Source organism: Phycisphaerae bacterium, assembly GCA_024102815.1.
In the GTDB taxonomy this organism is placed as follows: domain Bacteria; phylum Planctomycetota; class Phycisphaerae; order UBA1845; family UBA1845; genus JAGFJJ01.
The window spans coordinates 1-57671 of record JAGFJJ010000056.1; the positions used below are offsets into that span (position 1 = coordinate 1).

Annotated in this window: 41 protein-coding genes and 1 CRISPR repeat array (1 of these 42 running past the window's edge); of the genes, 36 read left to right on the top strand and 5 right to left on the bottom strand. The window is 60.8% G+C overall.

Features of this window, described 5'->3' with window-relative positions; translation table 11 throughout:
• Positions 1–1018 precede the first annotated feature (1018 nt).
• On the top strand, positions 1019–4480 hold the full coding sequence (locus J5J06_13735) for a thrombospondin type 3 repeat-containing protein (protein ID MCO6438150.1): 3462 nt from the start codon (positions 1019–1021) through the stop codon (positions 4478–4480).
• A gap of 568 nt (positions 4481–5048) precedes the next feature.
• On the opposite strand, the gene J5J06_13740 is transcribed toward J5J06_13735, so the two are convergent.
• Both J5J06_13740 and J5J06_13745 read right to left on the bottom strand, forming a co-directional pair.
• The gene (locus J5J06_13740; protein ID MCO6438151.1) at positions 5049–7493 is read right to left on the bottom strand and encodes an AAA family ATPase; all 2445 of its coding nucleotides are present in this window, start codon (positions 7491–7493) and stop codon (positions 5049–5051) included.
• Positions 7490–7666, bottom strand: a complete 177-nt coding sequence (locus J5J06_13745; protein MCO6438152.1) for a hypothetical protein — start codon at positions 7664–7666, stop codon at positions 7490–7492. Before J5J06_13745 ends, J5J06_13740 begins: the two co-directional genes overlap by 4 nt.
• Positions 7667–8697: 1031 nt before the next feature.
• Here J5J06_13745 and J5J06_13750 point away from each other — a divergent pair.
• The 20 genes from J5J06_13750 (at position 8698) to J5J06_13845 (ending at position 28588) form a co-directional block, all read left to right on the top strand.
• On the top strand, positions 8698–9705 hold the full coding sequence (locus J5J06_13750; protein MCO6438153.1) for an ABC transporter substrate-binding protein: 1008 nt from the start codon (positions 8698–8700) through the stop codon (positions 9703–9705).
• A gap of 122 nt (positions 9706–9827) precedes the next feature.
• A complete protein-coding gene (locus J5J06_13755; GenBank protein ID MCO6438154.1) occupies positions 9828–10487 on the top strand; it encodes an ATP-binding cassette domain-containing protein in 660 nt (219 codons plus the stop codon).
• Positions 10488–10491: 4 nt separating this feature from the next.
• A complete protein-coding gene (locus J5J06_13760; GenBank protein MCO6438155.1) occupies positions 10492–11226 on the top strand; it encodes an ABC transporter permease subunit in 735 nt (244 codons plus the stop codon).
• A 2-nt stretch (positions 11227–11228) separates the two neighbouring features.
• Positions 11229–12200 (top strand): hypothetical protein, encoded by a 972-nt coding sequence (locus J5J06_13765; protein MCO6438156.1) that lies wholly within the window; start codon positions 11229–11231, stop codon positions 12198–12200.
• A 523-nt stretch (positions 12201–12723) separates the two neighbouring features.
• Positions 12724–13224: a DUF2924 domain-containing protein gene (locus J5J06_13770; protein ID MCO6438157.1), complete on the top strand. Its 501-nt coding sequence runs from the start codon at positions 12724–12726 to the stop codon at positions 13222–13224.
• Complete coding sequence (locus tag J5J06_13775; protein MCO6438158.1) at positions 13221–14801, top strand: recombinase family protein; 1581 nt, start codon at positions 13221–13223, stop codon at positions 14799–14801. The genes J5J06_13770 and J5J06_13775 overlap by 4 nt, the downstream gene beginning before the upstream one ends.
• Positions 14795–15211, top strand: a complete 417-nt coding sequence (locus tag J5J06_13780; GenBank protein ID MCO6438159.1) for a hypothetical protein — start codon at positions 14795–14797, stop codon at positions 15209–15211. Before J5J06_13775 ends, J5J06_13780 begins: the two co-directional genes overlap by 7 nt.
• Before the next feature lie 74 nt (positions 15212–15285).
• Complete coding sequence (locus tag J5J06_13785; GenBank protein MCO6438160.1) at positions 15286–16056, top strand: hypothetical protein; 771 nt, start codon at positions 15286–15288, stop codon at positions 16054–16056.
• Between the two features lie 204 nt (positions 16057–16260).
• On the top strand, positions 16261–16587 hold the full coding sequence (locus J5J06_13790; GenBank protein MCO6438161.1) for a hypothetical protein: 327 nt from the start codon (positions 16261–16263) through the stop codon (positions 16585–16587).
• Between the two features lie 184 nt (positions 16588–16771).
• Positions 16772–17398, top strand: a complete 627-nt coding sequence (locus J5J06_13795) for a hypothetical protein (protein ID MCO6438162.1) — start codon at positions 16772–16774, stop codon at positions 17396–17398.
• On the top strand, positions 17392–18219 hold the full coding sequence (locus J5J06_13800) for a PD-(D/E)XK nuclease-like domain-containing protein (GenBank protein ID MCO6438163.1): 828 nt from the start codon (positions 17392–17394) through the stop codon (positions 18217–18219). The genes J5J06_13795 and J5J06_13800 overlap by 7 nt, the downstream gene beginning before the upstream one ends.
• Positions 18220–18252: 33 nt before the next feature.
• The gene (locus J5J06_13805; protein MCO6438164.1) at positions 18253–18969 is read left to right on the top strand and encodes an ATP-binding protein; all 717 of its coding nucleotides are present in this window, start codon (positions 18253–18255) and stop codon (positions 18967–18969) included.
• Positions 18970–18972: 3 nt separating this feature from the next.
• Positions 18973–19428 carry a DUF669 domain-containing protein gene (locus J5J06_13810; GenBank protein ID MCO6438165.1) on the top strand — a complete coding sequence of 152 codons (456 nt, stop codon included), beginning with the start codon at positions 18973–18975 and terminating at the stop codon, positions 19426–19428.
• Positions 19416–19775 carry a RusA family crossover junction endodeoxyribonuclease gene (locus tag J5J06_13815; protein MCO6438166.1) on the top strand — a complete coding sequence of 120 codons (360 nt, stop codon included), beginning with the start codon at positions 19416–19418 and terminating at the stop codon, positions 19773–19775. Before J5J06_13810 ends, J5J06_13815 begins: the two co-directional genes overlap by 13 nt.
• Positions 19776–21452: a DEAD/DEAH box helicase family protein gene (locus J5J06_13820; protein MCO6438167.1), complete on the top strand. Its 1677-nt coding sequence runs from the start codon at positions 19776–19778 to the stop codon at positions 21450–21452.
• Positions 21452–23851: a DUF3987 domain-containing protein gene (locus tag J5J06_13825; GenBank protein ID MCO6438168.1), complete on the top strand. Its 2400-nt coding sequence runs from the start codon at positions 21452–21454 to the stop codon at positions 23849–23851. Before J5J06_13820 ends, J5J06_13825 begins: the two co-directional genes overlap by 1 nt.
• Before the next feature lie 376 nt (positions 23852–24227).
• Entirely contained in the window at positions 24228–24365 is a 138-nt protein-coding gene (locus J5J06_13830; protein ID MCO6438169.1) for a hypothetical protein, read from the top strand.
• Positions 24355–25695: a ParB N-terminal domain-containing protein gene (locus tag J5J06_13835; protein MCO6438170.1), complete on the top strand. Its 1341-nt coding sequence runs from the start codon at positions 24355–24357 to the stop codon at positions 25693–25695. Before J5J06_13830 ends, J5J06_13835 begins: the two co-directional genes overlap by 11 nt.
• Positions 25696–25833: 138 nt before the next feature.
• Positions 25834–26592 carry a hypothetical protein gene (locus J5J06_13840; protein MCO6438171.1) on the top strand — a complete coding sequence of 253 codons (759 nt, stop codon included), beginning with the start codon at positions 25834–25836 and terminating at the stop codon, positions 26590–26592.
• Complete coding sequence (locus tag J5J06_13845; GenBank protein MCO6438172.1) at positions 26576–28588, top strand: phage terminase large subunit family protein; 2013 nt, start codon at positions 26576–26578, stop codon at positions 28586–28588. The genes J5J06_13840 and J5J06_13845 overlap by 17 nt, the downstream gene beginning before the upstream one ends.
• 150 nt (positions 28589–28738) lie before the next feature.
• Here J5J06_13845 and J5J06_13850 read toward each other — a convergent pair whose 3' ends face one another.
• The 3 genes from J5J06_13850 to J5J06_13860 all read right to left on the bottom strand — a co-directional run bounded on the left by J5J06_13850 (position 28739) and on the right by J5J06_13860 (position 29812).
• Positions 28739–29101: a winged helix-turn-helix domain-containing protein gene (locus J5J06_13850; GenBank protein ID MCO6438173.1), complete on the bottom strand. Its 363-nt coding sequence runs from the start codon at positions 29099–29101 to the stop codon at positions 28739–28741.
• A gap of 51 nt (positions 29102–29152) precedes the next feature.
• The gene (locus tag J5J06_13855; GenBank protein ID MCO6438174.1) at positions 29153–29386 is read right to left on the bottom strand and encodes a hypothetical protein; all 234 of its coding nucleotides are present in this window, start codon (positions 29384–29386) and stop codon (positions 29153–29155) included.
• An 81-nt stretch (positions 29387–29467) separates the two neighbouring features.
• Positions 29468–29812, bottom strand: coding sequence for a hypothetical protein (locus J5J06_13860; protein ID MCO6438175.1), 345 nt, complete (start codon positions 29810–29812; stop codon positions 29468–29470).
• A gap of 122 nt (positions 29813–29934) precedes the next feature.
• Between J5J06_13860 and J5J06_13865 the strand changes: the two genes are divergently transcribed.
• The 15 genes from J5J06_13865 to J5J06_13935 all read left to right on the top strand — a co-directional run.
• Positions 29935–30285: a hypothetical protein gene (locus J5J06_13865; protein ID MCO6438176.1), complete on the top strand. Its 351-nt coding sequence runs from the start codon at positions 29935–29937 to the stop codon at positions 30283–30285.
• Positions 30286–30651: 366 nt separating this feature from the next.
• Positions 30652–37104 carry an RHS repeat-associated core domain-containing protein gene (locus J5J06_13870; GenBank protein MCO6438177.1) on the top strand — a complete coding sequence of 2151 codons (6453 nt, stop codon included), beginning with the start codon at positions 30652–30654 and terminating at the stop codon, positions 37102–37104.
• Between the two features lie 734 nt (positions 37105–37838).
• Positions 37839–38027, top strand: a complete 189-nt coding sequence (locus J5J06_13875; protein ID MCO6438178.1) for a hypothetical protein — start codon at positions 37839–37841, stop codon at positions 38025–38027.
• A gap of 493 nt (positions 38028–38520) precedes the next feature.
• Positions 38521–39825 carry a type I-U CRISPR-associated protein Cas7 gene (gene cas7u, locus J5J06_13880; protein MCO6438179.1) on the top strand — a complete coding sequence of 435 codons (1305 nt, stop codon included), beginning with the start codon at positions 38521–38523 and terminating at the stop codon, positions 39823–39825.
• 14 nt (positions 39826–39839) lie between these two features.
• Complete coding sequence (gene cas5u6u, locus J5J06_13885; protein ID MCO6438180.1) at positions 39840–41570, top strand: type I-U CRISPR-associated protein Cas5/Cas6; 1731 nt, start codon at positions 39840–39842, stop codon at positions 41568–41570.
• Positions 41570–44614 (top strand): type I-U CRISPR-associated helicase/endonuclease Cas3, encoded by a 3045-nt coding sequence (gene cas3u, locus J5J06_13890; protein MCO6438181.1) that lies wholly within the window; start codon positions 41570–41572, stop codon positions 44612–44614. Before cas5u6u ends, cas3u begins: the two co-directional genes overlap by 1 nt.
• Positions 44611–45606, top strand: a complete 996-nt coding sequence (locus J5J06_13895) for a hypothetical protein (protein MCO6438182.1) — start codon at positions 44611–44613, stop codon at positions 45604–45606. The genes cas3u and J5J06_13895 overlap by 4 nt, the downstream gene beginning before the upstream one ends.
• 129 nt (positions 45607–45735) lie before the next feature.
• Positions 45736–46557, top strand: a complete 822-nt coding sequence (gene cas1, locus J5J06_13900) for a CRISPR-associated endonuclease Cas1 (protein MCO6438183.1) — start codon at positions 45736–45738, stop codon at positions 46555–46557.
• A 1-nt stretch (position 46558) separates the two neighbouring features.
• Positions 46559–46852 carry a CRISPR-associated endonuclease Cas2 gene (cas2, locus tag J5J06_13905; GenBank protein MCO6438184.1) on the top strand — a complete coding sequence of 98 codons (294 nt, stop codon included), beginning with the start codon at positions 46559–46561 and terminating at the stop codon, positions 46850–46852.
• 185 nt (positions 46853–47037) lie between these two features.
• Positions 47038–49091: direct repeats of the CRISPR family, unit length 36 nt; unit sequence ATTTCCACGACCTCACGGTCGTGGCCCCATTGAAGC.
• A gap of 17 nt (positions 49092–49108) precedes the next feature.
• Entirely contained in the window at positions 49109–49381 is a 273-nt protein-coding gene (locus J5J06_13910) for a hypothetical protein (GenBank protein MCO6438185.1), read from the top strand.
• A gap of 518 nt (positions 49382–49899) precedes the next feature.
• Positions 49900–51303, top strand: a complete 1404-nt coding sequence (locus tag J5J06_13915; protein ID MCO6438186.1) for a hypothetical protein — start codon at positions 49900–49902, stop codon at positions 51301–51303.
• Between the two features lie 88 nt (positions 51304–51391).
• On the top strand, positions 51392–52075 hold the full coding sequence (locus tag J5J06_13920; GenBank protein MCO6438187.1) for a hypothetical protein: 684 nt from the start codon (positions 51392–51394) through the stop codon (positions 52073–52075).
• A gap of 3 nt (positions 52076–52078) precedes the next feature.
• Positions 52079–55654, top strand: a complete 3576-nt coding sequence (locus J5J06_13925; GenBank protein ID MCO6438188.1) for a hypothetical protein — start codon at positions 52079–52081, stop codon at positions 55652–55654.
• Between the two features lie 1085 nt (positions 55655–56739).
• Positions 56740–57348 (top strand): sigma-70 family RNA polymerase sigma factor, encoded by a 609-nt coding sequence (locus tag J5J06_13930; protein MCO6438189.1) that lies wholly within the window; start codon positions 56740–56742, stop codon positions 57346–57348.
• Positions 57345–57671 carry the 5' portion of a zf-HC2 domain-containing protein gene (locus tag J5J06_13935; GenBank protein MCO6438190.1) on the top strand. It continues 522 nt past the right edge of the window, so only the first 327 of its 849 coding nucleotides appear in the window; it begins with the start codon at positions 57345–57347; its stop codon lies off the right edge, out of view. The genes J5J06_13930 and J5J06_13935 overlap by 4 nt, the downstream gene beginning before the upstream one ends.

Genomic DNA, 57671 nt, shown 5'->3' on the forward strand with positions numbered 1-57671 from the left:
CCCTGGCCGAGGAAGTCATCGACTCCCTCGACCAAGCCGGCAAGAGCCAGAGTCTGCTGCACTCGTTCTTCCATCACGCGAAACTCAGACTGTGAGACATTTATTTGTCGAATCAAAGATCAATAAGTATCCAATACATGCCGGCCCGAGCAGTGTTACGAGAATAGGCGATAGATGATGAACCGCCAACGATTAGTCCGGTGAAAAGTGATACTGAACACGACTCTTGTGTCATTCGAAGGAGGCCAGGATCAGTTTCCCCGTGGCATGTCACTGCGAACGTCTGCCCCCAGACCCGCTCTGGGCACCGTCGCCTGCTCAATTTCTTTTGGGGTGCGCGTGGCCCCTTCAAGAGAGTTCTTGTCAAGATAGTGCTGCATTCGCACCAATCGCGACGATGGTCAGGATTCTGATTGCAATCCTGAGAAGTCCGAGATACCGTATCGTGCGAAGCCGGATTCAAGGGTTACACAATTCCGCTTGCCTCATTTCGGCTCTTTGAGCTAGGCAATGTACATGTCAATCGCGTACCGCGTCGTCGTCGGGATTTGTCCGGGTAGGTATCCTCCAGCTCCTCGCGAACATGCCCAAGAAATAACCACTTGGTGGATACCGCTACCCGTAGCATCGTCAACACGCAGCGATCGGGACCGGTCTTTGTCCTCGCGCGGAAAGCGTGTAAAGGGAATGTTGTGCAGGCACGTTGCGAAAGGAATTCCAAACGATGAGACTCGATCGTGAATTCAGGGGCCCCATCCAGAAAACGGACGGTATCGGCTTCGGTTCCTTTCGCGGAGGACGAACATTACCATGTCCTACTGCCCGAGCGGCGACCGGAGCCAGGCTCACAGGGTTGATCATGGCCTGCGCGATCGTTGCAGTCACTTCGTCCAACGCTTTCTCTCAGTGTAGCGTCATTGAACTTGATGCATTCGACCCATCGTCTTTCCAAAGCGCGACTGACGTGTCGATTTCAGGCTCGTACGCCGTTCTCGGGTACGAGAACGCCGAAGTCGGTATGCCAGGTACTTCCGGCGCCGTCTACGTCTACAGACGAAACGACAACGCGACCATGAACCCGCACGACGACACCTGGGACGAAGTCGCTGTAGTCCTCCCGACGCCCGGTGTACTGAAGTTCGGCTCTCGCGTCGCGGTGTCCGGAGATTTCGTCGCCATCGTATCCGGCAATAGCGCCGAAACTGTCGGCGTGTATCGGAGGAATGACAACGGAACACCGCAGGACTTCATGGACGATTCCTGGCCGCTCATGCAGCAATTGAGCCTATCGCCGTCCTCGTCCGCCCGGACCGTGGCAGCCTCCGGCAATCGCCTTGCCGTGGGTGCCCCGACTGTCAACAGCACAACGGGGGCGGTTCACGTTTTTCGACTGGATGAGAATAGCACGCCTGGCGATCCGAGTGACGATTCATGGGTTCAGGAAGCACTGATCACCGCATCAGATGGGGCGGCAGGCGACAGGTTCGGCTTCAAGATCGCAATGCAGACAGACGCCTTGATAGTAGGCTCCGCGGCCGTAAACCCGATTGATGATTCTGCCTACATCTTTCGACGCTCGGGTCAAACGTGGAGCGAGGAGGCCGTTCTATTTACCACACCTCCCAATCCGACCGAGAGTCTGTTCTGGGGCTCCGTGGCCATCGCTGGCGACCTGGTGGCGGTAGGCCTTGCCACAATTACGGACCCCGCCTCGGGCGGGGTCTATCTCTTTCGCAAGGATGGCGCCGCCTGGGTCCAGACGGCGCGCCTGCTTCCCGAGGGCGGCGTGCCGAGCAATTTCGGCGGCAGTGTCGCCGTTGCCCTGACCGATGCTCGCGTAGTGGTGGGGGCAGGCGAGAGCAGTGTGGGGCTGGGCTCCGGGGCTGTGTACTTTTTCGACCGAAATACGAACGGCACCCCAAACGACCCGAGCGATGATTCCTGGAAGCAGGCCGGTGTTTTCAACGAACCTGACCCGCAGGAATCGAACGGCCTGAACCTCGGATACGACGTTGCTGCCTGTGGCAACTGGTGCGTCCTGGGAACTCTCCGAAAGAGGGGCTACGCAATTCCCCTCTACTCCAGCATTTGGACGGTACAGCAGCAGATTGCTCCTGTCGGGCTGGTCGCAGGCGATCGATTCGGAACAACGATTGATGTCGAAGACAATTGGCTTGTTGCCAGCGATTCCAGTAACGGAGCCGGTGAGATCGTCCACGTGTACCGGCGGGACAATCAGGGCACGCCATCCAATCTGGACGACGACACGTGGTCTCCTGTCACCGATTTGACGCCCGACGGCACCGGTCAACAATTCGGCGCCAGCGTCTCCGTCCATGCGGACTGGATATTTGTCGGCGCACCCAGTCGTGGCTCGCTCGCGGGAGCCGTCTATGTATACCGGCGGGATGACAACGGAACCCCTTCTGATCTAAGTGACGACGATTGGTCGGCACATGATCTGATTCAAGGGGGAGGAAGTGTCTTCAACCTGGGAACGGATATTGACACGGATGGAATCCGCATGGCCGCCTCGGCGCCATGGTCGCTCGGATCCCTGTTGGTTTTTGCGCGAGACGATAATAACACGGCGAACCTCGACGATGACGTTTGGTTCTTGGAGGCATCGGTTCCCTCTCCCTTTGCGAGAGAAATCGTATTACAAGACCCGTTCCTGTTTGCGGGCGATACCAACGATGCCGAAGCCGGAACAAACGCGGGGGCGGTGTTCGTGTATCGACGCGATGGAACGAGCTGGTCGCAGCACGCCAAGCTCTTGCCCTCAGACAGTGGCGTGTTCTTTGGGCAGTCTCTCGCGGCGTCGCAGAACTGGATTGCGGTTCGAAGAAACCTGTACTACACCTACCTGTTCCAGAAGGACGACAACGGTTCACCAGCCGACCCGAGCGACGACTCCTGGAATGAAACACAGCGAGTTGGCGAAGGAGCCGGGCCTTTGACGCCCACGGTTAACAGCCTCGCAATAACCGAAGACTGGCTGTTCGCTGGCCTGCCGGACAACGTTACTGATGGCGTCGACAGAAAGGGACTGGTGGGTGGCTATCGGCGTAACGGTAACACATGGGAGCCGAGCTTGATCATCTATCCGAAATCGCCGATTCCCCCGCACGCCGGAGTAGCGCAGGCATTCGGGCAATCCGTGTCGGTTGGCGGCGAGTGGCTGGCCATCGGTGCTCCCGGGGAAGATGGGGTCGCAACCGACACCGGCGCGGCCTACGTGGTCTTGCGGCACAGTCTTGACAGTGACTCGGACGGAATACGCGATGGCTGCGACCTGTGTCCGGATTCACCCGACGGCAATGACGCCGATGGAGACTCGGTTCCTGATGATTGCGACATCTGCGCGGCTGGCGACGACTGCTTGGACGGTGACGGCGATGGGCTGCCGGATGCCTGCGACAATTGCCCGGTGGATGCCAACGCAAGCCAGGCAAACGCAGATTCGGACTCGTTTGGCGATGCTTGTGACAATTGTCCGCTCACGTCAAACCCCGGCCAGGAAGATGCGGATTCGGACAACGTTGGGGATGCTTGTGACAATTGCCCTGATGATTCGAATTTCGACCAAACCAACAGCGATACTGACGATCTTGGTGATGTGTGTGACAACTGCCCCGCGGTCTCGAATCCGTCGCAGACCGATACCGATAGCGACACCCTGGGTGACGCCTGCGACAACTGTCCGCTCGTGAGCAATATCGGGCAAGCAAACGGGGATGGGGATACGCTGGGGGATGCCTGCGACAATTGCCCCTCGGACACGAATGAGGGACAAGAAGACGTGGACGCCGACCTGCTGGGCGATCTTTGCGACAACTGTTCGACAGTCGCCAACGCTGACCAAACAGACGCTGACTCAAATGGTGTCGGGGATGCCTGCGAGCCTCCGGGAGAAGAGCAGCCCACGCCCGTGGCAAAAAACCGGTACCTGACATTTGTGCCGCGCAACGTGGACACGGTAGTCGCGTTTGGGGTCACTTTGACGGACCCCGGCCCGTCAACTGTTGGCTGGGTGGATGTTCCCGATTCGAATGGAATCGCCCGTCTTTCCTCTGCGCCGGCTTTTCGTGTTTGGGCTGGAAGCAATGTCCACGTGGCCGACTGTGCGATCGTGCCAGACGCCAACTACGAGATCCGCGCGACGACCGACGGCATTACGTTTACGTCGGCGCTGATCGCCAGCACGACGCCGCAACCTGGCGGCGGACGCTTCTGGGGCGACATTGTAGGCACGTTTGCGGATGGGGCTTGGACGCCTCCGAACGGCATTGTCAACGGCTTTGACATCACCGCAGCGCTGAAGAAGTTCACGCAGGATCCCAGCGCGCCGCATATCTCGTGGGTGGACGTCAATCCGCAGGTTCCGGACAAGACCTGCAACGGCCCGGACATCCTGCAGATCGTCAACGCGTTCAGCTTGAAGCCGTATCCATTCGCGGCACCGCAGGATTGCCCGTAGGCTGCTGCAAAAAAAGGGCGAATCACTAATGCGCACGAGGTTGGAAGCGTCGCGTTCGCCCAAGCAACCATAACATCGAAAAAATCTCCCTTGCGCGCGACTTTTCGTTTCGAGGACGGTCTTGTTCCCTCTAGTTGGCGGGTCGTAGCGAAATCCGCCGACCCAGGGGTTAAGAAACGTCGCCGGCGCGGGGACGTGCCGGCGTTTTCGTTTCTATCGCCGGTTCTGGCAAGGGTTTACGGATCGCCCCGCATCGCGCACCGAGATGAGAAACGCCGTTGCGCGACCTTGGCGAGGGCGCCTTGCTGGGCATGTAGCTCGCGTCTCGCCGAGAGTCTCGGAGTCTCTCGCCAGCGCCGACCCACGGGTTATGGCAACATGTTCCGTTCCCCCGACCGAACGAAACCTGCCTCGGAAATCCACCCTCCCGCTGGGCGGCTTTTGGGGTATGAGCTTTCGAGGAGCGCGACTTGCGTGCCGCACGTCTAAACTACCGGACCACTGGTGCCCCGATTCCGAGCATCATCAGCGCTTGCGGCGACCTGTGGGGCGCGAACCCGAAAACTGGTTACTTCTTCTTTAGGTTCAAACGCAACGTGCCACACGAGCATCGCAAGTCCGTGGGATTTACTCGCGGAGAGACCGAAAGCCACGATTGGCACTTAGCGCAACGGAACTGATTGAGAAGCCGCTTGAACGCACTAACGACCGGCTTGAAATCCTCTCTCGATAGGTCCGCCCACTCGTTGTAGTGGACCGCCTTATTGATTATCCACTCCTCTCCGCTTTTCTCTGCCAGAATCTCACTGCGAGCCCTGAGCATTTCTTCAACCTTCGCAGTCTGGTCGGCATTGCTCCAGGACTTCGCTGCCTTGACCGCGTCCTTAAGAAGCTCACCCTGTTTCCCGAGCACGGCACTCAGAAGCACGCCCATGTCGTAGTTGCCATCGCCTCTGAATGTGACCGGTGCCGCCAATTCATCTGCCAAGTCAGCGGCGACGTACTCTAAGTGCCGACGTAAACGAGCCGCCGCGGTCGGGACCTCGTTCTTCGCCAGGTCTTCATCGATCTGTTCCCACACCTCCGCGACCTCATCGAGAACCGGTCCTGTATCTACGGTCCAAGTGTGAAAGGCGATCGCTGACTTGGCCGAGATCAACCCCTCCGTTCGCATCTGCCGCGTCCACACTTGATCATGCGTGGTTACGACAAACTGGGTGTGAGGAAATTGCGTCTTGAGGAGTTTGCAGAACTGCTTCCGATGCTGAGAATCGACCGACATCACCACATCGTCCAGCACGGCGAACGAAAACCGATCACCCAGGACCCGCTTCATGAGGGCGAGATAAAGGCACACACCCATCCCATCCTGATGACCCTCGCTATGATATGCACCAGGTGGGAACATCCCCTTTCTGTGGAAGTCCACGAGCAGTCCCAGCTTACCATCGGCGGGTTCAAACTTGGCAGTAAACTCACCCTCGTCGTCATGATTGAGAAACTGGTAGTACTTGCTGAAGTCCCACTCCACCTCCTTGTAGAGTCCAGTCAGGGCTGATTCTGCGACTTGGCAGTAGGTCTTATACACCGCCTTGCCACGAGCCGACGCCATGCGCTTGCGCTCCTCGTCACGCCGTGAAACCTGCCAGTTTTTCAATCGCTCCTGTGCCACAACCAAGAAGTCACGAGCGTTGCCCCGTGCGTCCTTGTCCGGACGGGCCTGCACGCGGCTCGCCAGCGATTCCACATCACTCCTGAGGCCGGCCGGAGGGCTAGCCCAGCCGCGTTCCAAGCGATCCTTCAGCGCGATGAGACCCTCCACGGACGTAAGATTTTCGGTCAGGGTCCGAAGTGCGCCGACCCACTGTCCCATGTTCGTCCGTAGTGCCTCGTCGACTTCCGCCAGCTTCGCTACAGTCTCGGCAATCGTCTGGAGGCTCATTGCCGCCGCAGCGATCGCCCGACCGTTCTGGAGCAGTGAAGTTTCAATCTGTTTCGCTTCTCTCGACCTGTCCAGCGTTTTCTGCACATGAGCACGAAGGGCCTCTACGTCCCAAGGCGTGTCGCACAGCGGGCATTGCGGCCCATCGATCAATTCGAGCCCCGTCTGAAGGAATGCGGCACGCCGAATCAGTGGAAGGAGGCCGGGATCCTTCTCAATCTGCTCAACGGCACCGAGCACTGCGTCCACTTGCTCCTGCGTTGCACTCTCAGACCCCGCGGTCATCGCGTCAGACAGAGCTTTGACATCACGAAGTGCGGATTCCTTCGAGCTTGCGCTCTTTTCGGCGTCTGCGCTCTTTTCGAGCCCCTCAGATACGGAAGTATCCCTTGTCAGCTCATTGATCTCGGCTAGTCCGAGCACTTTGCGACGCTGGTTCACGGCGGAAAGCAGATCCTCGGCTTTCAGTTCCGCCAAGTCCAAGTGACGCTTAAGGCTCTCTCTCGCCGCTTCTGCCTGCTGCTTCGCTGTCGAATGGGCTGTTTCAAGCTTGTTCTGAGTCGTCTTGAGTGTCGCTCGTGTTTGATCGATGTCGTCGAGCTTGAGCAGCGTCTGAACGTCCCGCGAGCGTTGGGTTGCTTCGGTGAGAATGAACTTGATGATCTCGCGACGTGACAGGGTAACTTCGGGGTGTTCGGAAAGTTCAGCGAACACCGCTTTCACGTCGGCGTCGCCGGGCGTGATGGTCGGCTTCCTCGGTTGCTTGATCTTGCGCGTGATGCTCGCGCTTTTGTCCAGGTGCGGAATGTACACTTCAAGGCACACGAACGAGGCGTCAGGGTAGTCGCGCTTCTCTACGTGGGGTCCATGATCGGCAAGCTTCAAATCTCCCGTGCCCGCGCCTTTGAGCCGGCCAATTTCGCCCGTCAACGCAAACTGAATCGCATCTACGACACCGCTTTTCCCCGAACCATTCGGGCCGGAGATGACAAAGTTCCCCTTATTCAACGCGAGCGTGAGGTTGCGAATCCCTCGTAGCTCCTCGATATGGATGGACTCGATCTTGATCACGGGACCTCATCCTGCGGGTCAGACGAAATGGCATCGACGAGCGAAGCTGCCTTCGGCTTCTTATCTGCTTCGAAGATCGCTCGCAGCGATTGGACGCGTTCAGCGTCGAATTCCGGAAGTTCGGCAAGCTGCTTGAAGAAGTCGATGAGGATGTCTTCCTGAATGCTGCTCATCTAGCCCTCCTCTCGGCTATTGCCATCGATGCATCACCTCACGTAGGGCAAAATCACGCAGTGCGGTCGTCGATGCTGGCTTGCCATGTCGCGTTCGGGCGATGTGGAACTGGTCAACGCCGTCGTCGGCGATGTGCCGTACACGGAGATACTCACCGTTTGCCGGGCAGTCCAATCGTGCCCACGACCTATCCGCGCCTCTCCATCATAACCCTGTGGTCGGCTCACCGCACGCTGCCTGCTCCTGGCGGGGGCGGACCCGTGGAAGTCCGGCTGGCGGCAGGAGGGGCTGAGTAGCATTCGAGCCAGAGCAAACTCCTTGGTCATGGATTTCCGTACGACTCGCGCGCGAACTGCAAAGGCAATGGGTACGTGGCGGCGCGTTCGCATCGTGCGATCGTGCTCGTCCGCGCGGAGCCCGTTATGCCCAAGCAGCGCGCGGACGAACATCTCTGCCCCCCGCCAGTCGTCGGTGCGAGGTCGCATCTATCCTCGCCAAGGACGTTGTTCGGTGGCACCGGACGACCAGGACCACGGACTATCCCGACACTCAAGGAATCCTGCTCGACCGCGGGTTTTGATTTGGACCTTCCACCAGTAGCCGAAACGGCGTTATGGATGTTCGAACGAACGACTCTCGACTTGGGGTCCGCACTAGCAGGCTGTCCGACGCAATTCGGCATGTGTCCCATCATCAGGCGCTGCCCGAGAGTTGCTGCCAGGGTTACATTCGGGGAGGTTGGTGGGTTTTCTCGAAAGAGAGTGCCCCCTACGTTGACACCCGCGACGGGAAGCGGCCTCACCGCATCGTCGCCCTAACCCGTCGCCCGTAAAGGGTTACGGCGCTTTCGCCACCTCCCGCCGCGCTCTCGGTTCGTAGCCACGACGTTCGAGATTTGATCGCAACCCGCCGGGTTGCGCTCGTCGTCCGCTGGAGAGCGTCTTGAACTCTCGCGCTCTCGCGTTAATGTCGCCCTTTAGTTAACAGGAAGAATTTGATCGGGATATCGGTATCGAACTGGGAGAAGCCCATGAGTCCAGGCAAGAAACTCCTTGCGGCCTCGATCGCCTTGGTGGGCTGCTGTGCCCTCCTCCTTTACATCGCTCGCCAGTGGGAATCGGGCAGTCAGATACCACCACCAACCGACCAACCTGTTGTGCGGATTGGCTACCTCCCGATATACGTCGATCTGCCGTTGTTCGTCGCGGCCCAGCGGAACCTGTTCGCCAAACACGGTGTTCGTGCTGAGCTGCATCGGTTTGCAGCCAGTGCAGAGATAGGCGACGCGCTTCTGACCGGAGACGTACAGTTTGGCGCGTCGATAGCATATTCCGTTGTGCTTGCCAACGAGAGTCGCGATCCCCACCGGCTCAAAGTTTTTATGATCGACGCGGAAACAAAGGACAATTACCTGTCTTCGATCGTGGTTCCCGCAACATCACCAATCAAACGAATCGCCGATCTGCAAGGGCGGACAGTAGTTTCCTTCCCCGGCAAGACGGCGGTCGGATTCTTCAAGCGCGTGTTGCGGGCCAACGGAATTGAACCAAGTACCGTCACCATCCAAGAACTTCCCATCACGAGCCATCTGGACGCTCTCGAATCCGGTGGAGCGGACGCGATCTTCACCTACGAACCAACGGGCACGCAGGCCGTAATCGACAAGGGCGCGACCAAGCTCGCTCCCGGTGCCGTGGAGACGTATGTCATTGACCCATGGCAGGCGGGTGTCTGGGTTGTAAAGAAGGATTGGGCCGAACAAAACCAGGAAGTCACACGTGCTGTCGTCGCCGCTATCTACGAGGCGCTAGACTACATGCGCGCCAATCCACGAGATGCCAAGGTCGCACTCTCTGGATACACGACCATTCGGCCGGATGTTGCGCTCAGGACGCCCAACATCCCGTTCACCAAGCTCTCTGAGGCAAACTACGAGGCATTTCAGCGTCACGCGGACATGCTCTTGGAAGACGGAGTTATTTCCCGAAAACTCGACTCGAAGACTCTGTTGGCGCCCAGCGAATGGCTCCCAAAGTAGCTCCTAGTTTGATCCACGTAGCACTGGAAGCAGCAGCGTCTCATGCTGCGAACGGACGCACGCCCGACTCGTCGGCGCGCTTGTTCTCCGATGTTACAATAAGCGCATGCAGCGGGTCTAGCTTGGTCCTCCTTGGACCGAACGGCTGTGGCAAGACGAGCGTTGCCCGGGCTTTCTTGGGCTTGGCCCCACTCTCGTCCGGGCGGCGCACAGCCCAACCAAGAATTCGCTTCGCCTACATGCCTCAAGACTACCGCAACGCGTGCTTTCCGTGGCTATCTGTTCGGGACAATATCGCATTGCGCCTTCGGTGTTCCTTCCAGGGCAAGCATGTGAACGCTGGCGCGAACTCGATTATCGATGACGAGATGGCTGCGTTGTGTCGCCGCTTAGATATCCAAGTCGATTTGAACAAGTACCCGTATGAACTATCTGGTGGTGAGCTTCAGTTGCTGTTATTTTTGGCAACGATGGTAATGCCCGGTGATCTCCGCGTATTTGATGAGCCGTTCTCCGCTCTTGACTTCAGACGACGTGTGGTTGCCTCGAAGATGATGTCGGAGAGATTCGCGAGTAGACCCAGCGAGGCGTGGATCGTAATTACTCACGACCTCACCGAAGGCGTGCAGTTGGCCGATGAAGTCGCAGTCTTTAGCACGAATCGTACCATCACAGAGCGGATCAAGGTGGAGATGCCTTGGCCTCGTGACATCGGCGATTCAAGTGACGCGGCGGCTATCACAGCGGTTCAAGCGGTCAGGAAGGCGGTTGGCATTGCGTAGGGGATTGGCGTGGCTGATCACTGTGGCCGTCATCGCGGCGACGTGGGAAGTCGTCGTGCGGGCGAAGCTTGTGAGCCCCGCCATGCTTGCAGCACCGAGTGAAATTGCGATGCGCTGTGACGCATTGCTTCGGCCCACAGCGCACCTCGGGGACGTGGTCTCGACACTTGCATACGCCCTGAGCGCGTTCACTCTCAGCGTGCCGATCGGCATCACCGCAGGGATAGCGATCGGCAATCGTGGGCATGCGTCTGAGCCATTGGCCTTTATTCTAGATTTCTTGCGCTCGATACCTGCAACGGCGCTCGTACCGGTCTTCTTTCTCATGGCTGGTGCGGGAGCCGGTACAAAGCTAGCGGCAGGATGCTTCAGTTCGAGCTTGGTAGTAGCGCTTGCGACCCTTCACGGAATGCGGTCTATACCGAGTACACGGTGTGAAACTGCGGATCTCTTGGGCATTGAGGGCCTTCGTCGTATTTGGCTGGTCACGTTACCGTCCGCTGCACGAGAGATCTTCCTCGGCTGCCGCGCGGGTGTATCGCTGGCACTGATCCTCGTTGTCGTGGCTGAGATGCTAATAGGAGGAAATCAAGGGCTTGGACGCGTCATTTTCGACATGAGATACACCGACGACAAGCCGCTGATGTACGCTGCGATCCTCACAACCGGCGTGATGGGCTATTGTCTGAACGCGGTTGTTGGGCGGTTCGAACGCATTGTCGTTCACTGGAGGCAATAGGGATGAACGGCGCACCATGGGTAGCAATGTGTATCGGTGCGGGCTGCATTGTCATCGGCGTTGTCGGCTACAACTGGCTTTACTGGCGAGCGCGCGGCGACTTGCAGGGGTTTACCTTCAGAGAGACGATTGCTCAGCTGGCTTCGCATTTGCCAGACGATAGCAGCTCCGCTTGGCCACACATTATTTGTGGTGTGGTTCTGACGCTTGGCATATCGTTGGTCGGTGGTTTTGCACTCGAGGGGTTTTCAGCGCAATTCGATGACAGGGTGCCAACTGGCACTGGCGCGACTCTTGCCGGCGTGATTTTTGGTGCCGAAATTGGAATGATTTCCTTCTGGACGCTCTGGCAAACAAAACGAATCGAACGAGGCCAAGGAGTCATGGTGCATGGGTTTCCCGCGCTCGTCACCGCGATGAGTAGGGAAATGAAAACACTGTGGGAAGAATTGGAGCGGTCGGATTGGACTCCGCAGGCGCACCATCGATTCTTGCTTGTCACGACAAACCCATGGTTTGGGATGCTATCAAACCCAAACGCTGCATGGACGCAGGAATTCAGGGAAGGGCTGGAACGCCTGGCACACGCAGTAAGAACTTGTGAAGAAAAGAAGGCGGTTAGGCGTTTCGTCTTCGGAATATTGATGGGGGACGCCGCGCGACTGAAAGAATTTCACGGCCTTTATCACAGCGATCTCAATGGTGATGCAAGAGAAAAGGCAGTCGAGGAGGCGACTAAAAAGCTGAACGAGTTTGTTGCGATTCTGAAACAGTACGGTGCGAATGATAACCAGATTCGTGCCAAGGCGTCTGTGCCGGCGATTCAGTTTGCCATAATTGGCAATGTCGTCTTTGAGTTTATTCTTGATACCGTTGGAGGTGCGACCGAGGTACATCGGGCGCGAATGCTGCGTGAGCGAGTTCTGTGTGAGCGATTTGTGCAGACTTATAGCGTTCTCGAATCCCTCCCGTAGACTTGATTGCAGGCTGCTCGACCAGCAGATACACGGCTCGTCTTGGTGTGAGTAGTGCCACAGCGCAGACCGCGGTCATTGGGTGCAGCGTTGGCACCGCGTGCGTTTCGTTATCGCACATCGCAGGAAAACACTTCGAATCTGTCGGCGGTAAGTAGTGAAGGAGGACGCTGTTAACGCGCGGCGTCGCCGAGATCACTACCGCCGGACAACTCACCGGCCGCAATGCGGAGGTCGTTGTGGGCGAACGCTCGAGGAGCGCCCATGCAACGCAACGACCCCGCAAACATGTCCATCGATGACCGCATCGACGAGGTAGCCACCATCCTGGCCGCCGGGTTCCTGCGGTTGAAGCGCCGGACCGGTTGTCTCCCGCCCGACATCTCCGAACCGCCGGGCTCCGCGACATTCGAGAGCGCCGGAAGTTCGAAAATCCCGGCGGATTGGCCTTGCCATCTTTCGGAAACCTCGCCCTCCTGTGCCTCCGCGTTAACGGTCAGAGACCGTGGACTTGGAGGTCAGCATGGTTGAGAAACTGAACGTCGCCCGCGAGGTGGCCGCTCTGAGGCGGATGACCGTCAAGGGACTGCGCGGCCGGTACGCCGAGGTTTTCGGCGAGGCGACGCGGTCGGGCAACAAGGACTGGCTGTGGAAGCGGATCGCCTGGCGGATGCAGGCGAACGCCGAAGGCGGCCTGTCGGAACGCGCCCGTCGCCGCGCGGAGGAATTGGCCGACAACACGGACCTCCGCGTCCGCCGGCCTCCGGACAAGCCAGCACCGTCGCCGGGCTCGACTACGACCAAGGCGAAGGTCGAATTCGGCGACCGGGCCGGCGCGTTGATGCCCGGCACGATTCTGACCCGACCGTACAAGGGGCGAATGATCACCGTCGTGGTGCTCGATGATGGCTTCGAGTGCGACGGCGACGTTTACCGCAGCCTCTCGGCCGTGGCGAAAGCCGTGACCGGCTCGCACTGGAACGGCAACTACTTCTTCGGCGTGAAAGGACGGCGGGGCGGATGAAGCGGAAGACCGAGGAGAAACGTTCCCCGGCGGTGCGCTGCGCGATCTACACGCGCAAGAGCACCGAGGAGGGCCTGGAGCAGGAATTCAACTCGCTCGACGCCCAGCGCGAGAGCGCCGAGGCGTACGTCGCCAGCCAGAAGCACGAGGGGTGGATCTTTCTGCCCGATCGGTACGACGACGGCGGGTTCACCGGCGGCAACATGGACCGCCCGGCGCTTCAGCGCCTGCTTCGTGACATCGAGGACGGCAAGGTCGACTGCATCGTCGTCTACAAGGTGGACCGTCTCAGTCGCAGCCTGATCGACTTCTCCAAGATCATGGACGTCCTGGAGCGGCACAGCGTGTCGTTCGTCTCCGTCACGCAGCAGTTCAACACCGGCACCTCGATGGGCCGGTTGATGCTGAATGTACTGCTCTCCTTCGCGCAGTTCGAGCGGGAGATCATCTCCGAGCGGACGCGCGACAAAATTGCAGCCGCCCGTCGCAAGGGTAAGTGGGTCGGCGGCCGGCCGATCCTCGGCTTCGATCTGGCGTCGAACGGCAGCGGTGGGCGGGTGGTCGTCAACGAGGACGAGGCGACGCAGGTACGGCAGATCTTCGAGACTTATCTACGTCAGCGGTCACTGATCTCGACGCTGCGCGATGTGGATCGGCGCGGGATTCGGGCCAAGGAGTGGACGACGAGAAGGGGCGAGACGTGCGGTGGCAAACGGTTCACCAAGGAGTCGCTTTACCGGCTGCTGACCAACATCGCCTACATCGGGAAGGTGCGCTACCACGATCAGGTCTACGAAGGCGAGCATCCCGCCATCGTGAGCGAGACGCTTTGGCACCGCGTGCAGGACGTCCTGCGCCACAACGGCCGCAACGGCGGGACTGGGTCGTATTCCACCCGCAACAAATATGGAGCACTTCTCAAGGGCCTTCTCCGGTGCGGGCCGTGCGGTTGCGGCATGATGCACACGTACACCAGCAAGGCCAACCGGCGCTATCGCTACTACGTCTGCGTCAACGCCCAGAAGCGCGGCCGGGAAAACTGCCCGACCAAGTCGGTGCCCGCGGCCGAGATCGAACGGTTCGTCGTCGACCGGATCAAGGCGATCGGCAAGGACGACGAGGTTCTGGCCCGGACGCTGGAACAGGCCCGGAAGCAGAACCAGGACGGCCTGGAGGAGCTCCAGGCCGAACGTCGGCGGCTTGAACGTGAGTTGGCCAAGCACGGTGCGGAGGTCCGCAAGTTGATCGACCACGTCGGCGCACCCGGGGAGTCGCCCGCGGCGGCGCGGCTTGCGGACATGCAGGGGCGCATCCGCGCGACCGAGCAACGGGCGACGGAGGTCCGCGAACAGATCGTCGCCGTCAACTCGCGGGTCGTGGATGAGAACGAACTTGCCCGGGCGCTGTCGATGTTCGACCCCGTTTGGGACTCGCTTTCGCCGAGCGAGCAGGCCCGCGTACTCCACCTGTTGGCGGAGCGCATCACCTACGACGGCGGAGAAGGCACGTTGGCGATCACGTTTCGGCCGACGGGCATCAAGGCGCTAACCGAAGAATGGGAGGCGGTGGCATGTTGACCGTCGAGTGCAAGGTCCACTTCGCCGTGGGCCGCAGATCGCGGAAACAAATCAGAGCGGGCGACCCTGCCCCCGCCACCGAGGCGTCGGTAGAGCCAGGCCGCGTCCCGCGCGTCGCCCGTCTGATGGCCCTGGCGATCCGACTGGAACGCCTTCTAAAAGACGGCGTCGCCCGCGATTACGCCGATCTGGCTCGTCTAGGTGGAGTCACCCGCGCCCGGCTGACCCAGATCATGAACCTCACCCTCCTGGCCCCGGATATTCAGGAAGCGGTCCTTTTCCTCCCTCGCACGCTCCGTGGTCGCGACCCGATCTCTGAGCCCCACCTGCGCGCCCTGACCGCCGTCCCCGACTGGCGGCGGCAACAGCGAATGTGGAAACACATGGCGACGCCCACGGCCGGGTCTTGAAAATCCTGTGCCTGAACCTAACATAAACCAAAATGTCGCTCAACCGCTGGCCCACGAAGGGAGGCTATGAGGATATGCCGGAAACCAAGCAAGTGAAATGGGCCGCAGATTTCGCGGCGCAACTGAGGGATTTGCCTGGGGATTGGGACGATCGGCGCGGGAAGGAGTTCGACTTGCTCCCGTCCGACGACAGGGCAAGGATCTGCCGAAGACGAAACGACTGCCTGATCAGCGTCGGCAGCTTGCTACTGTGGGCGATCCTGGACCACGGATGGCTCAGCGAAATCCGATTCGCACCATTGCGGAAACATGCAGAGACGGCCCGCGAATTCGAGAGAAAGAGGCCATATGAGATCGCTGCGCTCATCTTTCTGGAGTCCTTCACGCGCTGGTGCGCCGACAACACCGACCGGCTTCCACCGGAGGTGCCGGCGCTCAGGCCGCTCAAGTGCCAGAATCTGAACTTCTTTCCCGAAAACGTAGTCGCGAAGGACTTTGAACTGCTCTGCAACGCGATTGCAGTTTTCATCGAATCCACCGTGGAACCGCAGCCGGAGCAAGAAGCGCAGCCCGGCAAGCAACCGCCTGACTTCAATTGGGCCAAGCAGAGCGAGTTGGTACGCGCTGCAGATAAAGTTCTCGGGGAAGGAACGCTCAATAAGGGGGTTCTTTCGCGGGCGTGCACCGATCGTCACATCGAAACCAACGGAGAGGCGGGTCGCGCTGCACGGGTTCAGGTGGAGAGCTTCATTCGTTGGGTGGGCCGCCAACACGAGCTGGACAATGAGGAATTGGCCCAGATCAGGAACGCCGTGATCGGTGAGATCATTTCGCGACGGTCGTAGCGCAACTTGGACTATCAGGTTGCGCTCATCGTGCTTTCCCCCTCGGATTTCCGCCAGGCAGCCCTGCAGCCGTTGATCGGCCGCTGCGGCCAGAACTTTTTTGGTTGCGCTTTGGTTGCGCCCCGAAAACCACCTCGATATTCGGCTCCATGATGGCGGTCGCCGACGCGTCCGCAATGTTCCCGTTTCATGGAGTCAATTGGTATGACCAAGAAACAGTTGTCCGGGCCCAATCGGTGGCTGGTCGAACAGGGGCAGCTCATCAACTACGGGAGGCTCACGTTTCACGTGCGAGGCGGCCAGCCCGATCTGCACCGCCCGTGCTCGAAGCTGATCACACTCAAGCTGTCAGGCGGTGCCAACGGACCCCGGCCGGAGGCCGCCCATGAGGACTTCGAACTGCGCCACGAGCAGGTCGCACTGATCGAGCAGTTGAAGGTCCTGCCCGACGGAACCCGCGTGCGGGTCAAGTTTGCGCACGGACTGCCCGGTTCGTCGTTCGACATCCTCGAGGAACAACAGGCAGCGTAGAGGCTTAACTCAGACATCAGGCAACCAACCGGCCACATCGTGGAGGCGTTGCGGACGTCGCGTGAACCGCGATTTCGCAACGCCTTTTCGTTTGCCTGCAGCCCGCGGCCCTCCCGCTGACGCCCGCGCGAACTCCCCGGCCAGGGAGATCGCATTGTATCCCACTGAAACTGTCGATTACATCTTGAAGCGAACCAAATACAAAGCGCTGGAAGTCGTCCGAAGGATCCCGGCACTCGATGTCGAGGACTTTCAGCATGACCTGATCGAGGACGTCCTCCGCCGCCTCCCCAAGTACAACGCAGACCGCGCCGGGGTACGGACATTTATCTGCCGCATTATCGACAACAAGGTCGCGGACCTGTTGAAGGCCCGCGATGCGAAGCGGCGCGGCAATGGCCATGTTCATGAGTCGCTCGACGACTGGGTCCATGACGAAACCGGCGCATGGTCCCGCCGCAAAACGACGATCGATGCATCCCGCCTTCGGGCCCATCGCGGCGCGGCGCCCCGGTCGAACCTGGACCGCCGCGACCTCGAAATGGACGTCGCCGCCACCGTGGCGGTCCTCCCCGCCGAGACGCACGGTCTCTGCGCGATGCTGTCCGCACGCTCGCCGACGGACGTCTCGCGGATGACGCGGCCATCCCGAACGACGATCTACAGGGAGATCGCCGCGCTGAGGCCTGTCTTCGCCGAGGCCAATCTCCACCTCTATGTGCCGGGCATTCACCGCCGCGCGGACACTCCTGCGCCGGCAGCGGTACATAGTGTAGGAAAGACGGCGTCTCGAAAGGACCAAGCATGTTGAAGAGCATCCTTCCCGTCGGGCGTAAGAACGGATCGAACACTGCGGTGTTGAAAGCCCTGTCGTACCTCGTCCAGGAATCCGAGGCGGAGTACCGGGCGCAGGCCGAGTCGCACCTGACCGGCGAGGATCTAAGCGCGTTTCGCAGGAATCCCTGCCTCTACGACAAACGGAAATTCCGCCTCGCTGCAAATCAGGAGTCGCCGCCCTCCGTTGTCGACCGTGCGGCGCACGTCCTGATCCTGCAACGCCGCGACCGCTTCGAGGAGGCGTTTGCGATCAGCGGAGCGCTTGACGACCCCTTGGACGACGTCACAGGGCAGGCGGGCGTACCGCCGCGAACCGTACTCGACGCTGATGAGGCGGCGCTGATCGACGAGCTCGCTGCATCCGTATGGTCGCACCGCCTGGCCATCGAGCTGCTGTCCAGGGGCATGGTCAACGGCGTCATCCGCACGACTCACAAGGCGATGGCTGCGCAGGCCTGGCTGGACTGGATGCACCCCATCCGCGGACTGGTGGAGCTCAAGCTCTGCGACCATCTCGAGTGGTTCCCCGACGAAGCCCGCGCCTTTGGGTATCTGCATGAGCTGGCCTTCGCGCGGGTCCTCATCCTGGCGGCTTGCGGGATCGCCGTGCCCGGTTCGTTCATCGCCGTCGAGAAACGGCAGCCACATCGTACCGGCGTGTTCACCGTCAGCGAGAAGGTGCTGGGCGAGGCGCAGCGCGAGAACGAGGAGGCGCTGGAACGGCTCGCGCAATGTCGGGCCACGGACTGCTGGCCGACGGGATATGAGGAGCAGCGGACCATCGACCGCCTGTAGTCGCCAGGAACCCTTTTGAAGGAGAACGGCAATATGCCACTACCATCGGTCGTATTGACTGGCGCTAGCCTGCGGGCGCCCAAGGGCATCGTCTACGGCCCACCGGGCGTGGGAAAGACGACCTTCGGCGCCGACACGCACAAGCCGATCATCGTGGACTGTGAGAACGGATGTGCGCACGTGCGATGCGATCGCACCCCCTACCTGACCGAATGGCCTTCCATCCAGCAGTGGATCGAGGCGCTGGCCGCCGGGGACCACGACTACGGAACCGTCGTCGTCGACTCGGTGGACTGGCTGCTGCGCCGCGTGGAGGAGCACGTCGCCGGCGTCGACGGCAGCCCGGCGGGCATGAAGCAGACGCTCAACCGCTCCCATGGGGGCTACGGCAACGGCAAGCAGGTGCTCCGCAATTACGTCTACCAGCACCTGCTGCCTACGCTGGATCGCATGGTCAACGCCGGTATCGCCGTGGTGCTCCTGGCCCACGCCACGCGCCGGGACATCACCACGATCGACGGTCTTACCTTCGAGAAATCCGCCCCGGAAATCCACCCCGACCTGGCCAACACCATGATCGAATGGTCCGACTTCGTCGGCGTCGCACGCCTGGTCGGCCAGGATCGGGAATTGGTGCTGTCGGAGACCAACCAGCTGCTGGCCAAGAACCGTTACGGCATCGAAACCCCCCTGCCGCTCTCGTGGCAGGCGTTCCTCAGCGCGATCTCATCCCAACAGCAGGAGAACTGACCCATGGCGAACCTCAACGGATTTGATGCGAGCACCGTGGAACCGGCGGCGGGATTCGATCCCATTCCCGTCGGCAAGTACCTGGCGATGATCACCGAAAGCAGCATGAAGCCCACCAAGTCCGGCGTCGGCAACTACCTGGAGATCACGTTCCAGGTGATCGACGGTGAGCACAAAGGTCGGCTGCTCTGGGCGCGGCTCAATCTCGACAACCCCAGCGCTACGGCGGTGAAGATCGCCCGCGCGGAACTGTCGGCCATCTGCCGGGCAGTGGGCGTGATGGCCCCGAAAGACAGTGTCGAGCTCCACAACGTGCCACTGGTGATCACCGTCGCCCACAAGAAACGCGCCGACACCGGCGAGATCACCAACGTGATCAAGGGCTACACGAGGAAGGACGCGCCCGGTGCCAGACCTGCGGCACCGGCAGCGAATGGGAAACCCCCATGGCAGCGGTAGCGCAGACCTTTCAACTGCCCTACCCGCCGTCGGTCAATCACTACTGGCGGCGGGTCGGGCGGCGGACGCTGATCAGCCGCGCGGGTAGGCGCTATCGCCAGACCGTCTTGACCATCCTCGCCCTGATGCGCGTCACGCTCATGGAGGGCGACGTCGCTGTCCGCATGACGGTGTATCCGCCCGACCGGCGGAAGAGGGATCTGGATAATTTAACCAAAGCGGTCTTCGACGCCCTCCAGTACGGCGGTGCCTATCTGGACGACAGCCAGATCGCCCGGTTTGAGGTGGAGCGGGCCAGGGTCGTGCGCGGCGGCAAGATCATCGTGGAGATCACGGAGAGACCCTAGTTGGAACTGCGTCCCTACCAGCTTCAGGCTGTCGAGGCGGTCTACGACCACCTCCGCACGCGGGATGACAATCCCTGCGTGGTGATTCCCACGGCGGGGGGAAAGACGCCGGTCATGGCCGCGATCTGTCGCGACGCCGTGCAGAAGTGGAGCGGCCGCGTGCTGATCCTGGCCCACGTGAGGGAGCTGCTCGAGCAGGCCGCCGAGAAGCTGCACCTCGTCGCGCCGGATCTGCCGGTGGGCGTCTACTCGGCCGGCCTGAAACGGCGCGACCTCGGCTACGCCGTGACCATCGCGGGCATCCAGAGCGTGTATGAACGCGCCTGCGACCTCGGTCATTTGGATCTGGTGTTCGTCGACGAGGCGCACCTCATCCCGCCCGACGGCGAGGGCATGTACCGCGCCTTCCTGACCGACGCCAAGGTCATCAGCCCGAACCTTCGCGTCATTGGCATGACCGCCACGCCCTTCCGCATGAAGAGCGGCACGATCTGCGGCCCGGGCAATATCCTCAATGCCGTCTGCTACGAGATCGGCGTGCGCGAGCTGATCGTCCAGGGCTACCTCTGCCCCCTGCGTACCAAGGCCGGCGCGCTCAAGCCCGACACCGAGAGGCTGCACGTCCGCGGCGGCGAGTACATCGCCGGCGAGGTCGAGGACCTGATGGATGACGAGACGCTGGTCCACTCGGCCTGCCGGGAGATGGTCGAGCAGACCCAGGATCGATGCTCGGTGCTGATCTTCGCTTCGGGCGTACGCCACGGGCAGCACGTCTGTGATGAACTCTCCCGCGGGCACGGCGCCGAATGCGGCTTCGTCGCCGGCGACACGCCCGCAAAACAGCGCGACGAGCTGCTCGGACGCTTCCGCGCCGGCGACCTGAAATTCCTCTGCAACGTCAACGTGCTGACCACCGGGTTCGACGCCACGAATATCGACTGCGTGGCCCTGCTGCGGCCCACGCTATCGCCGGGCCTCTACTACCAGATGGTCGGCCGGGGATTCCGACTCCATCCGGGCAAGACCGATTGCCTGGTCCTGGACTTCGGCGGCAACGTCCTGCGCCACGGGCCCGTGGATCAACTTGGCGTCGATCGCGACCGCCGAAGCAGCACCGGCGCCGCGCCGGCCAAGGAGTGTCCGCAGTGCCAGGCGGTCATCGCCGCGGGCTACGCGACCTGCCCCGAGTGCGGGCATGCGTTCCCACCGCCCCAGCGCGAGAAGCACGAGGCCACGGCCAGCAGCGCGGGGATCCTCTCCGATCAGACGGCGCCCACGGAATACGTGGTGACCGACGTCTACTTCGCCGTGCACAGCAAGCGCGATGCCCCGCCCGATGCGCCGCGGAGCATGCGCGTCGATTACCGCATCGCCCTCAACGAGTTCGTCAGCGAGTGGATCTGCTTCGAGCATGGCGGCTACGCGCGGGCCAAGGCCGAGCAATGGTGGAGACGGCGGTCGAACGATCCCGTGCCCAGTACCGCTGAGGAGGCCGCCGAGCTGGCCCGGGCCGGCGCGTTGGCCCCGACGCTGGCCGTGGTCGTCGAACGGCCCGCGGGTCAGCGCTTCGATCGCGTCGTCGGCTATCGGCTGGGCGAGAAGCCCCCGCGGCTGGATACAGATGAAGGACTGCCAGCGTATGTAGCACAGTATACCGAGGATGAGATTCCCTTCTGATGGTGGACGTCCGCACAGACTCGACGATTCGACGACACCTCGAGCTGCTGGCCGAGCCCGGCGGGGTCTTCGAGATCCGCGCCCCGGGCTGCCGGGAGCATCGTGGCGGTCGTTACGCGTTCACCGCTTCGGGTTACTTCACCGCGGACGGAATGGATGCCGCGGTGGCCGCCGTCGCCGAACTGGACCGGTCGGCGATCGCCCCGGGCATCTACGTGACGCTCAATCCCGTGGACACCGCCCTCCTGGCCCGGGCGACGAATCGCATCAAGGCCCGCGCCCGTGAGACCACCCAGGACAAGGACATCCTCGGCCGACGCTGGCTGCTCGTGGACGTTGATCCCGTCCGACCGACCGGGGTGAGCGCCACCGATGCGGAGCTGGCCCTGGCCCAGGAGCGCTCCGCCGTTATCACCGAACACCTGACGTCCGCGGGGTGGCCGTCGCCTGTCGTCGCCATGTCGGGCAACGGATACCACCTGCTCTACCGCGTGGACTTGCCCGCCGACGAGCGGGGTCTGGTCAAGGCGGTTCTCGCGGCGCTGGCCGACCGGTTCAGTGACGGCGCCGTCGCCGTCGACCGCGCCGTGCACAACCCCGCGCGGATCGTCAAGGTCATCGGCACGGTCTCGCGCAAGGGCGACGACCTGCGCGGCATTGACGGGCTCGAGGATCGACCCCATCGGCGGTCCTTCTTCCTCGAAGTGCCACCGGAAATCGCCCCCGTGCCCGAAAAGCTCCTCCAAGCCGTAGCCGGGGCCAAGGGCGGCGCCGAAGACGCGACACGGGCCAACGTCGCGGCCCCCGTGGCCAAGGGGAACGGGCGGTTCGACGGCACGCCGGAGGGCGTGCGGAGCTGGCTGGAAGGTCACGGCGTGGACGTCAAGGGCATGCGCCGCAACGGCGACAAGACGCTGCTGCTCCTGGCGCGCTGCCCGATCAATCCGGAGATCGTCTCCACCGGCGGGTCAGACATCGCCGTTCTGGTCGGCGACGACGGCAAGCTGGCTTATTGCAACAAGCACAGCCGCGGCGAGCGGTACACCTGGCAGGATTTGCGGCGGACCCTTGATCCAGACCACGTCCCGACCATGACGGAGCACCCGGACGTCGACCTGTCGGCCTTCGGTGTATCCCAGCCCGATCCCATTGGAAACCATCGGCCTTACGATCCGGGGCCGCTCCCCGTCGAGTTACTCCGCATACCTGGCTTCGTCAGCGAGGTCATGGACCATTGTCTGGCGACCGCTCCCTACCCCAATACGGTCATGGCCTTCTGCGGAGCGCTGGCCCTCCAGGCCTTCCTCGCCGGACGGCGCGTCCGCGACGCGGGTGACAACCGCACGAACATCTACCTGCTCGGCCTGGCCCATTCGGCGGCGGGCAAGGACTGGCCGCGGAAGATCAACACCCAGATTGTCTTCGAGGTGGGCCTGACCGAGTGCCTGGGCGAGCGCTTCGCCTCCGGGGAGGGTGTCCAGGACGCCCTGTTCGTCAATCCGTGCATGCTGTTCCAGACCGACGAGATTGACGGCATGCTCCAGTCGATCAACAAGGCCAAGGACGCCCGGCACGAGAACGTCATGAGCACCCTGCTGACGCTCTACTCCGCGGCGAACAGTGTATTCCCCATGCGCCGCAAGGCGGGGAAACAGCAACCCGGGGTCATCGACCAGCCCAACCTGGTCATCCTTGGCACGGCCATTCCCAATCACTACTACGAAGCCCTGTCCGAGCGGATGCTCACCAACGGCTTCTTCGCCCGCATGATCATTCTCGAATCGGGTCCGCGCAGCGAAGGCCAGGAGCCGCGGATCGCCGAGATCCCGGATCGCGTCTTGGAAACGGCCCGCTGTTGGAGCGAGTTCCGTCCGGGTTCGGGCAATCTCCAGAGATGGCATCCCGTGCCGCTGGTTGTTGATGCCACCGACGAAGCCACGGAGCTGCTCGTGGCCACGCGCCGCGAGGCCGAGGCGGAATATGCCCGGGCCGAAGCCGCGGGCGATCCCGTGGGCACCACCGTCTGGGGCCGCGCCGGTGAGCAGGTGCGCAAGCTGGCCCTGCTGCACGCCGTCAGCGAGAACCACCGCGCCCCGAGCATCTCCGCCGACGCCGCCCGCTGGGCGTCGCGGTTCGTGCTGCACCAGACACGACGCATGCTGTTCATGGCCGCCGGACACGTGGCGGAGAACCCCTTCCACGGCGAGTGTCTCAAACTCCTGCGGAAGCTGCGGGAGGCGCCGGAGGGTCAGATGGCGCGCAACAAGCTCATGCGCGCCATGCGCTGCAAGCTGGCGGACTTCGACCAAATCGTCGGCACGCTGCTTACGCAGGGTGACATCGTGCCCGTGGAGATCCCCAGCAAGACCAAGCATGCCCAGGGGTACCGACTGCCATGACGTCCATTCGAATCCGTCACGGAAATCCGTCACAAACCGTCACGCCACGGGCGTGCCATGGGGGCGAAAACGCCCCAAAAGGCGAATCCGTCACGAATCCGTCACGGACGCCCGTGACGGATTCGAAGCGGGCAAAAACCAAGAAATATAGAGAGAAAAGGACTCTCTCTCCTTCTCTATATCAATCCATCACGTACCCCCTCGCGCGCTGTGCATGTGCGTGTGCGCGTACACGCGAGGGGGGTGCGCTAGATTTGCGTGACGGATTACCCAACGCGGCGTCCACGGGCCTTGCGAGGCCGGGTCGCCAGGGCGGTCGGAGTCATACAACAAGGTCCACGCGATTCGGGAGACCAACGAACAAGGAGGTAAAGCGATGTCTGGATTGATGGCTGGGCTGGTGACGCTGCTCTGCGCCACGGGGTTCGTGCTTGGCGGGTTCTACTTGGGCATTAGCTACGCCGGGCAGACCGGGCGCAGCGAGGCGAAGAAGGAGGCCGACGATGCAGATTGAGCTGCGGCCGTTGGCCGAGATCAAGCCGTACGAAAAAAACCCGCGGATCAACGACAAGGCGGTCGATGCCGTTGCGGAGTCGATCCGGCGGTTCGGATTCCGCCAGCCCATCGTCGTGGATGGCGACGGCGTGATCGTCTGCGGACACACGCGCTGGAAGGCGGCGCGGAAGCTGGGACTCGAAAAGGTCCCCGTTCACGTGGCCAAGGATCTGACGCCTGAGCAGATCAGGGCCTACCGCATCGCGGACAACAAGACGGCCGAGCTGGCGGAATGGAATCTGGAGCTGCTGCCCATCGAGCTGCTCGAGCTCCAGGGCATGGGCCTCGACTGGTCGCTGCTGGGCTTCGACGCCGACGAGCTGGCCCGTATGCTCGACACGGACGTGAAAGAGGGCCTCACTGATCCCGATGATATTCCCGCACCACCGGACGCGGCGACGACGCAGGTAGGCGACCTGTGGGTGCTCGGTGATCACCGGCTGCTCTGCGCGGACAGCAGCAGACCCGAGGATGTCGATCGCCTGCTCGACGGTCAGGCCGTCCACCTCGTGAACACAGACCCGCCCTACAACGTCAAAGTTGAACCTCGGTCGAACAACGCCATCGCTGCGGGGTTGTCGTCGTTCCCGGCGGCGGAGAGCGGCGTCAACGGCAAACGGCGTGGGCTGACCCACCACCAGGGATTCGATCTGGCTCGCGGGCACAGCAAGGCCAGGAAGACGACCAAGCAGCTCCGCGCCAAGGACCGACCGCTGGCCAACGACTTTGTGACCGACGAAGCCTTCGATGCCATGCTCGACGCCTGGTTCGGCAACATGGCCCGCGTTCTCGAATCCGGCCGTTCGTTCTACATCTGGGGCGGCTACGCCAACCTGGGCAACTACCCGCCGTTCCTGAAGAAGCACGGGCTGTATTTCAGCCAGGGCATCGTGTGGGACAAACAGCATCCCGTGCTCACCCGCAAGGACTTCATGGGCGCTTTCGAGATTGCCTTCTACGGCTGGCGCGAAGGCGCAGGCCATTCGTTCTTCGGGCCCAACAACGTGACCGACCTCTGGCACGTCAAGAAGGTCAACCCGCAGTCGATGATCCATCTCACCGAGAAGCCCGTCGAACTCGCCGTGCGAGCCATGCAGTACTCGTCGCGTATCGGCGAGAACGTGTTGGATCTGTTTGGGGGAAGCGGGTCGACGCTGATCGCCGCGGAGCAGACGCAGCGGCGCGCCTACTTGATGGAGCTCGATCCGCTCTACTGTGATGTGATCGTCAAGCGCTGGGAGCAATTTACAGGCAAGTCGGCGGAGCGACTGTGCAGTGCAGAAGTATGAGAGTCGGCAAGTCTGTAGGGGAGTACGCAACCATGAATGAGGGTATAGGCATGGTTCCTTCCCAGACTACCCAAAGCCCGCGGGTCGCCGCATCGGGCGTCTTTTACAAGCAACGGTTGATTTTTGCAAGTAAGTGATATGCCGCAAGCCGATGCAGCTTCGCCCCCGCTCGACGCCGCCGCCCGCGTGGACAGCGACTTGGTGGCCCGCGCCTACCGGAAGGTAATGAGCCGGGAGGAATTGACCCGCCAGGAGCGCGATGCCCTGCGGCGACACGAGAAGGCCAAGGAGGAGCGGCTGCGCTGGCAGCATTACAGCAGCATCCCGCAGAAGCACTGGCGGCAGATGTCCGGGCGGCAGACGAAGATCCTGAATGAGCAGGCCGAGCGTTACGGCATCCCCTTTGGCGGCCGCTTCATCGATCTGCCCAAGGTCGTGCGTGCCCTGCATGACTTCCTGGCGGCGAACAAGTACCGCCTGGCCAGTGAGTCGGACGACATGCTCCAGGGCGGCTCCAGCCCGGCGCTGGAGCGCTACCGCACCGAGCGGGCGGAACTGGCCCGGCTGGATCGCTTAGAGCGACAGCGGCAGCTGCTCCCCCGTGACGAAGTGCGTGAGGCGCTGGGCCAGATTGCCTCGATCTTGCGGGAAGCGGGCGAGTCCCTGCAGCGGCAGTTCGGGCGCGCCGCGGCCGAGGTGCTCTACGAAGCCCTCGATGACGCCGAACGCGAGATTACGAGGACGCTGGGCCATGAGGCCGAGGGTCAGGCAACAGGCGATAGAGAGAAGCCACGAAGCGACGAAGCCACGGAGCCACGAAGGGAAGAGGAAGCGGCAACCAGGACGAAGAACCAGGCGGACAACGTTCGGTGCCGAAGCGATGCATCCGACGCTTGATGATCTTCAGTCCTTCCTGGCCCAGGCCCGGCCGCGCCCGCTGCGCACCATGCGGGCCTTCGCTGAGGCGGAGATCATCATTCCGGACGGTCCCTTCGCCGGACGGCGGTTCCGCTGCTCGCGCCAGCCCTATACCGGGCTCTGGTTCGATGCCGTCGACTCCGGCCAGTGGTCACGCTGTGTGGCGACAGGGCCCACGCAATCGGGAAAGACGCTCTCGTGTTTCGTGGTCCCGCTGCTGTATCACCTGTTTGAATTGCAGGAGACGGTGATCTGCGGGCTGCCCGATATGGACATGGCGGGCGATAAGTGGCGCGAGGACATCCTGCCGGCCATCGAGCGCTCGCGCTACCGGGACCTGCTGCCCCGTCGTGGCGGCGGCAGCCGCGGCGGCCGCGTGGAATCCCTCCAGTTCGCGAATGGGGCGACGCTCAAGTTCATGTCGGGCGGGGGCGGCGACAAGAGCCGCGCCGGCTTCACCTCGCGCGTTGTGGTCATCACCGAGACCGACGGCATGGATCAGGCCGCGGCATCCAGCCGCGAATCGGACAAGATCACCCAACTGGAGGCCCGAACCCGCGCCTACGGCAACCGCAAGCGCATCTACATGGAGTGCACGGTCTCGACCGAGCAGGGCCGCACTTGGCAGGAATACAAGAGCGGCACGCAGAGCCGCATCGCGTTGCCCTGTCCGTACTGCCCCGCGTGGGTTTCGCCCGAGCGTGAGCATCTGACCGGCTGGCAGGGCGCCACTGGCCAGGCCGAAGCTCGTCGCGTGGGGGCGTTCTCCTGTCCGAACTGCGGCCAGCTGTGGAGCGACGCCGATCGGGAAAACGCCAATCACCGGGGACGCCTGCTCCACGCGGGACAGTCCATCGACGGCGAGGGGGAGGTTGAAGGGCTGCCGCCGCAGACCGACACGCTGGGCTTCCGCTGGTCGGCGGTGAACAACCTGTTCCTGACCGCGGGCGACTTCGCCGCCGACGAATGGCGTGCGGCACACGCACCCGACGAGGACAACGCCGATCGCGAGATGCGGCAGTTCGTATGGTGCGTTCCCGTAGCGCCATCGAAATGGGCGGAGACTTCCCTGGAGGTCCACGAATTGGCGGAGCGGATGATCGCCCTTCCTAAGGGCGTCGCCCCGCCCGAGACGAAGTTCATCACTGCCGCCGTGGACCTCGGCAAGTACCTGATCCACTGGATCGTCGTGGCCTGGAGAATGAATGCCACGGGGCACATCGTGGATTACGGGCGTATCGAGGTCGCCAGCGAGGACGTGGGCGTCGAGCAGGGCGTGATGCTGGCCCTGCGCGAGTTCCACGACATGGCCACCACCGGTTGGCCGGTGGGTCATGCCGAGGGCAAGACGATGGTCCCGCAACAGGTCTGGATTGACGCCGGCTACCAGGGACCGGTCGTCTATGCGTTCTGCCGCCAAGTCGGTGATCGATTCCGGCCGGCGGTCGGTCGCGGCGCCGCGCAGCAATATCGGCAATGGTACAACCGCCCCACGAGTACGGGGAATGTGGTCAAAGTCCTGGGTGAGGGATACCACGCCAACCTGCTCACCGCCGAAGGCCTGCTGCTCGTCGAGGTGGACGCGGACCAATGGAAGAGCTGGGTCCACGCCCGTTTGAGCACACCCATCGATCGGCCGGGGGCCATGACCCTGTATCGGGGAACGCCGAAGGACCACATCGCCCTGGCCAAGCATCTGACGGCCGAGACCAAGACGGAGCAGTTCGTCGCGGGCAAAGGCGTCGTGGCCAAATGGGAGCGGCTACGCCGCCAGAATCACTGGTTCGACGCCCTGTACAACGCCTGCGCCGCGGCGCACGCGTGTGGCGCGCGGCTGGTGGAGCCCGACGTCGAGCGCCGGCAGGAGCCCGAGGATTATGTAGAGGTCGGCAGCGCGTTCGGGCCAACGATTACCGAGCGGATCTCCCAAGCTTATGACCGGTTCACGGACATCCTGCATCGCAACCGGCAATGATGGATGTCGTATTGGGCTTGGGGATGGGCGACATCGAGGCCGACCGTCGACGAGTGTGATTCTCGAGCGTTCGTCGTGGGGAGGCTTTTCTGCCGGAGAAACGCCCCGGCGTGACCGAGGCGTGAGAGGTGGGATCTTGATGCGGGCCGACTATCCGTTGTGCTCGAACTGCCCGCGATCGACCTTGCGGAAGCGGGCGTCCTTGCCCTTAGCGCTGATCTCGCGCTGCATGGCGGCGTAGAGCGTCGCGTGCGGCGTCTGGCCGTTGGGGCTGGACCACAGGCCCTTCTCGGCCATCGCGGCGATCAGTTCCTGGGCCCGCATCGGCTTGCCGGCGCTCTTGAGAACCGTTGCGGCGGCGTCCAAGGCGCTGGTGCGCTTAGGCTTGTCGGTCTTCTCGGCCTTGGTGCCCTTGGCACTGGCGTTTTTCGCCGTGGACTTCGCCGCACCCTTGTTCGCCTTGGCGGTGCGCTTCGTCTTCTTCGATCCGGTCTTCTTCGTCGCAGCCATCATGTTTCTCCTATGCAAGGAACTCGTCGCGCCAACCCGGCGCGGCGTCATGAATCAGTTGATCGGGACCGTGACCATGCGGTGCTGGCCGTCGGGCATCACGATGTCACCAAGAACGGCGAACTCGACACCCGCCGCTTCGAGGCGTTCGAAGTCGCTGTCCTCGATCACGAGGTTGCGGCCCGCCAGGCGGACGGCCTTTCCGTATTCCACGGCCTCGCACCATTGCAGCGCTTCCCAACCGGTCTTGAACTCGATCCCGCGAACCTCAATCGTTCTCGTTGCCAATGTTCATCTCCTTCGTTTGGTACCCGCCCCGCCGACGCGACGCGGCCGTTTGGTCTTGAATCTGCTGCTTCTGCAACGCGCTCAATCGGCGTAAACGGTCTCGGCCAATCCGGCGACCAGAAGGTCGACGATTTCCTCGGCGACCGGTGTTGTCGGCCGAACGTCCCAGCCGCGGTCGAAATTGACCACCACCGCGCGGTCGCCGCTACGCTGGACCCAGAGCTTGGAAATGCGGCTCGCGTCCAATTCGTACTCGGGATATGCGGCATGCTCGGGGAACACGAGCGCTTCGAATCGGTGGCCAGCGATGTTGCCCATCACCCACGAGCCACCGGCGTTCCGCTGTTGCACCTTGGTGATCTTGAGCGTGTCCAGCAGTTCCGTCGGCTCAGCGTTGGTCGTCTCTGGCACGTTGTTCGTCATCATGTTCTTCTCCGTGTTCGGTACGCCCCATGCGTACACCCACATGAGGGCAACTGTCGCGAACGGAATCAAGCTAATTCCCGGGGAATTCCCGCCATTGCGTTGGTCCAAGGAGGGCCGCATCGATGTGCCTTGAAGACAAGCCTGAATCACCCAAACGCCGCCTGATGACGATCACTGTCGAACGTCCGCGATACCCGCAATGCAGGGGCTGCGGGCTGCCGAAGCACAGCACCGTCAAACAAGAGAAGCGCGATCGCGTGCCCTTCGTCACCTGGGCGCGGCAGGGATTGATCGAAATGACGCCGGGCAACGTCGTGGACTGCGACGTCATCCGCCAGCGGCTCAACGAGTTGGACAAGCTGTGCAAGATGCGCGACGTGCCCATCGACCCCTGGAACGCCACGCAGCTGGCCACTCAACTCGACGACGACCACTTCGAGGTCGTGCAGTTCGGGCAGGGTTCAAACACATGAACTCTCCGCCAAAGGAACTCGAGAAGCTGGTCGTCTGACATCAGATGTGTCATGGTGGCAAGTCCCAGTGAGCGTATTGCCCCAGGGCCACTTGAAGAGGCAAAGAAGGCACGGTCCATTAGCGGCACATGCCAGTCCTTGCGAGTCGCAACCTTTTTGTTCAATGGACTTTACCATGGGCCGGGCACAATTTCCTCCCCGGCAACGCCGGTGCGATGTAGCCGTTCCGTATTGGCCAACCCAAACTGAGTTACCCAATACCTCTTCCACGATATTCTGCGAAATCGTGGTTTTTTCCAATTGAAAATTCATGGATGTCTGAGACAATGGCACAAGAGACCTTTTCAAGCCTTGTAGGGGTTTACCATGCTCACATCCAAAGCGATCCGATCGTCCCTTGGGTTTTTCGCCATTCTCGTTTCGGGGGTTTCATTCGCAACGCCCGGCGATGGACTTGGCCCGCCCAACGGAGCTTCGGGCGATGGCAGTACAGGCATCCAGACCCTTGATTCAACGGAGGTCGACAACGGCTTTCACGTGCGCTTGTTCTCCGGAGAATTCCAGCTCGCGAACGAAGACTTGCGTATTCCCGGACGAGGCTTCGACTTCGTCTGGCAGCGTGTGTACCGCTCGCGGGTGACGCTGATGTCCGAGGGACCGTTGGGGCCGGGATGGGACTTCTCGTACAACATCAGACTATTCGAATCAGATGGTGCTCGGATTCTGTGCACCGGCAACGGGCGGTGTGACACGTACACATCAACCGGTTCCCGCTGGCATGCCGCCGGGTTCTTCAACGAAATCGCCCATGATGGCGGCACAGGCGAATACACCATTACGTTTCCCGATCAAACCACGTGGATTCTGGCAGACACGGACGATTCTCCCCTCTCCGGAAGAATCCTGCAGATTGAAGATCGAAACAGAAACCGGATGCGCTTTGAATATGACGGCGTGGGCCGGCTCTCGAGCATCCGCGACACGCTGACCGTGGACGTACCGGAACCACCGATTGCCGCGTCCGGGTACCCACATGGCGCCCTCAAGAATCGATATATCTCCTTCGTGCCGAATCCTGGAAACGCAGAGGTGCCGGTGGCGTACCGCATTTCCGTCGTGGATGGGTCAAATGCTCCCGTAGCCATAGGTTGGGTTGGGGTTCCGGATGCAAGCGGTCGCGCGGACGTTCGACCGCTTGGCAGTCCAGCCCACTTGACCAGTTGGCCGGCGGTGGTACACGTGTACGGCTGCGAAATCGCTCCAGTAAACTCCTATCAGATTCGAACTATTGCCCTCGACGGTCGTTTTTCCACCGAGCTGCTGGTTTCAACGATTCCCCAGCCGGCACCGCGCTACTGGGGAGACATCGTCGGAGCGTTTGCCGCCTCGGGCAATCCAGCGACATCGCCACCCACGCCACCCAATTCCTGGGAACCGCCCAATGGAGCCACCAGCGGCGTTGATATTTCGGCTGCTTTGCAGGCAGCCAGCGGTTATCCGACGGCCCCTTATTTCACGTGGTGTGACGTAAACCCAGAGATTTTGGACGGAGTGGTAACGGGACCGGACACTCTTCAGATTGTCAACGCCTTTTCTCTCGGTTCGGGAAGGGAATTCTATCCGTTCCCTCAGCCCCTCGATTGCCCGAATGCCACCGGCGGAAGCTGTGGGAGCGATTGCGACGATCAGGACCCCTGCACATTGGACGGGTGCAGCGGCGGCGTGTGCGAGCATTTGCTTGTCGCCGATTGCACACCTCGGACGGTCAGCCTCGTCTATGACGGCAACGGCCGAATCGAGTCGGTTACGGATTGGACCGGGCGTTCGATTGTCTACGACTACTACGGACTGGGCGAGGCTGGCGGGTCGGAGGGCGACCTCAAGTCGGTAACTTATCCGGTCGTGACGAACACGACAGAGTTCCCGATTCCAGGTCCAGCCCAAGGCTATCCGGATGGCCATTACGATCTTTCGGGACGGACCTGGACTTACACGTATGCCAAGAATCAGCCGCACGCCTCGCTGGACCACAATCTGCTGACCATCACGGATCCTCTCGGCCAGACATTCCTGGTGAATACGTACGCCCCAGCGAGCAATCCGGCGGATCCGTTTTTTGATCGCCTGACTGCGCAAACGCTGAACTCTTCCGTGACGGCGGGCGGCATGTACAACTACCACTACGGGGCCGTCCAGCAAGGGAATGCCGTGTGGCGAACGATCGTCAACGACCGGATGGGAAACGTGGAGGAGCTTTATTTTGACGATCAGAACCGCCTGCGGGCTCGACGAGAGTTCACAGGCCGCGCGCCGGATCCGCAATCGGCAACGACACCAACGGCCAATCGCCCGACGGCCCCGTTGCGAATCACCGATCCGACCTACTTCGAGACACAGTTCGAGTTTAACGTCGATTCGATGCCGACACTCGTCGTTTTTCCGAACGGCAACTCGATTGAACAGCAGTTCGACACGGGGTACACGGCCTTCAGCGGTGGAAATCTCCTCTCCCGCCAAAGGAATCGTGGTCCGGTGGTCGCGGACCAGGACTCAATCTGCGAACTGTGGGTTTACGACTACGATTTCAACGTACCCGTGGAATACATTGATCCCACCGGTGAAACCACCTTCTATACGATTGATAGTCCGGAGCCGCAAACAACGGGGACCCGACTCACCTCCTGCGGTCAAGCCATCGCAGGAAAAACATCCGACGATACATCCGGGGAAAAGGTGCTGCTCGAGGGTTATACCGGGAACCTGGAAGCCGTTGAGTGCGTCAATCTCATCGAGGCCGCCGGCCCAGGCGATCCGATTACCTGCTTCACCTTCAGCTACAACGACTACGGCCAATTGACCGCGAAAACACAATGCACGGGTCGGACGGACAGATTCACGTACCACAGCTACGGCCCGCAGTACGGGTATCTCGCGTCCAAGACCGTTGACTACGGCGGCCAGAATCTCACAGAGAGCTTCGTCTACGATTCCGTCGGGAACCTGCGGCAATCGACCGACCCGAAAGGAAATACAACCGATTATGTCTACAACCAGCTCAATGAGCTTCTCTTGGAGCAGATGCCTGCTGTCGATCTGCCCGGCGGTCCGGTCCGCTACGAACGCGAAGCCTTCTGGGACCCGACGGGCAACGTCTACCGCATCGAAACGGACAACTACGACGATCTCGGCAACCTGGACAATAATGCAACGTGGACCACATGGTACGTCTACGATTGGCTGGACAATCTCACTCAGCACGTCCAGGAAGTCGATCAAGCCCGGGATATCGTCGTGGAGTACGAGTACGACGCAAACGAGAACCCTACGCTCACGCGATTCGGCGAGGCCACCAACAGCCATCAACCCGCGAACGTCCAAAAAACGGAGTACGACGAGCGCGACATGGTCTTCAAGAAAACACGCGGCTTTGGCGGCGCCGATGCATCGACGTCACAATTCGACTATGACGACAACGGCAATCTCGCGTTTCTTCGCGAAGGATTGGAGCAAACGCCCAGGATCCACGCATTTACATTCGACGGGTTCGATCGGGCGTTCACGTACACGGACCCGATGGGCACGGTCGGTGCGCGCAGTTATGACTCGTTTGACAACCTGATTCAAAACAAGATTCAGGGCGAGGGCGTCGCTGGCGAGCCGGCAACCTTCCGCACGCTCCTCCTGGAGACTTTCAGTTACGACAAGTGGCAGCGCCCCAAGCTCCACGGACAAACGATCTATCAGATGGTCGGCGGGAGTTGGACAACCGTTGGCTACTCGGAAGCAAGTATCGAAAAGTATACAAATGCATCGCAAATCGAGGAGCTACAAACACCTCTGGGCGACCTTTACACCGTGACCTATGACAGCGCCAATCGACTCAGGACGATTACGGATAGCGCAGCGAATACGCTTGTGTATTCGTACGACTTCAACAGCAATCCGCTAACGGCCGCCGAGATCGACAAGTCCGAGACGATCTTGCTGAACGGCGGGTTGGGCTCCGCGTATGAGTACGACGCGCTTGATCGAGTTACGCGTGTCAGAAAGAGCAACGGGGAAGAATGGTTTTACCACTACGATTCCCGGGGTAATGTCCTTCGCGAGATTGACGCCAACGGAACCGAATCGCGCCATGTCTACGACGGGCTGAATCGTCGAGTTCAGACGACGTTGGATATGGACTCCGATGGCGCGGACGGCGACGGCCTCGATATTGTCACGACGATGCTCTGGGATGACTCGTCCCGGCTGATCGCGCAGACCGACGATAACGGCCGGACGACGCGCTACGCATCCGACGCGCTGGATCGGAACATCGGAACGCGCTATGCAGACGGGACGTGGTCGCAGGTTGGTTCAGGGTTGGATTGGTCAGTGGATGCTGAACGTCCGACGCTCACCAGTTTCACGTCGGGCTACGATGTTCACGACAATGTCCTTCGCGCAGAAGATCCCAACGGCTCGGCCGTAGCCAGCACATTCGATCTCGCTAATCGCGTCATTCAACGGAGTATCGTCCCTGGCCCGACCGTGGCGTCCACGACAACGTACGAGACTTTCAAGTACGATGGCCTATCGCGCGTCGTGTACGCTGAAAATGACGACACCGTCGTTGTCCGCGAATTCAGTTCCCTGGGCGTACCGACGTCGGAGACGATCCGCGTCGGTGAGGCCGTTTGCGGAAATGGCATTCTCGAATACGGCGAGGAATGTGAGCCGCCCGGAGCCGAGGACTGCGACGCCAACTGCACGCTGAATTTCGGCCATGATTGCTGCGAAGAACACCCCACGCCCGGTTGCAGCGACCCGGTCATCGAGGCCGAGGTCTGTGGCCAGTTCCCGGAGTGCTGCACCGAGGAATGGACCTACGCTTACCTTTGCCCATCGACTCCCGACTGCACGCTCACCGCCCCGACGAATCACACTAAAACGGTGACCACTTTTGCTTACGATGTCGCCGGCAATGAGGTCGGGACGGAGTACCCCGGCAACGGTACCGTGGATTACACTGGCCAGGACCTGCTCTCGGTCAGTTCGGTGCGAGATGCCCTGGGCCGGCTCAAGACCCTCGGCGCCGCGAACTTCGATCTCGTGAATTTCGATTACGTAGGGCGCCTGAAAGAGAAAGCGACTTTCGTCGGAACGGTCACAGGGTTGATGGATCCCGTTGTGATCGTGGATTACATATACGGCGCGCGGCGGCTCTTGCGAATTAGCGCCCACCCTATCGGTTTCACCCAATCCTTCGACTGGGACGACGTTGGCAATCGCAGAACGCGCGAGAATCACATCACGGACATCACGCACACACTCGGCTACGACGCCGCCCGCCGACTCGTCCGCGTGAACGCTGCGGAGATCTCTACGATTCGCGACACGACCTACGAGTACGACGGCGTCCACAACCGCGTGAGCGTCACGGGAAATCCTGATTCCGGCGTGTACGTCGGATCCTACGTCATGGACGCGACCTCGCCGGTACCGGCCGACGCCCAGGTCAATCAATACACCTCGACCCCCTTCGACCTTCGCCAGTACGATGACAACAGTAACCTCGTGCTTCGCACGGCTCCGGGCGGCTCGCCGGCGCTGGCCGAACTGAAGTACGACTACCGCAACCGCATGGTCGAGTACCGCGACCTCGTCAGCGGGCAGATTCACAAGTACGTGTACGATGCGCTTGGCCGGCGCGTGTCGAAGACGGTGGACTCGACGGGCGTAAACAATGGGCCCAACGAGACCCGCTACTTTTACGGCGGGCCCGGGTTGCAGCGAGTTGTCGAGGAGCGCGACGGAGCGACGGGCGAGGTCATCACGGCGTTTGTCTACGGCGACGGCATTGACGAGCCGTGGGTCATGTTCGCCGACCCCGACGACGACAACCGCTACGAGGAATTCTACTTCCTGGCCGACGACGCCAGCAACGTCTATCAGATTCGCGATCTTGTAGGCGTGCCCGTCGAGCAGTATGAGTACGGCGACTTCGGCCAGCCGGTCGATCCGGTCACGCTGCTCCCGGTCGCGGGAAGCCCGTCGTCGATCGGCAACCCCTACCTCTTCACCGGCCGTCGCTACGACGCCGAGACGGGGCTATACTGGTACCGGACGCGTTACTTCGATCCGGTGGCCGGGCGGTTTACTAGCTGGGATACGATTGGTGCCTGGGGTGACAGGCTCGCTCTCGGAAGTGCTTTTGCCTACGCGGCGAACAACCCTTGGACTTGGGTGGATCCATGGGGATGGAAAATCGTCATTGGGGAGAACAACACGCCTGCTTTCAACAAGGCAGTCGGTGAGGCCATTGACACAATCAAGAACCTCGATCCACAGCTCAAGCAGATGGTCGAAGTACTCGAATCATCAGAACACACATACACGATTACATCGATTGATAGGAAGAATCGTACAAATCGCTACGATAACAAAGATGACACTATCTACTGGGATCATGATAATCATGCTGATCCCTCGCAGCCGGGTACAAGAGAACCTTGCGTTGGACTTTGTCATGAGTTTTCCCATGCTTATGACAACGAAACAGACGCGCCTCGTAGCGAAGACCCGGCAGTTCGACGAGAGAACCGTGCTCGGGAACGGTTGCGCGAGCGCGATGCCCGTCGACGCCGACATGAGGAAGAACAAGCCAAGAGGGAGCACAGAAGTCCGCGGCATCCGCGAATTGACGACAATAAAGTCAGAACAACCTATGGTAAAGGTAAGAATAAGAGAAACATCTGTGATCCCACCGGAGATCTCAATATCCCGATGCAAATCCCAGAGAAGAAAGAAGAGGGCAACAATGATAAGGGCTCGTAATATCGACACCCTCCCCGTAATCCTTGCAATAGACTCAGCCGTCTTCATTCTAGGGGTTCTCGGTGTGTTCGGTTGCGCAATCAGGCAGACGATCCCCCTGGCAGATTCTCAGAGTCTGGCGTGGGCGACTCAGGTGCCCGCGAGCGCATCCTCATACGAGTATTTTCGATATGGATTCGAGAGCTGCCAGGAGGATGACGCGCGCCGTCAGGTCCACGAGCGCCTTATGAATGCGCACCCGCGTACCTGGGCATGCAGCGAACACTGTGAAGCGCAATATGGCAGATACGAAGTCTATTGTTTTGTTTCATTTGACAGTAGTGATCCTCGATACCTCACTAATGTACTTCCAAGAGTCCTTTATTGGGACCCTGTACGTTGGGACGAGGAAGGCGATTTGGATTCCGCACTAGAGGCCATCTGGGATCGTGCTCAGCCAGGTGAAAGCAAGTCTCTGATCGAGCGCGGCTCTGGGACCTGCAATTTTGCAAATCTGCTTCATACTCTTGAGACGATCGAGCACAGCCGTCGACCTGACGTGAATATTCCATACGATGAGGTCGATCCCTGTCCTTACGCGCTCTCGTGGGATCTGGGTGACGGTGCGCACCAAGTGGTATTGGCGCCTCGATACGTGGGAACGAAAAGAAAATCAACTGGGATTGACGTGGCCGACGAGTTCGTGGATAAGGTGAATAAGGCACTTTCATATCTTCAGAACGAGAATTGGGACGATGATCCACCTGCATGGTACATTATTGGGAAGCCCACGCAAGGCGGTTCACAGTAAACGTGTTTGGGCGACCAGAGCTTTTGCTTACTGCGGCGGAATCGACGGACTGTGCGACATATTCGCCGACCCCGACAGCGACAACCGCTACGAGGAATTCTACTTCCTGGCCGACGACGGCCGACAGCCTTGACTTGTGGGCGTCCACTAAGCCCCTCCTACAAGAGAGCGGGGACGGCCCAATTTGAGAACCAGGGATGCGATAGCGGCGAACTTCGCAGGGTCTTTTGGACTACCTCGAGTTGTATGGCCGCGGCGAGCTCGAATCGGCCATCACCGATCGCAAGCCGATCCGCGCCTTGAGCGGAGCAGTATCTTGCTCTTCAGGGACCAATTCGCGTATCCAATCGTGTGTCAGCCGTGAAGCTGCCGATCCATGGAGACCGTCAGGGTGGTTTCGCATTCCGTCTGCCGGTTCCGCGCCCATAGGCCGCGGAAATGGAGCACGGTCACTCCTGTAGTCATACGCCCAGAGTGTTGCTGCCCTATGAGCCTCGTCGAACGCACGATGCGGCCGACAAAGCTGCTCGCAAGAAGCCCGCGCGTGCAGTACGCTATTGGGCGAGGCAGCCAGATGTGCGAGTAGACATTCCCTTGATTGACAGGTGATTCACAGGAGCAAAACGATGTCTGAGAGTCTTTCGCTGAAGTCGTTAATCGACGCCGTCCAGGGGACTGGCGCGGCCTTGCGCTCGTGCACAAGATTGCAGCCGGCGGGCGGAGAAGGGACGAAGGTATTTCCTCCCACCTACGAGGGCTCAGCTTACGCCGTGGAGAAGCGACGCGTTTGCAGGGGCGAATCGCAATCGGAGATCGTGGACTGCGTATTGCTGGACTCGGTTCAGTCCCAGGCCAACCGCATGGAGGAAGCATTGCAGCTCGCGATCGACAGCGGCCGGCTTGAGAAATCTGGCGTTACAATACCGCTGGTCGAAGTCGATTTTACGTCGTTCCACCCTGGTGACGGCAAGCCAGAGGAAATGAGGCTTCTGGACCCCGTCGGTACTGTGAGCTCACTCCAGGCGCCGCATCGAATCGCGGATGCGATCCTGCGCGACAGCAACTGCGATGGTGTGCCGTTTCGCCAGTCCGATATGGGGATGGCTGTCAGCCGTGCGAGCCTCCGCGACGCCACTGCTCTGCTAGGCCTCTGCCCCACCGCATTGCTTTTCGGCATGTGGGACTCGACTGGGCCGAAAGGAGGCCTCGGCGCAAAGTTCGAGAGAGCCCTGGTGAGCGAGATCGTAGGGATCAACGCCGTCTTCGGGCTGAAGACGAGCAGCCGAATCGATCCGCTTGGCATCCAACTTAAGGCTGGTCCGCTGTACAAGGCAAGCGATGACAACAAGACTTCTTGGACTCTTGCTGAGGCCAATGCGAAGCGTGAGGGACAAAAGGCCCTTTTACTCGGCAAGGACGGCCGGCCATCCGAAGCGAATCATGGAAACATCACGCCCTCCCTATCGGATCGTGACCCCCGGACCAACGAGTACCTTGCCGGCGGCGCGACGATCGAATACGCAGAACAAACGACGGTCTTGTCCTTGCCTGCTCTTCGCCGTTTGCGATTTCCCGTCGATGGCGAATTCGACGCTCAGGTCGAGACTATGGCTCGAACCGTGCTAACGGCTTTGGGTCTCACTGCCGCTACGCTGGCGGCTGAGAATGGGCTGGACCTCCGTTCGCGATGCCTCTTGTGGTCGTCCGAGCCCCTCTCATGGGAGCTGCTCGGGCGGCCGGGAGAAGCCCCGAAACGTTTCACGCTGGATCCCGACTCGGCGATTGCGTTGCTCAAGGAATCGACCAACGAGGCCAAGCGGCTCGGCCTGCCGTGGATGGAAACGCCCCTCGTCCTCGTGCCCTCGGATGAGTTGGTCCAATTGGTCGTGAGAAGCCAGCGGCTCGCCATGCAACAAGGCGGTGATAATTAGAAAGGCGGTGGAAAATGGCTTCGTTGGTCATCGGTTGGGAGTATCTTTCCGGTTGCGCGGTCGCAACGGATCCGGGAAACCGAGAACGAGCCGAATGGCCTCCACATCCGGGACGGGTCTTCATGGCGTTGTCTGCAGCATGGTTCGAAACGGAGCCGCCCCGGAACGATGAAGAGCGGACCAGATGGGAGGAGGAAGGCAGGGCCCTGGAGTGGCTTGAGTCTCTCGGCGACCCTGAGCTCGTACTGCCCGCGGTCGACGAGCGATTCGAACGAAGCAATGCCACTGTATTCGTACCCGTCAATGACAAGGCCGGGGTATCCACGGCAAGCCTGCAGTCGACACCGGCTTTGACGAGAAGCAGACAGGCGCGCATGTTTCCTCGGATATGGGTTGGTCACCACGCCTGCTGCATGTATTGGCCGGATGCTCTGTTAAGTGGCAACGAGACCTACTTCTCGGCGCTCGACCGGCTGTGCGCGAAAGTGACGCGAATTGGGCACTCCTCATCGCTCGTTCGGATGTGGGCAAGTGACAGCAATTCTACCGTTCGCGATGCCGGCGAAACTTGGGTGCGCGACGACGAAACCCCCGAGCAGCACTGTCGTGTATTCCGTCCCGGGCTATTGAGGAGCCTGCCGGACCAAACGAACATCCGCAGCATCCTCACTTTTGCCAACCTCGACGAGCGTATTCGAGCGAGCAAGGGTCGACAGCAAGCGCAGGCCAAAGCGGACTATCAAGCTCAGTTCGGAGAAAAATGGAGAAGCTCCGCCCTTCCACCGTCTCTGCTGAGACCGAGGCTGGGAATCTCAAAGGGCTATCGTCGCCAAGGGCTCGGAACGATTCGGCCAACAATCGCGCAGAGTCACTTTGACTCAGACGTGCTCATCCTGGCGCAAACCAAGGGCCCTCGCCTGTCGCTCGTGTCGACGTTGGCGCTGACCCAGGCGCTTCGAAAGAAAATCATGAGCGAGTGCGGAATTCAGCCTGTTCCTTCATGGGTCAGCGGACATGAATCGAATGGTGATCCGCTACGGAGCAATGATGACGGGCACATGGGATACGTTGCGCTGCCATTTGTCGGATCCGATTATGCTGATGGGACGATACTCGGCCTCGGGCTTGTATTTCCCCGTTCGATTCCTAGACCGGAACGAGGCTCGGTGCTTGGCCGTCTGCTGGTCAGCATGGAGGATTCGCAGCTAACGAGCGCCGAGGTAGACCTGCCACTCGGCCCACTAGGACTGTGGACCCTGCGTAAGCGAGAATGGTCCGAAAGGCGGGTCGCACTTCAACCCGAGAGTTGGACTTCGCACCCGGACGGGGCAAGGACCTGGGCTTCCGTGACACCCGTGGTGCTGGACAGGTTCCCGAAATCAGATCGAGCGAGAGATCGAGCTGCGTGGTCACAAGAAGTAGCTCTGATTGTCATGGCAGCGTGCGAGCGCATCGGCCTGCCACGGCCGATCGCGATAGACCTCGGCACTTCCTCTTGGCACCGTGGAAGCCCTCGCGCGACCGGCAAACGCCGCCCGCTTCGCGAGTCCGGCGGCGAGTCGAGCGGCTCAACTGCCGCGCTCGGAGACGGATTCCCTCCGTTCCCCGCCCGGGGAACGAACGCTCCTCGCCCTCAGGTACACGTGTGGTTGCGCTTCGCGGAGCCCGTCGTGGGTCCCATTCTGTTGGGTGTTGGTCGATACCAGGGCTACGGCTTCTGCAAGCCCCTCAGAGAGAATTGGTGATGGCTGACCTGACCATTGGTCACTTTGATGAATTCTTCCGGACGATGAACGGCCACGAGCCGTATCCGTGGCAGGCTAAGCTGGCGGAAGAGGTCACTTCTGGGGAATGGCCCTCGACGATCGATTTGCCCACCGGTTGCGGCAAGACTGCGTGCATCGACGTGGCCATCTTCGCGCTTGCCTGCCAGGCTACGATGGCTGTGGAGCAACGCGTCGCTCCGCGCCGCGTCTTCTTCTGCGTGAATCGGCGTGTCATCGTCGACGAGGCGTACGACCGCGCCCGGCGCCTTGCTTGGCGTCTGTGGGAAGCCGAACAGAGCGGTCCTGCGCCCCTTGCAGAAGTGGCGGCTGCGCTCCGGTCCGTTGCCGGGGCGCATCCAAGTCCGAAGATGCCTCCAATTGACGTGCTCGAGCTTCGTGGCGGGATCTATCGCGACAACCGCTGGGCGCGGTCCATCGCCCAGCCAACGATCGTATGCACCACGATCGACCAAATCGGATCGCGGCTGCTCTTCCGCGGGTATGGGGTGTCGTCCAACTCGGCACCGATCCAAGCCGCCCTGATCGCTTACGATAGCCTTGTCTTGTTGGACGAGGCTCACATCAGCAACCCTTTCCTTGAGACCCTCAATTCTGTACGTCGGTATCTCGATCCGGCGAAATGGTCCGAAGGAAAACTCGGCCTCCGCCCGATGACCGTCGTCGCGATGACGGCTACGCCTCCGAAGGGCGCAAGTAATCCCAGCGCCATCAGCCTTGGACCGGCCGACCGCGCCCATGCCGAGCTCAAGCGCCGCCTCGGCGCTAGCAAGCTGGCTAATCTCCGGCTTATCGATGACAGGAAGCTCGTCGGGGATGCAGTTGCCGAAGCCATTAAGCTGGGGAGCACCGACCCTGCGGCCATCGGCATCATTGTTAATCGGGTGGCTACCGCCAAGGCCGTATTCGAGAATCTTCTGGCCGCATGTACGGAGTCAAACCCAAGGGTTCCTGCGGTGCATTCTGGCGCAGTCGTCGAGTTGGTCATTGGCTCAATGCGCCCTCTTGACCGCGATGTTCAGGCAGAGCGCCTCGCAAGTATCGTTGGCCCAAACCGTCCCGCTATCACCGAAAAAACCAGCTTTGTCGTTTCGACGCAATGTCTCGAGGTGGGCGCTGACTACGATTTCGACGCGCTTGTCACGGAATGCGCATCGCTTGATGCTCTGAAGCAGCGATTCGGGCGGCTTAACCGTGCGGGGCGCCTCAAACAAACAATCGCCGTAATCATGGCTGGCAAAAAGAGCGTTGACTCCGAGGACGCGATCTACGGCGAAGCCTTGGGCCACACTTGGCGCTGGCTGGATGGTCACGCCAAGGAAATAACTGTAAATGGCAGGAAAACCAAGACGATCGACCTCGGCATTCACGCGCTCGGCGAGGAATTGAGGATCCACACGGGAGACGGATCCCAAATTCCAGGAGAGATGCTCACACCCTCTTCAAGCACCAATGCCCCGGTCCTGTTGACGCCTTACATTGACCTCTGGTGCCAGACGTCGCCTCGCCCCGTACCCGATCCCGACGTTGCCCTCTTCTTGCATGGACCAGACCGCGGCGAGACGGACGTACAGGTTTGCTGGCGAGGCGACATCGGATCTGGATCGCCTCCTGAGCAATGGTGCGACGTCATCAGTTTGCTGCCGCCAACAGCCACCGAGTGTATGCGCGTGCCGATCGGCCGACTGAGAGCTTGGTTGACGTCGGACGATGCGCAACCTGAACTCGCTGGGCGTGGCGATACCGATCTCCTCGGACAAGCCCAGGAAGAAAGCCGGCAGTCCGGACGCTTTCGAGTCGACGGCGTGGTTTGGCGCGGTAGTGAAAGATCGAAGCGCCTGCTCGAGCTGCATGAGGGGGATGACCTACGCCCCGGTGATACGATCGTTCTTCCCGTTGCGGCAGGCGGCTGGAACGAACTGGGCCATGTCCCGCCCGGAGCCCCCATCGATATTGCCGAGCGCGCATCTTATGTAGCCCATGGCCGGGTGGCTCTTCGGATCCACCCGTCCATGAATGAAAGTTGGCCAGCTGGCGAGGCCCTCCGGCACCTCCTCGATCGAGCTACGCATTCTGATGAGCCGCCGACTGATCCCGAGTGGCGGAATCTGCTCGCCGCCGCCGCGGACGAACTCGGCACGGGACAAACGGTGGGTTGGTGCTTGCAATGCCTTTCCGCGGCCTCCTGCCGATTCCGGGCGGAGTGTTATCCGGACAAGCGGGGTTGGGTGCTGACCACGCGCGATCGAGTCGGTTCAAATTCGGTGTCAGGCCTGCCCGCACTTGATGACGGCGAAGACGCGCCTTCGCGATTGAATCGCGAGGCTCCAGTGCTACTTAGCGATCATGCCGACCATGTCGTTCGTGCGGTCGAGCACACCCTTTGTCTGGTTCGGCTGGAGGGCTTAACTGCGGTCTTCCGCACGGCAGCGAAGCTGCACGACCTGGGGAAGGCGGACGAGCGATTCCAGGCTCTGATGCGGCGCACTGACCGTACGGATGCATGGTTGGTGGCCGGACTATCTGGAGAGTTGCTGGCGAAATCGGATGGGATGCCATTGAGCCTGGATGAACACATTGCTGCCCGGCAAAGAGCCGGAATTCCCGGGGGTTTTCGCCATGAGACGCTTTCACTACAACTGGCCGAACTTTCCGGACAGCTCTCGGGCACGCCGGAGGGCGACGACCTCGTCCTGCACTTGATTGCCGCCCATCACGGTTTCGCGCGTCCTTTTGCCCCTGTTGTGTTGGACGATGAGCTGCCCGGTGTCAGAGTGAATGGCATCAGCCTTAGCTCTCGTGATCGAGCTCAGCTTGTCCCCGCGCACCGGCCGGACTCGGGGATCGCCGAGCGATTCTGGTCGCTCACCCGACGCTACGGCTGGTGGGGGCTTGCCTACCTGGAGGCCGTCTTCCGCTTGTCCGACCAGCAGACCAGTGCCGCTGAGGATCAGGGCGAGATTGGGATTGCCGACCGAGACCGTCACCCAGAGGTGTTCGCATGAAGGCCAACAACACCCGCCATTCCGGAAACGGGTGCAGCCAGCCTGGTCATCCCCAAGACACGCTGCAACTCCCCGGATTGGATGGATCAAACCCGCTCGGTTTTCTTGCAGCCCTCGGCTTGTTGCGCGTGCTTGCCGAGTCACGTGACCATCGCGCCGTATTCATGCATTGGGTGGAAGGCCCCGGAACCTGGGTGCCCGAAATCAGTATTCATCCCGCTGGAGAGCTCAGCGAAGATGACGTGCTTGACCATCTTTCCGAGTCCCTTGCCGCAAGGCTGAGCGATCACCCCGCGCAGTTGCTGGAGCGCTTCAAGCGCGCTGGAGACGCCGTCGAGGAGCGCCAGAAGATTTTTCGTGACGTATACTCCCAATGTGACAGGCTGGACCATGGGACTATGCATGCCAACTGGCTTGCTGCATTGGCGAGCGACGCCGCGCCTGCGGACGCGATCAACCAGCTTCAGACCGCTCGACGCGACTACTATCTCAAGAACATCGCCTCCGTAATCGAACGGACGACCCGTGACCACCTCCAGCGGGCAATTTTCCGGCCGTGGGATTACGCCGACGCGCTGGACAATCAGTCCTTGCACCTAGATCCTGGCGAAGATCGTCGTCATGCCCATCAATGGAACCAGCCTTCAGGGGACCCGGACCGCAAGCGTTCGGGAGGAATGCTCGGAGCCAATCGACTCGCCATCGAGGCGATTCCGCTGTTTACGTCTATGCCCGAGAACGATGCGATGCGGACAATCGGATTCACGGGGAACCGCAGCCATGACACGCGATGGACGTGGCCGATCTGGAGTGTGCCGATTCCCCTGTCGGTCGTTCGGTCCATGCTCGTGATTGCCGAGTTGCAGCAGTCGTCTCCTGGTCCCACGGATGTCGCGTCGTTGCGCGCGAGAGGAATTGTGGCCGGATTTCGCACGAGGCGGATTCTGGTAAACAAGACACCGAATTTTACGCCCGCACAGCGGATCGCATAGTTGGCGGGACCAACTTCCTCTCCGTGGGTTAGGGCTGAAGTACTGAACTCTTCCCGCCGATCTTTGACAAGTGAATAGCGCTCTGGGGCCACGGAGGTGAGCCATGACGGCCGAAATCGTTCCCCAGGAGTGGAACGAAGCGGACCTGCTCCCCGTCCGCATGCTCAACGAGTTCGCCTAACCCACGGAATCAATCTATGGAACGCTTTTGATCGCGTCGCGCAGTTCGCCGCCGCGGCTCAGCCCGATCGTTGCCTTACTCTCGCGAAGGAACTCGTGTTCGCCAAGGGCAACAATCAGCGGACCATGCTACGACGCAATGGCTCTCCCCCTTCGGCCGTGCTCGCCTCAATGAGTGACCTGTTCCCGCGGGTTCAGGCGGCCACTCGACTGGACGAGCTGCTTGGTCTGGAAGGAAATCTCGCCGCGCAATACTTCCGACACTTCGGTGGGATGCTCAGGCCTCGTGATTTCGATGCCGCGTGGGACTTCACTTCGCGGAATCGCCGCCCGCCAAAGGATCCCGTGAACGCGATGCTCTCCTTCGTTTACGCCATGCTGACAAAGGAGTTCACCGCCGCATTGCTGGCGGAGGGCCTCGATCCCTGGTGGGGCTTCTATCATCAGCCTCGCCACGGCCGACCGGGCCTCGCCCTTGACCTCATGGAACCGTTCCGACCGCTCGTCGCGGACTCTGCCGTGATCACCGCCGTAAACACAGGCATGTTGCGGACCCAGGATTTCGTCACCGCTGCTGGCGGCTGCGTCCTGAAACCCGCCGGCCGCAAAGCACTGATCCGCGCTTATGAATCACGCCTCGATCAGCTCGTTACCCATCCGGTATTCGACTATCAATGTTCTTGGCGAAGCATGGTCCGCATGCACGCCCGGCTCTTCAGCCGATGGCTTCGCGGCGACATTCCGCAGTACGCGAGCATTATTACGAGGTGAAATGACCTCACGACGGCAGTATCTCATCGCCTACGACATCAGCGACGACAAGCGCCGCACGGCGGTCTTCAAGCTGCTAATGGGCCAAGGAGACCATGTGCAGTTCAGCGTTTTCCTTTGCTCTCTCAACGAAACCGAACTTGCCCGCGTCCGCGGGCGGTTGGCGGAACTGATTCACGCGAGGGATGATCAGGTGATCTTCGTGGACTTGGGACTAGCCGAAAACAAATGCGCGCAGCTATTCGATTGCCTTGGAAAGCCGTACAATCCTCCGTCGAGGGTGCAGGTGATATGAACCGTGTCGCCGATCGCGAGCGGTGGAGTGGTATCCGATTTCCGGGATCCGCTCGAACCCCTTGGAAAGAAAGGAGATATGCTCGTAACGCTGGACGTTCGGACTTCGACCCATTTCATCTTGCGGACCACCGCTCGATTCAGCGGCCGCAAGTGCTGGACTCTCACGGGTTTACAGAGTCGGCCATTTCCACGACCTCACGGGCGTGGCCCCATTGAAGCCAGTTGCGACGCCAGCGACCCGTCATGCGCCATGGTCATTTCCACGACCTCACGGTCGTGGCCCCATTGAAGCATGGTCAACTGGCCTTTCGAAGATGTTGGCGAACAAATTTCCACGACCTCACGGTCGTGGCCCCATTGAAGCTCGGCCATGCGTTCCTGAGCGAGCATCATCGCCAAATTTCCACGACCTCACGGTCGTGGCCCCATTGAAGCTAGACGAACTCATAAGACACGTCGTAGGCGCCGCCATTTCCACGACCTCACGGTCGTGGCCCCATTGAAGCATCTCCGCGGTAATGTGCTGCAGGCAGTCATCGCCATTTCCACGACCTCACGGTCGTGGCCCCATTGAAGCGACAAAAGTGTGCCAGTGTGGCATACTTTATATGTCATTTCCACGACCTCACGGTCGTGGCCCCATTGAAGCTGGTCGACCGGCAGGCTGACGCGCTCGGTGTGCGGAATTTCCACGACCTCACGGTCGTGGCCCCATTGAAGCACGTTGGGGCTGACCGCTTTGGCCGCGACGCCTTGCAATTTCCACGACCTCACGGTCGTGGCCCCATTGAAGTACGGCCATGCCCACCGTGATGAGTGCCATCGTCACGATTTCCACGGCCTTTCGGTCGTGGCCCCATTGAAGCGATCACATCACGTCGCAGATGGCCCGGGCCAACGGCCATTTCCACGACCTCGCGGTCGTGGCCCCATTGAAGCAGCCATTCCCGCCGATGGTCCAGGGCCTTCCAGCCATTTCCACGACCTCACGGTCGTGGCCCCATTGAAGCCATGGTTGCAACGATTGCGTCTTGAATCGTCTTCCAGATTTCCACGACCTCACGGTCGTGGCCCCATTGAAGCCTCGTCGCCCGCAGGTGTCGCTACGACGCGCCGCACACATTTCCACGACCTCACGGTCGTGGCCCCATTGAAGCAGCGTGTGAGGCACGGCCCAGTCGCGGAAGGCCATGATTTCCACGACCTCACGGTCGTGGCCCCATTGAAGCGCCAGGGGCTCGGGCCGGGAACGGTCGTAGGTGGCGGATTTCCACGACCTCACGGTCGTGGCCCCATTGAAGCTCTTTCAGCCAGGCCCAGGCGTCCGCGAGGGTGTTCATTTCCACGACCTCACGGTCGTGGCCCCATTGAAGCGTACCGGACCTCAAGCAGATCAACTCCACCGTCCAGCATTTCCACGACCTCACGGTCGTGGCCCCATTGAAGCTGCGGATTCGTCGGATTGCCGTACGGTTCGGCGTCATTTCCACGACCTCACGGTCGTGGCCCCATTGAAGCAATGCGATAAAACATGCTTCCTTATGAGAAGCTGAATTTCCACGACCTCACGGTCGTGGCCCCATTGAAGCTTTCCTCTCAAGTGGTCTGTCCTTGGCGTCTCCGCCATTTCCACGACCTCACGGTCGTGGCCCCATTGAAGCGTTGCGAGGCGGGGGTTGGTGGCTTTCGGGCTGCCTCATTTCCACGACCTCACCGTCGTGGCCCCATTGAAGCTAATCCTGCCGGCGGCGCTCGGCGTCGACCTGATCCATTTCCACGACCTCACCGTCGTGGCCCCATTGAAGCCATTGCGTCAAGCATCTCGACGTTCGTGGGGATGGCGATTTCCACGACCTCACGGTCGTGGCCCCATTGAAGCCAGGCGGTCGAGTCGGGCGACATGCTCGCCGAATAAATTTCCACGACCTCACGGTCGTGGCCCCATTGAAGCACCAATCGCCCGCCTTCATCGCGTCATTGCTCGGGATTTCCACGACCTCACGGTCGTGGCCCCATTGAAGCGGCCCGATCGGATTTGTGAAGTAGGCGTCCAGCTCGATTTCCACGACCTCACGGTCGTGGCCCCATTGAAGCGCTCTGCACCAGCACGACCGCGAGATCTATGCGGCATTTCCACGACCTCACCGTCGTGGCCCCATTGAAGTACGGCCATGCCCACCGTGATGAGTGCCATCGTCACGATTTCCACGACCTATCGGTCGTGGCCCCATTGAAGACATCGATCAGCGATCGCGTGCTCAAGTTGACCTGCACGGCCGAAGACATGGTCCCGCTGGCGGTAGCCGCAGCATTCGACAAAGGCATTCACAAGTGGAACCCTACCGAGCGGGCCGAGCTCATGGCCGAACTCGACGCCGCCTACTTTCACCTCTACGGCCTCAGTCGCGACGAAGTTGAATATGTCATGTCCACCTTCGCCGGGGCTTCGAAGGCGGAGCAATTCGATTTCGGCGATGCGACGACGGCCGACCTCGTCCTTGAGGCATATGACGTGCTTAGCAATTAGACTCTGTCTGTGCGTGTAAAGATCTCTTTCTCTGGGGGTTAGAGCCGCGGCGGCAAGCAATAGTCAAAGGGGGAGAAGCATCCGTCGATCGCCTCACTTGACCAATCCCCCGGCGGCGATGATCATTCAAAGCCAAGCCTTTGAACTGAGGACCTCAACCGTCCGTAGCGGAGCCAGACATGCGCAGCGCTGATCCCTTCCGCAGAACTCAATTTCTAATTGGAATCCTGATCGCGGGCCTGTTCCATCCGGTTACTGAAGCACTCGGTCAGGGGTGCACCTGGACAGGGTGTGTCCCGGCATGCACCGACGACGCGGCGCCGCCAGTGTCAGGTGCCGGAGACAAAATCACCTGCCCGGTCTTTACCATCCCACCGGCTCCCCCTTTCCCGCCGGCAGACAACCGCACGTACGTTTACAGCGAGACGATCACCCAACATTGTCAAGTCGACGGCAAACCATGGGGGAAGGAATTCCGATTCCCGAGATTCGTAAACAAGGCGGATCAGGATGGCTACTTGTACGATGTACCCATCCTTCAGGCCAAGGGCTTGGTCGGCATGCACGCTCGTCTTACGATTGCGGCCTACGATGTTGACAGCGGAGTACGCAGTGACTGCTTCGGGTCGGAAGCCGACGAGGTCTGGTTCAACGGTCGCCGCTATGGCTACCTCAAGGGTGGAGACCACGCTTGGGCTGTAACCTCCTTCAACATTCCGGTCGATCGGGTGCGCTTTCCATCGGCGCCTGGCTTGAAGAACTACCCCTTCAACGAACTACTAATCAAGGTTGATGTGAAAAAGCAGTGCCGGTGCATGACCGTCGGCTGGTTTTCATTGGAGCTGCAGGCGGCGGCGCCCGTCGTGCTGCTGCACGGCGCGGGGCAAACGAATGCCTTCTGGCGCAAGAGCGTGATCACGTTTACGAAGGGTCTCGACGCGGAACGAATCCCATGGGACGCATCGAGCACGCACACTGATCCCAGTATAGCCGTCAGTGCGGTTCGTATCAACTCGAACCTTGAGAACATTATCCGGCCGCAATTCTTCACCAACGACTACGGAGTCAACGAGATACATCTCGTTGCCCACAGCAAGGGCGGCTTGGATGCGCTTCGTTACTTGGGGACCTTCTACCGCGACCAGATCGACCAGTCACCACACCCCTTCCGCGTGCTCACACTGACGACATTGGACAGCCCCCTGGGCGGCACGCCGGGAGCCAACGTGCTGGACACGTTCCGGGCCCACGCCGGACGAATTCGCAGCGTTGAGGGCTTCCCTAGTGATTTCTGGACCAACGTCCTCTTGCCGTTCCTCGATTCGATATTTGGCAACGGAATCGCGACCCTGACGACGGAGGGGCACGGAAATCCGCTGTCCCTTACCTCCCAGGACGGCCCGACGGCGCTTTCCGTCGTCAGAGATGCCATGAGAACCATCAAGAAGCTGGGGCCCAACCGGCCCAGGATCATTACGACCGCATCCGACCTGGACGTAAACGGCAACGGCAAACTGGATTGCAGTGAAACGCAGGGAATCGAGGCCTTTTTTCCAAACCCTCTGTGCATTCTCACCGGCGCGCTGGATGTCCTTTATCAGAACCTGCGCGATGTCGCCGACGCCCGTGCGGAGAGTAACACCTGCTGGGGTCTTTTGCCCTGCATCTTGATCACTGCTGTTCCCGCGGCACAGCCGCAGCTCAATGACATCCTGGTCACGATCGAAGGCGCCCGCGGCCCTGATTCCGTCCGCGCCGTGGCAACCCCCATTCCGAGCTACGTCGGTTCGAAGGGAAAAAACCACGCGAACATCGCCACCAAGACGGTAGCTGAAGAAGTCATCGCCCAACTCGGCACCCAGGACAAGCAGGTTGGGGGGATGCGCCCGCTTCCCCATGTCGTGCAGCCCCCCGCCCAATAATTTCGCGGGCGCAGGATTGAAAGGGATCAATATGATCCGTGCCTTCATCTTTGGATCCTTGATACTCGGCGCCGTCATGGGATGTAACTTGAATCCCGCCGGCGGGGAGAGCGACGTACCCTGCTTCGAGACGCCGGAATGGCGGGAGGGGGAACTCGCTTATTTTGCGTTGCGCTACGAGACTGAAGGAAGTGACGTCCTGCTTCTCACAGCCCAGACATTTGACAATCGCCGCGACGACTTTCAGGACGACGAGGTTGACTACATCCCGAATTTGGCCGTCTATCGCTTTGACCCGGCCGAGGGCACGGGCCGCCGGGTTGACGATTCCGTCTGGGACGACGCCACCGGACCGACACAGGAGTGTTGCACGTCCGTCCTGCCGCGGGAGCCGTTCGAGTTGTTCGGGACGCAGTTGTTTTTCGAGGGCCTGCTCGTGAGCGTTGCGGGAGGCAAGGCGCTCAAGACATCGGACGCCCCACAGAGCGAGGCACTGGCGGTGCTGTCGACCAACGGCCGGATCAGCAGGTTTTATCCATTGGGATCAGGACAGCATTATCACCAGATCTTCTCGCGCCTTGACGGAAGACCGTTGGGCCCGGCGCGCAGGCTTGCGATAGGCGGGTTGGAGAACGGCACAGCCGCGATGCAATGGACTACGGACGAAAGGTACGTCGTTTACGAGCAGGCGCTAGACGATCTGCTTGGGATTGGCCGAGTCTGCATCGTGCCAGTTACGGAGCAATTGCCGAGCAATACAGAAGGGAACTAGGCGATGAGTCGTGCATCTCGAAGACCGGTCGTGACCGCCACGTGCGTCCTTTGCGTCGCGCTTTCTTCGGCCCGTTCGCTAGCGCAGGATGATCGCGCGATCCCCTTGACCGACGCCCGGGTTGACGTTGCCCGGCTGACCTCGGGTGCTTCGTCGCAGCAGTCCACGTTCCTAATTGACGACGCGGAAACGGTGCGCATTCACGTCATCGGCACAATTCCGCTTGCCTCAGTTCAGATCCAGCTTCCGGGCGGCGGAACCGTGACGCCCGCCAACGCTGAAGCGACTTACGGCGGCAGCTACCGTGAGATCCAGATTACGGACCCCGATCCGGCCTGCGCTTCGATTCCCTTCCTGTGTATGCCCGGTTCGCACCATTTCTACGAGCTGCCGTCCCAGGGAACGGGCAACTACACCGTGACCTACGGGGCGGCCGACCCACTATGCCCGACCTGCGACGCGGCGGTCCTCATCGAAGTCGTAACCGACAGCCCCATACGGGTTGCGGTCACAGTGTTGCCGGCGAAGCTCAAAGCGGGATCGTCATTGACCATTGCCACCCTGGTTTTCGACGGAGACACGGCCGTACAGGGAGCGACCGTAACGGCTCACGTGAAGCCGTCAACTGGTGCAGCGTACACCGACGTACCGCTGCTTGACGACGGCAACTTTGCAGATGCCCAGGCCGGAGATGGTGTCTACAGCGCCACGTTCAGCACGCTGACGGCGCTGACGGACACATACGACGCCACCGTCGAAATATCCGGCACGAGCCGGGGCTTCCCGTTTCAACGCCAAACGGCAACACGATTCTATGCCTATGTACCGCCGGCGAAGTTCAGTTCGTCCCTCGGACTTTCAGACCAAGGCATCGATTCCGACACCCCCCCGAATGGTCTGTTCGACCGGTTCGAGATTTCCGCGAAAGTGGATGTTAGCGTGACCGGCGACTACTCGCTCGTTGCCTTTCTGGACACGCCGAACGATGGCGCACTTCTTGGTTTACTGCGACAGCACCTCACTGCAGGAATGGGCCGGACAATCAAGGCTGATGTATCCGCCGAAGATGTCTTGGAAAACGGCGAAGACGGTCCGTTCGAGATGACCGAGTTGCAGCTGGTGTACCACGATCCTCAACCGGAGGGCGAGCTTCCAACAACGGTTGATGAGCTTGCGTTCGACCCTGTCTACAACACCTCCTCGTACGCGGTAGTCAATTTCGACCGATCACCGTTGATCATTCATTTGGACGATGTCACGTCTCAGGCCGTTGACACCGATGGCCCGCCCGACGGCCTTTACAATGCGCTCACGTTCCAGATTCCGTTCGACTTCCTTTTGGAAGGCACGTATACGTCTTCAGCCGCCCTCATGGGCGCATGCGGATCAGACGTTTCCGCCGAGATTGCCCGGACCGAAGGCCAGTTTCAGGTCCAGGCGCCGTGGACGAACCCTGTCGTTGTCACCGTCGAGTTTGACGGCGCCCCTATCGGCGAGGCCGGAATCGACGGAATCTACGAGCTCAAGAATCTAGTAATCACGGGCCCTACCTCATTTCTGGGCTGGGACGTTGCACAGACTTCGACTTCCTACCTGGCCTCACAGTTTGAAGGTTGGGCCGGGCTGCCCGACTGCGATTCCAATCTTGTTTCTGATGTTTGCGATCTCGCGATCGATCCCAATCGAGACTGCGACAATGACGGCATGCTGGATGCCTGTGGCACCCCTGAAACCGGTGCTTGCTGCGACCTGGCGGATGGAACATGTACGGACGGAATATCCGCATGCCTTTGTCCCGGCAAATTCGAGGTCGGAGAATCGTGCGCTACAATCAGTCCTGCGTGCGATTCAGGCGCATGTTGCGTCAAGGACGGCCCCGAGTCGGACCACTGTGACCCACTCTTAACAACCGAGGCGCAATGCGCTGGAGAGCAGCAGCCTACCATCTTCGTGCTTGGCGGCGTCTGCGGTCAATCCGGCCTCTGCCCTTGGCCAACCTGTTACGATGCTACCGGCTGTTGCTTCGAAGAGAGGACGGGGGAGATAGGTTGCAATGACGTTTGGTGCTGTGATGCCGTGTGCAGATTTGATTCCTACTGTTGCAACGGCGAATGGGATGACGTATGCGTGGATGAGGCCGCTGATCTCTGCGGACAAAACTACAGTGATTGCAACGGAAATGGGCTCCCCGACGATACCTGTGACATCGCAGAGGGCAACAGTCAAGACTGCAATTCGAATGCCGTCCCGGACGAATGTGATATTGAATCCGGGCTATCAGCGGATTGCGATTACGACGCAATTCCCGACGAGTGCATGGCTCCGCTAACAGGGGCGTGCTGCGAGTCCGAATCCGGCCAATGCGTGAACGGCGTAAGCGAGTGCGACTGCCTTGGACGCTTTGCCCTGGGAACCTCCTGCGCAGCGCTTCAGCCCCCTTGCACGCATGCTTGTTGCCAGTCCGACGGCTCTTGCAGCGACGAAACGCTGGCGTCCTGTGCGGCGATCGGTGTTCTCGTACCGGGAAGCGCCTGCAATGACCCGGGAATGAGCTGCCCCACATGCCCGACCCATACCGGAGATTGCTGTCAGCCTCACGCATCTCCCTGCTGCGAGAACGCTAATTGCTCGACCGAGGTATGCATCTATGACAGTTTCTGCTGCGACGTGGTCTGGGACAGTACCTGCGCGCTCGAAGCCGGTATGGTCTGCGACGTGAGCTGCCCGGGACCCGTGGTTGATCCGCCGTTGATTATTACGACATATCCTCACGGTGCCCGGAAGCAGCGTTACGTTTCTTTTGCACCACAAGGATCGCACACGTACACAGCGTTCCAGATTCAGGATATTGGTTCTGGCGGGCCCTGGTATTACATCAGCACTCCGCGCACATCGCCTGCATCGATCGTCGGACAAGGCCTGACTTTCGTCGTTTCGGATACGACCCCTATCCTGTTTGACTGGAGTTCATTGCCGGCGATTCACGTCGGCGGCTGCATGATCGCACCTGGGGACGGTCTGGTCTGCGTTGGAGGACCGAACGATGGCCAGGCATGTACAGCGGATGTGTTTTGCCAGTCTCCGGCCGGAACATGCCGAGGCATCGGCCGAGACTACGAGGTCCGAGCGACGTCAGACGGCATCAACTTCTCCACGTCAATCGTTGTAACCACCGCCGCACGGCCAAACGCGTCGAACGGAAGATTCTGGGCAGATGTTGTCGGACCATTTAATTCGACACTTGATCCTGATACTGGCACGTCGCCAGCAACGCCAATTAACAAATGGCGTCCGCCTGACGGCGTCACGGGCGGGTTTGATATTTCTGCAGCGCTGCAGGTCGTTTCGTCAGTTCCGACCGCGCCACACTTCACATGGACGGATGTTAATCCCGAACTTACGGACCGGGTGACAATCAGTGCAGACGTGCTCCGCATTGTTAACGCATTTAATGTCGGTTCAGGAAAGGAATTCTATCCTTTCGCGTTTCCGCAGACGCCCACGACGATTCACGGGCCGACGCCTCCGTCGCCGGCTCTGTGCCCGGTGCCGCCGCTGATGGCGGCATTGAGCCCGTAGTCTCCTTGCGGAAATCGCCGAGATTTCCGCAACCGGTTTCCGCGCCATCCTCGGCTGGCTGGTTAACAGTCTTGACCGCTCTTGCGTTCCGTCTCCGAGCGCGAGAGCGCTTCGAAGAGGGTTGCGTTCGGGGAGGTCTCCACTTGGTAGCAAATCTCACGACCCACGAGTTAACGCGAGACCCCAGACGCGAGAGCGCCTGGGGTTGTTCGTTTTAACGCCAGGATTCGCAAGGGGTAACGGATGCGGTCGAGTCGCGCCGGCGGGCAAGAGAGCGCCGATTTGTGGCCGTGACCGGCCAGCCGTTCCTTTGGCGCGTCCTTTCGGCCCTCGCGCTCTCCATTTCTCTCGTTAGGAACCGACCGCCGAGTTTACAGCCCGCCACTGCCCCAAGAGGGGCAGCGCATCTGCGAGCCTCGCGGCCCACGTCGGGCTGTGCGGGTCCGGGACGGAGGCTGGCCGGATACAATTGACCGAGATACCCCATGAACGGAGCTCCGAAGCCCAGTTCCGCGGTTTCGTTTCAATGGCAACCACCGATTCGCCCAGGACGCTCGGCGACTTCATGAACATGAACCCCTGGGAGGAGGGCACAGGAGGCGTCGACGACATCGTAGCGGCTATCATGGGAGTAGATCGGGCACGGGCCGGCAGAGACTGTCGCGCCCCGGAAGTCATCTCGTCGTCGTAATCAGCGGTATCGTTCACCCGGCTTGATCCGTCGTCGCAACATGCCGCCGCTTCGGCTCCACCTTGCCGGCCAGCCCCGCTTTGCAGGATGGCCGCCCAAGAGCCGTCAGATTCATCGCAACAGGAATCACCAGGCCACATCGACCATCTGAAGGACAGGGTCGATGTTCGAACCGGGACGCAGCGCTTTCGAATTCACGCTTGGCCAGAATCGGTGTGAACGAGGCAACGAACTAGAATTCACTTGCAAACGTCTCAACGCATCTCTCATTCCCAGATCCAAGTAAGCCGGCGATTCATCGAAAAGTGCCGCCGTTTCACCGTTTTCGAGTTTCCCGCCGTGGCCACGTTGGCGAGCCGATGGCGGAATCGTACCAGATGCATACGATACTCGCATGGACGAAATCGAGCTCATTGCAGGTTGTCGTCGTGGTGACCGGGCAGCGCAGCGAGAAGTTTACGAGCGCCATGCGGACCGGGTCTACCGAGTGGCGCTGCGGCTTACCCGCGATGAGCAGGATGCATTCGACGTCGTCCAGGAAACTTTTGTTCGTGCATTCGAACGAATGGAAGGCTTCAATGAGCGTTCCCAGCTGGGTACGTGGCTGCACCGCATCGCGACGAACGAGGCCTTCCAGCTGTTTCGCCGGCGAGAGACGGAGCGGCGGCACCTTCGCGTGGCGGGTGAGCTGCACGACCATGCCACGCGGCCGAATGCCGAATCGGCGCAACAGGAAATCGACCATGCGCTGGAGCAGTTATCGGAGGAGCACCGCGCGATCCTGATTCTCCGTTACCAAGAGGGGTTCACCTACGAGGAACTCTCTGACGTGCTGGAAATCACGTCCGGCACGGTGGCGTCGCGGCTAAATCGAGCGCGCGAGGCGCTGCGAGAGCTTCTCAGAGAGGATCGTGGGGATTCGGAAGAATCCGCCAATAGCGAGCATCCAATACGGGGCGATCTGAGCCCTGAATTAGGCTCCCAGCGGTTGAAGGGATCATGAGTATTCGCTGCGAGGACATTCGAGGAGAACTGGGCGCATACATCGACGGCGAACTTCCGGACAGCCGGCGCATGCGCATGAAGAGCCACCTGGGTGAATGCATCGCATGTCGGCAGGAATTGGCCCAATTGGAAACTCTCGTTGTGCGCATCGGGAACGGACCGACTGTCTCGGCGCCTCGCGAGCTATGGACAGCCATCGAAACCCGACTGAACCGAGCACAGGCCGCGCGAACTCCTACTTTAACGAGACCGCATACTGCTTCCCCTTCCTGGGTCGACCGAGTCGCTCGACGACCGCTGACCGCCGCAGCGGTGCTGTTG

Excerpts from the sequence above, each read along its gene's own strand:
- J5J06_13735 (MCO6438150.1), top strand. The coding sequence starts at position 1,019 with ATGCCAGGTACTTCCGGCGCCGTCTACGTCTACAGACGAAACGACAAC.
- J5J06_13745 (MCO6438152.1), bottom strand. The coding sequence starts at position 7,666 with ATGAGCAGCATTCAGGAAGACATCCTCATCGACTTCTTCAAGCAGCTT.
- J5J06_13750 (MCO6438153.1), top strand. The coding sequence starts at position 8,698 with ATGAGTCCAGGCAAGAAACTCCTTGCGGCCTCGATCGCCTTGGTGGGC.
- J5J06_13765 (MCO6438156.1), top strand. The coding sequence starts at position 11,229 with ATGAACGGCGCACCATGGGTAGCAATGTGTATCGGTGCGGGCTGCATT.
- J5J06_13770 (MCO6438157.1), top strand. The coding sequence starts at position 12,724 with ATGGTTGAGAAACTGAACGTCGCCCGCGAGGTGGCCGCTCTGAGGCGG.
- J5J06_13775 (MCO6438158.1), top strand. The coding sequence starts at position 13,221 with ATGAAGCGGAAGACCGAGGAGAAACGTTCCCCGGCGGTGCGCTGCGCG.
- J5J06_13780 (MCO6438159.1), top strand. The coding sequence starts at position 14,795 with ATGTTGACCGTCGAGTGCAAGGTCCACTTCGCCGTGGGCCGCAGATCG.
- J5J06_13785 (MCO6438160.1), top strand. The coding sequence starts at position 15,286 with ATGCCGGAAACCAAGCAAGTGAAATGGGCCGCAGATTTCGCGGCGCAA.
- J5J06_13790 (MCO6438161.1), top strand. The coding sequence starts at position 16,261 with ATGACCAAGAAACAGTTGTCCGGGCCCAATCGGTGGCTGGTCGAACAG.
- J5J06_13800 (MCO6438163.1), top strand. The coding sequence starts at position 17,392 with ATGTTGAAGAGCATCCTTCCCGTCGGGCGTAAGAACGGATCGAACACT.
- J5J06_13805 (MCO6438164.1), top strand. The coding sequence starts at position 18,253 with ATGCCACTACCATCGGTCGTATTGACTGGCGCTAGCCTGCGGGCGCCC.
- J5J06_13810 (MCO6438165.1), top strand. The coding sequence starts at position 18,973 with ATGGCGAACCTCAACGGATTTGATGCGAGCACCGTGGAACCGGCGGCG.
- J5J06_13815 (MCO6438166.1), top strand. The coding sequence starts at position 19,416 with ATGGCAGCGGTAGCGCAGACCTTTCAACTGCCCTACCCGCCGTCGGTC.
- J5J06_13825 (MCO6438168.1), top strand. The coding sequence starts at position 21,452 with ATGGTGGACGTCCGCACAGACTCGACGATTCGACGACACCTCGAGCTG.
- J5J06_13830 (MCO6438169.1), top strand. The coding sequence starts at position 24,228 with ATGTCTGGATTGATGGCTGGGCTGGTGACGCTGCTCTGCGCCACGGGG.
- J5J06_13835 (MCO6438170.1), top strand. The coding sequence starts at position 24,355 with ATGCAGATTGAGCTGCGGCCGTTGGCCGAGATCAAGCCGTACGAAAAA.
- J5J06_13840 (MCO6438171.1), top strand. The coding sequence starts at position 25,834 with ATGCCGCAAGCCGATGCAGCTTCGCCCCCGCTCGACGCCGCCGCCCGC.
- J5J06_13845 (MCO6438172.1), top strand. The coding sequence starts at position 26,576 with ATGCATCCGACGCTTGATGATCTTCAGTCCTTCCTGGCCCAGGCCCGG.
- J5J06_13850 (MCO6438173.1), bottom strand. The coding sequence starts at position 29,101 with ATGATGGCTGCGACGAAGAAGACCGGATCGAAGAAGACGAAGCGCACC.
- J5J06_13860 (MCO6438175.1), bottom strand. The coding sequence starts at position 29,812 with ATGATGACGAACAACGTGCCAGAGACGACCAACGCTGAGCCGACGGAA.
- J5J06_13865 (MCO6438176.1), top strand. The coding sequence starts at position 29,935 with ATGTGCCTTGAAGACAAGCCTGAATCACCCAAACGCCGCCTGATGACG.
- J5J06_13870 (MCO6438177.1), top strand. The coding sequence starts at position 30,652 with ATGCTCACATCCAAAGCGATCCGATCGTCCCTTGGGTTTTTCGCCATT.
- J5J06_13875 (MCO6438178.1), top strand. The coding sequence starts at position 37,839 with ATGATCCACCTGCATGGTACATTATTGGGAAGCCCACGCAAGGCGGTT.
- cas7u (MCO6438179.1), top strand. The coding sequence starts at position 38,521 with ATGTCTGAGAGTCTTTCGCTGAAGTCGTTAATCGACGCCGTCCAGGGG.
- cas5u6u (MCO6438180.1), top strand. The coding sequence starts at position 39,840 with ATGGCTTCGTTGGTCATCGGTTGGGAGTATCTTTCCGGTTGCGCGGTC.
- cas3u (MCO6438181.1), top strand. The coding sequence starts at position 41,570 with ATGGCTGACCTGACCATTGGTCACTTTGATGAATTCTTCCGGACGATG.
- J5J06_13895 (MCO6438182.1), top strand. The coding sequence starts at position 44,611 with ATGAAGGCCAACAACACCCGCCATTCCGGAAACGGGTGCAGCCAGCCT.
- cas2 (MCO6438184.1), top strand. The coding sequence starts at position 46,559 with ATGACCTCACGACGGCAGTATCTCATCGCCTACGACATCAGCGACGAC.
- J5J06_13925 (MCO6438188.1), top strand. The coding sequence starts at position 52,079 with ATGAGTCGTGCATCTCGAAGACCGGTCGTGACCGCCACGTGCGTCCTT.
- J5J06_13930 (MCO6438189.1), top strand. The coding sequence starts at position 56,740 with ATGGACGAAATCGAGCTCATTGCAGGTTGTCGTCGTGGTGACCGGGCA.